Annotated in this window: 59 protein-coding genes (1 of these 59 running past the window's edge); 30 read left to right on the forward strand and 29 right to left on the reverse strand. The window is 39.4% G+C overall.

Going from position 1 to position 57,671, the window contains the following annotated elements; genetic code table 11:
• The 4 genes from MWU82_RS20295 to MWU82_RS20310 form a co-directional block, all read left to right on the forward strand.
• Positions 1 to 351, forward strand: a 351-nt coding sequence (locus MWU82_RS20295; protein WP_247097718.1) for a hypothetical protein, incomplete at its 5' end; no start/stop codon positions are given.
• Positions 352 to 526: 175 nt separating this feature from the next.
• Entirely contained in the window at positions 527 to 2,527 is a 2,001-nt protein-coding gene (locus MWU82_RS20300) for a sensor histidine kinase (protein WP_247097719.1), read from the forward strand.
• A 23-nt stretch (positions 2,528 to 2,550) separates the two neighbouring features.
• On the forward strand, positions 2,551 to 3,219 hold the full coding sequence (locus MWU82_RS20305) for a histidine kinase (RefSeq protein WP_215946215.1): 669 nt from the start codon (positions 2,551 to 2,553) through the stop codon (positions 3,217 to 3,219).
• Between the two features lie 256 nt (positions 3,220 to 3,475).
• Positions 3,476 to 4,147, forward strand: coding sequence for a hypothetical protein (locus MWU82_RS20310; RefSeq protein WP_247097720.1), 672 nt, complete (start codon positions 3,476 to 3,478; stop codon positions 4,145 to 4,147).
• Positions 4,148 to 4,241: 94 nt separating this feature from the next.
• Here the strand turns inward: MWU82_RS20310 and glyA are convergent, their stop codons facing one another.
• On the reverse strand, positions 4,242 to 5,516 hold the full coding sequence (glyA, locus tag MWU82_RS20315) for a serine hydroxymethyltransferase (protein WP_247097721.1): 1,275 nt from the start codon (positions 5,514 to 5,516) through the stop codon (positions 4,242 to 4,244).
• Between the two features lie 111 nt (positions 5,517 to 5,627).
• Between glyA and fahA the strand changes: the two genes are divergently transcribed.
• Positions 5,628 to 6,917 carry a fumarylacetoacetase gene (gene fahA, locus MWU82_RS20320; RefSeq protein ID WP_215946218.1) on the forward strand — a complete coding sequence of 430 codons (1,290 nt, stop codon included), beginning with the start codon at positions 5,628 to 5,630 and terminating at the stop codon, positions 6,915 to 6,917.
• 116 nt (positions 6,918 to 7,033) lie between these two features.
• Entirely contained in the window at positions 7,034 to 8,221 is a 1,188-nt protein-coding gene (locus tag MWU82_RS20325; protein ID WP_247097722.1) for a hypothetical protein, read from the forward strand.
• 74 nt (positions 8,222 to 8,295) lie between these two features.
• On the opposite strand, the gene ytxJ is transcribed toward MWU82_RS20325, so the two are convergent.
• Positions 8,296 to 8,697, reverse strand: coding sequence for a bacillithiol system redox-active protein YtxJ (gene ytxJ, locus MWU82_RS20330; RefSeq protein WP_215946220.1), 402 nt, complete (start codon positions 8,695 to 8,697; stop codon positions 8,296 to 8,298).
• A gap of 165 nt (positions 8,698 to 8,862) precedes the next feature.
• On the opposite strand from ytxJ, the gene clpB reads away from it, so the two are divergent.
• Together clpB and MWU82_RS20340 are read left to right on the forward strand one after the other, a co-directional pair.
• Positions 8,863 to 11,463, forward strand: a complete 2,601-nt coding sequence (clpB, locus tag MWU82_RS20335; protein ID WP_215946221.1) for an ATP-dependent chaperone ClpB — start codon at positions 8,863 to 8,865, stop codon at positions 11,461 to 11,463.
• Positions 11,464 to 11,575: 112 nt separating this feature from the next.
• Positions 11,576 to 12,172: a TetR/AcrR family transcriptional regulator gene (locus tag MWU82_RS20340; protein WP_215946222.1), complete on the forward strand. Its 597-nt coding sequence runs from the start codon at positions 11,576 to 11,578 to the stop codon at positions 12,170 to 12,172.
• A 7-nt stretch (positions 12,173 to 12,179) separates the two neighbouring features.
• Here the strand turns inward: MWU82_RS20340 and MWU82_RS20345 are convergent, their stop codons facing one another.
• Positions 12,180 to 13,790, reverse strand: coding sequence for a PorP/SprF family type IX secretion system membrane protein (locus tag MWU82_RS20345; protein ID WP_247097723.1), 1,611 nt, complete (start codon positions 13,788 to 13,790; stop codon positions 12,180 to 12,182).
• Positions 13,791 to 13,886: 96 nt separating this feature from the next.
• Here MWU82_RS20345 and MWU82_RS20350 point away from each other — a divergent pair, with 96 nt between their 5' ends.
• Positions 13,887 to 14,417 carry a phosphoglycerate mutase family protein gene (locus MWU82_RS20350; protein WP_215946224.1) on the forward strand — a complete coding sequence of 177 codons (531 nt, stop codon included), beginning with the start codon at positions 13,887 to 13,889 and terminating at the stop codon, positions 14,415 to 14,417.
• On the opposite strand, the gene MWU82_RS20355 is transcribed toward MWU82_RS20350, so the two are convergent.
• A complete protein-coding gene (locus MWU82_RS20355) occupies positions 14,414 to 15,160 on the reverse strand; it encodes a DUF6503 family protein (protein WP_247097724.1) in 747 nt (248 codons plus the stop codon). The genes MWU82_RS20350 and MWU82_RS20355 overlap by 4 nt on opposite strands.
• A 137-nt stretch (positions 15,161 to 15,297) precedes the next feature.
• Here MWU82_RS20355 and smpB point away from each other — a divergent pair, with 137 nt between their 5' ends.
• Positions 15,298 to 15,759 (forward strand): SsrA-binding protein SmpB, encoded by a 462-nt coding sequence (smpB, locus tag MWU82_RS20360; RefSeq protein WP_215946226.1) that lies wholly within the window; start codon positions 15,298 to 15,300, stop codon positions 15,757 to 15,759.
• Between the two features lie 8 nt (positions 15,760 to 15,767).
• On the opposite strand, the gene MWU82_RS20365 is transcribed toward smpB, so the two are convergent.
• On the reverse strand, positions 15,768 to 16,409 hold the full coding sequence (locus MWU82_RS20365) for a protein-L-isoaspartate(D-aspartate) O-methyltransferase (protein ID WP_247097725.1): 642 nt from the start codon (positions 16,407 to 16,409) through the stop codon (positions 15,768 to 15,770).
• Positions 16,410 to 16,690: 281 nt separating this feature from the next.
• Between MWU82_RS20365 and MWU82_RS20370 the strand changes: the two genes are divergently transcribed.
• From MWU82_RS20370 to MWU82_RS20400, 7 genes are all read left to right on the forward strand, one after another.
• Positions 16,691 to 17,659 carry a Gfo/Idh/MocA family oxidoreductase gene (locus MWU82_RS20370; RefSeq protein ID WP_247097726.1) on the forward strand — a complete coding sequence of 323 codons (969 nt, stop codon included), beginning with the start codon at positions 16,691 to 16,693 and terminating at the stop codon, positions 17,657 to 17,659.
• 76 nt (positions 17,660 to 17,735) lie between these two features.
• Entirely contained in the window at positions 17,736 to 18,623 is an 888-nt protein-coding gene (locus MWU82_RS20375; RefSeq protein ID WP_247097727.1) for a 3-hydroxybutyryl-CoA dehydrogenase, read from the forward strand.
• Positions 18,624 to 18,708: 85 nt separating this feature from the next.
• Positions 18,709 to 19,362, forward strand: a complete 654-nt coding sequence (locus tag MWU82_RS20380) for a YggS family pyridoxal phosphate-dependent enzyme (RefSeq protein ID WP_247097728.1) — start codon at positions 18,709 to 18,711, stop codon at positions 19,360 to 19,362.
• Between the two features lie 71 nt (positions 19,363 to 19,433).
• The gene (locus tag MWU82_RS20385) at positions 19,434 to 20,801 is read left to right on the forward strand and encodes an exonuclease domain-containing protein (protein ID WP_247097729.1); all 1,368 of its coding nucleotides are present in this window, start codon (positions 19,434 to 19,436) and stop codon (positions 20,799 to 20,801) included.
• Positions 20,802 to 20,804: 3 nt separating this feature from the next.
• Complete coding sequence (locus tag MWU82_RS20390; protein WP_247097730.1) at positions 20,805 to 21,632, forward strand: ion transporter; 828 nt, start codon at positions 20,805 to 20,807, stop codon at positions 21,630 to 21,632.
• On the forward strand, positions 21,632 to 22,543 hold the full coding sequence (gene miaA / locus MWU82_RS20395) for a tRNA (adenosine(37)-N6)-dimethylallyltransferase MiaA (protein ID WP_247097731.1): 912 nt from the start codon (positions 21,632 to 21,634) through the stop codon (positions 22,541 to 22,543). The genes MWU82_RS20390 and miaA overlap by 1 nt, the downstream gene beginning before the upstream one ends.
• Entirely contained in the window at positions 22,543 to 23,043 is a 501-nt protein-coding gene (locus MWU82_RS20400) for a gluconokinase (RefSeq protein ID WP_215946234.1), read from the forward strand. The genes miaA and MWU82_RS20400 overlap by 1 nt, the downstream gene beginning before the upstream one ends.
• 185 nt (positions 23,044 to 23,228) lie before the next feature.
• Here the strand turns inward: MWU82_RS20400 and MWU82_RS20405 are convergent, their stop codons facing one another.
• The 13 genes from MWU82_RS20405 to MWU82_RS20465 form a co-directional block, all read right to left on the reverse strand.
• Complete coding sequence (locus MWU82_RS20405) at positions 23,229 to 23,936, reverse strand: response regulator transcription factor (protein ID WP_215946235.1); 708 nt, start codon at positions 23,934 to 23,936, stop codon at positions 23,229 to 23,231.
• Positions 23,937 to 23,943: 7 nt separating this feature from the next.
• Complete coding sequence (locus MWU82_RS20410) at positions 23,944 to 25,518, reverse strand: HAMP domain-containing sensor histidine kinase (RefSeq protein WP_215946236.1); 1,575 nt, start codon at positions 25,516 to 25,518, stop codon at positions 23,944 to 23,946.
• A gap of 80 nt (positions 25,519 to 25,598) precedes the next feature.
• Positions 25,599 to 26,186 carry a dephospho-CoA kinase gene (gene coaE / locus MWU82_RS20415; RefSeq protein WP_247097732.1) on the reverse strand — a complete coding sequence of 196 codons (588 nt, stop codon included), beginning with the start codon at positions 26,184 to 26,186 and terminating at the stop codon, positions 25,599 to 25,601.
• Positions 26,183 to 27,139 carry a YbbR-like domain-containing protein gene (locus MWU82_RS20420; protein WP_215946238.1) on the reverse strand — a complete coding sequence of 319 codons (957 nt, stop codon included), beginning with the start codon at positions 27,137 to 27,139 and terminating at the stop codon, positions 26,183 to 26,185. Before MWU82_RS20420 ends, coaE begins: the two co-directional genes overlap by 4 nt.
• 4 nt (positions 27,140 to 27,143) lie before the next feature.
• Complete coding sequence (locus MWU82_RS20425) at positions 27,144 to 28,151, reverse strand: glycosyltransferase (protein WP_247097733.1); 1,008 nt, start codon at positions 28,149 to 28,151, stop codon at positions 27,144 to 27,146.
• A gap of 157 nt (positions 28,152 to 28,308) precedes the next feature.
• The gene (locus MWU82_RS20430) at positions 28,309 to 29,121 is read right to left on the reverse strand and encodes an SDR family oxidoreductase (RefSeq protein WP_247097734.1); all 813 of its coding nucleotides are present in this window, start codon (positions 29,119 to 29,121) and stop codon (positions 28,309 to 28,311) included.
• 214 nt (positions 29,122 to 29,335) lie between these two features.
• A complete protein-coding gene (gene recN / locus MWU82_RS20435) occupies positions 29,336 to 30,988 on the reverse strand; it encodes a DNA repair protein RecN (protein WP_247097735.1) in 1,653 nt (550 codons plus the stop codon).
• Positions 30,989 to 31,111: 123 nt separating this feature from the next.
• Positions 31,112 to 32,002, reverse strand: a complete 891-nt coding sequence (locus tag MWU82_RS20440; protein ID WP_215946242.1) for a DUF4835 family protein — start codon at positions 32,000 to 32,002, stop codon at positions 31,112 to 31,114.
• Positions 31,995 to 33,200, reverse strand: a complete 1,206-nt coding sequence (coaBC, locus tag MWU82_RS20445; protein WP_247097736.1) for a bifunctional phosphopantothenoylcysteine decarboxylase/phosphopantothenate--cysteine ligase CoaBC — start codon at positions 33,198 to 33,200, stop codon at positions 31,995 to 31,997. The genes MWU82_RS20440 and coaBC overlap by 8 nt, the downstream gene beginning before the upstream one ends.
• 3 nt (positions 33,201 to 33,203) lie before the next feature.
• The gene (locus tag MWU82_RS20450) at positions 33,204 to 33,536 is read right to left on the reverse strand and encodes a DNA-directed RNA polymerase subunit omega (RefSeq protein ID WP_072864859.1); all 333 of its coding nucleotides are present in this window, start codon (positions 33,534 to 33,536) and stop codon (positions 33,204 to 33,206) included.
• 13 nt (positions 33,537 to 33,549) lie between these two features.
• Positions 33,550 to 34,371 (reverse strand): outer membrane protein assembly factor BamD, encoded by an 822-nt coding sequence (gene bamD, locus MWU82_RS20455; RefSeq protein WP_247097737.1) that lies wholly within the window; start codon positions 34,369 to 34,371, stop codon positions 33,550 to 33,552.
• A 141-nt stretch (positions 34,372 to 34,512) separates the two neighbouring features.
• Positions 34,513 to 35,403, reverse strand: a complete 891-nt coding sequence (gene dapA / locus MWU82_RS20460) for a 4-hydroxy-tetrahydrodipicolinate synthase (protein WP_247097738.1) — start codon at positions 35,401 to 35,403, stop codon at positions 34,513 to 34,515.
• Positions 35,403 to 35,939, reverse strand: a complete 537-nt coding sequence (locus MWU82_RS20465) for a hypothetical protein (protein WP_215946246.1) — start codon at positions 35,937 to 35,939, stop codon at positions 35,403 to 35,405. Before MWU82_RS20465 ends, dapA begins: the two co-directional genes overlap by 1 nt.
• 71 nt (positions 35,940 to 36,010) lie before the next feature.
• Between MWU82_RS20465 and MWU82_RS20470 the strand changes: the two genes are divergently transcribed.
• The 6 genes from MWU82_RS20470 to MWU82_RS20495 all read left to right on the forward strand — a co-directional run bounded on the left by MWU82_RS20470 (position 36,011) and on the right by MWU82_RS20495 (position 42,187).
• A complete protein-coding gene (locus tag MWU82_RS20470; protein WP_247097739.1) occupies positions 36,011 to 36,775 on the forward strand; it encodes a 5'-nucleotidase in 765 nt (254 codons plus the stop codon).
• Between the two features lie 2 nt (positions 36,776 to 36,777).
• Positions 36,778 to 37,689: a metallophosphatase gene (locus tag MWU82_RS20475; RefSeq protein ID WP_247097740.1), complete on the forward strand. Its 912-nt coding sequence runs from the start codon at positions 36,778 to 36,780 to the stop codon at positions 37,687 to 37,689.
• A gap of 9 nt (positions 37,690 to 37,698) precedes the next feature.
• Complete coding sequence (fdhD, locus tag MWU82_RS20480) at positions 37,699 to 38,532, forward strand: formate dehydrogenase accessory sulfurtransferase FdhD (RefSeq protein WP_247097741.1); 834 nt, start codon at positions 37,699 to 37,701, stop codon at positions 38,530 to 38,532.
• Between the two features lie 68 nt (positions 38,533 to 38,600).
• Positions 38,601 to 38,972, forward strand: coding sequence for a hypothetical protein (locus MWU82_RS20485; RefSeq protein ID WP_247097742.1), 372 nt, complete (start codon positions 38,601 to 38,603; stop codon positions 38,970 to 38,972).
• Positions 38,973 to 38,974: 2 nt separating this feature from the next.
• Positions 38,975 to 41,284: an FdhF/YdeP family oxidoreductase gene (locus MWU82_RS20490; RefSeq protein WP_247097743.1), complete on the forward strand. Its 2,310-nt coding sequence runs from the start codon at positions 38,975 to 38,977 to the stop codon at positions 41,282 to 41,284.
• Between the two features lie 126 nt (positions 41,285 to 41,410).
• Positions 41,411 to 42,187: an NIPSNAP family protein gene (locus tag MWU82_RS20495; protein WP_215946252.1), complete on the forward strand. Its 777-nt coding sequence runs from the start codon at positions 41,411 to 41,413 to the stop codon at positions 42,185 to 42,187.
• A 161-nt stretch (positions 42,188 to 42,348) separates the two neighbouring features.
• Here MWU82_RS20495 and MWU82_RS20500 read toward each other — a convergent pair whose 3' ends face one another.
• The 7 genes from MWU82_RS20500 to MWU82_RS20530 all read right to left on the reverse strand — a co-directional run bounded on the left by MWU82_RS20500 (position 42,349) and on the right by MWU82_RS20530 (position 49,051).
• On the reverse strand, positions 42,349 to 42,657 hold the full coding sequence (locus tag MWU82_RS20500) for a hypothetical protein (RefSeq protein ID WP_215946253.1): 309 nt from the start codon (positions 42,655 to 42,657) through the stop codon (positions 42,349 to 42,351).
• Positions 42,658 to 42,679: 22 nt separating this feature from the next.
• A complete protein-coding gene (locus tag MWU82_RS20505) occupies positions 42,680 to 43,513 on the reverse strand; it encodes a fumarylacetoacetate hydrolase family protein (protein WP_215946254.1) in 834 nt (277 codons plus the stop codon).
• 10 nt (positions 43,514 to 43,523) lie between these two features.
• Positions 43,524 to 44,858 (reverse strand): Na+/H+ antiporter NhaC family protein, encoded by a 1,335-nt coding sequence (locus MWU82_RS20510; RefSeq protein WP_247097744.1) that lies wholly within the window; start codon positions 44,856 to 44,858, stop codon positions 43,524 to 43,526.
• Between the two features lie 96 nt (positions 44,859 to 44,954).
• Positions 44,955 to 46,949, reverse strand: coding sequence for an NAD-dependent DNA ligase LigA (gene ligA / locus MWU82_RS20515; protein ID WP_215946256.1), 1,995 nt, complete (start codon positions 46,947 to 46,949; stop codon positions 44,955 to 44,957).
• Complete coding sequence (locus MWU82_RS20520; RefSeq protein WP_215946257.1) at positions 46,950 to 47,531, reverse strand: TIGR00730 family Rossman fold protein; 582 nt, start codon at positions 47,529 to 47,531, stop codon at positions 46,950 to 46,952.
• 101 nt (positions 47,532 to 47,632) lie between these two features.
• A complete protein-coding gene (gene prmC, locus MWU82_RS20525) occupies positions 47,633 to 48,496 on the reverse strand; it encodes a peptide chain release factor N(5)-glutamine methyltransferase (RefSeq protein WP_215946258.1) in 864 nt (287 codons plus the stop codon).
• A 69-nt stretch (positions 48,497 to 48,565) separates the two neighbouring features.
• Positions 48,566 to 49,051 (reverse strand): GNAT family N-acetyltransferase, encoded by a 486-nt coding sequence (locus tag MWU82_RS20530; protein ID WP_215946259.1) that lies wholly within the window; start codon positions 49,049 to 49,051, stop codon positions 48,566 to 48,568.
• Positions 49,052 to 49,093: 42 nt separating this feature from the next.
• On the opposite strand from MWU82_RS20530, the gene ribD reads away from it, so the two are divergent.
• The 4 genes from ribD to MWU82_RS20550 are packed head-to-tail and all read left to right on the forward strand — an operon-like array spanning position 49,094 to position 52,224.
• Positions 49,094 to 50,143, forward strand: coding sequence for a bifunctional diaminohydroxyphosphoribosylaminopyrimidine deaminase/5-amino-6-(5-phosphoribosylamino)uracil reductase RibD (gene ribD, locus MWU82_RS20535; RefSeq protein ID WP_247097754.1), 1,050 nt, complete (start codon positions 49,094 to 49,096; stop codon positions 50,141 to 50,143).
• Complete coding sequence (locus tag MWU82_RS20540; RefSeq protein WP_247097745.1) at positions 50,136 to 50,738, forward strand: HAD family phosphatase; 603 nt, start codon at positions 50,136 to 50,138, stop codon at positions 50,736 to 50,738. Before ribD ends, MWU82_RS20540 begins: the two co-directional genes overlap by 8 nt.
• 1 nt (position 50,739) lies before the next feature.
• Positions 50,740 to 51,603: a DMT family transporter gene (locus tag MWU82_RS20545; protein ID WP_247097746.1), complete on the forward strand. Its 864-nt coding sequence runs from the start codon at positions 50,740 to 50,742 to the stop codon at positions 51,601 to 51,603.
• A gap of 9 nt (positions 51,604 to 51,612) precedes the next feature.
• On the forward strand, positions 51,613 to 52,224 hold the full coding sequence (locus MWU82_RS20550) for a YigZ family protein (protein WP_247097747.1): 612 nt from the start codon (positions 51,613 to 51,615) through the stop codon (positions 52,222 to 52,224).
• Here the strand turns inward: MWU82_RS20550 and MWU82_RS20555 are convergent.
• A complete protein-coding gene (locus MWU82_RS20555; protein WP_215946263.1) occupies positions 52,213 to 52,611 on the reverse strand; it encodes a thioesterase family protein in 399 nt (132 codons plus the stop codon). The two genes, MWU82_RS20550 and MWU82_RS20555, sit on opposite strands and share 12 nt — an antisense overlap.
• 199 nt (positions 52,612 to 52,810) lie before the next feature.
• On the opposite strand from MWU82_RS20555, the gene dnaA reads away from it, so the two are divergent.
• From dnaA to MWU82_RS20570, 3 genes are read left to right on the forward strand one after another with little or no spacing between them, the layout of a single operon-like run.
• Complete coding sequence (gene dnaA / locus MWU82_RS20560) at positions 52,811 to 54,235, forward strand: chromosomal replication initiator protein DnaA (RefSeq protein WP_111625544.1); 1,425 nt, start codon at positions 52,811 to 52,813, stop codon at positions 54,233 to 54,235.
• A gap of 13 nt (positions 54,236 to 54,248) precedes the next feature.
• Positions 54,249 to 54,707, forward strand: a complete 459-nt coding sequence (locus MWU82_RS20565; protein ID WP_247097748.1) for a low molecular weight protein-tyrosine-phosphatase — start codon at positions 54,249 to 54,251, stop codon at positions 54,705 to 54,707.
• Between the two features lie 10 nt (positions 54,708 to 54,717).
• Positions 54,718 to 55,440 carry an SAM-dependent methyltransferase gene (locus tag MWU82_RS20570; protein WP_215946265.1) on the forward strand — a complete coding sequence of 241 codons (723 nt, stop codon included), beginning with the start codon at positions 54,718 to 54,720 and terminating at the stop codon, positions 55,438 to 55,440.
• Between the two features lie 52 nt (positions 55,441 to 55,492).
• On the opposite strand, the gene MWU82_RS20575 is transcribed toward MWU82_RS20570, so the two are convergent.
• From MWU82_RS20575 to MWU82_RS20585, 3 genes are all read right to left on the reverse strand, one after another.
• A complete protein-coding gene (locus tag MWU82_RS20575; protein WP_215946266.1) occupies positions 55,493 to 56,122 on the reverse strand; it encodes a hypothetical protein in 630 nt (209 codons plus the stop codon).
• Between the two features lie 157 nt (positions 56,123 to 56,279).
• Positions 56,280 to 57,323, reverse strand: a complete 1,044-nt coding sequence (gene mltG / locus MWU82_RS20580; protein ID WP_247097749.1) for an endolytic transglycosylase MltG — start codon at positions 57,321 to 57,323, stop codon at positions 56,280 to 56,282.
• On the reverse strand, positions 57,323 to 57,671 hold the 3' portion of the coding sequence (locus MWU82_RS20585) for a GNAT family protein (protein WP_215946268.1). Its footprint extends 176 nt past the window's final position; 349 of the gene's 525 nt are visible here — the last part of the coding sequence; its start codon lies off the right edge, out of view — the gene reads right to left on this strand; it ends in the stop codon at positions 57,323 to 57,325. Before MWU82_RS20585 ends, mltG begins: the two co-directional genes overlap by 1 nt.

A 57,671-nucleotide genomic window follows, 5' to 3' on the forward strand; every position in this document is an offset into this window, starting at 1 on the left:
AATGCAGTGGCTACCGATGGGGACGTAATCCCAAAAGAAAGAAGGGACCCTCCCAAGGCCACAATCGATTTCCAGAAAAATGACAATGCAGTGGCAACCGATGGGGACGTAATCCCAAAAGAAAGAAGGGACCCTCCCAAGGCCACAATCGATTTCCAGAAGAATGACAATGCCGTGGCTACCGATGGGGACGTAATCCCAAAAGAAAGAAGGGACCCTCCTAAGGCCACAATCGATTTCCAGAAGAATGACAATGCCGTGGCTACCGATGGGGACGTAATCCCAAAAGAAAGAAGAGACCCTCCTAAGGTAACATCTGATTTTCAAAAGGTTAACAACGCTATTGCATAAGCCACACGAAAAACTTCAAGAACCAACAGGTTCAAGTTACTTCTTAAAAATTTAAAGCCCTAAGCAAATTTGTTTAGGGCTTTTTTTTTATCTTTCCACCTTTATGGAGAAAAAATTCAATTATAAATCTTTATACTATTTCGTAATTTTCCTACAACTGATGAATAGTGGTTGTATGGACACTTCCTTTGGCACAAAAGATTCAGGAACAACTCCAGCAAACGACAGTATTACGTACTGGTTATCCGACGAAAACAGCAGTTCAGATGAAGATTATAGTAATAACCTTTCCAAGGCCTATGATTTAGCTTTACAAGAGAAAAACGATTCTTTAAAATCGAAACACTTCTCCAAATTATCTTACTACTATTCACTGATAGGGGATTCATTACAGTTTAGACGCTCCAATCACATTGCTTTAAGGCTATCAGAAAAAATCAAAGATTCCAACGCCCTGGCCAATAATCATTGGGATTTAGCTTCTTTTATGGAGGACAATGCCGTGGAGGATAGCGCATACTATCATTATGCCCAAGCCGAAAAGATTTTTAGATCTTTAAAGAATGACTATTCTACCGCTCGAGTTCTATATAGTTTGGCCAGGGTACAATCCGATATAAAGGATTACACAGCAAGCGAAATCACAACTATTGAAGCTATCGAATTACTTAAACCCCTGGACAAAAATTACCAATTGTTTTTATGCTATAATAATCTGGGGTCGGTAACCAACGCCCTAAACGAATATGACAAGGCTTTGGAATACTATGATAAGGCACTTTTTTATTTGGACAAATCTAAAATCGATAATTCCAATCGTTTGAAAAATACAGCTTTGAATAATATAGGCATGGTTTTTCAAGCAAAAGGAGAAAACAAAAAAGCTGTAGAAAACTTTGAGAAAGTTATTAATTCCGATAGCATCTACTATAAGGACATAAAATTATTTGCACAGGCCCTTTCCAATTATGCGTACAGCAAAAATAAGCTTGGAGATACCATTGGTGTGTTGGCCTCATTTGAAAAATCCTTAAAAATAAAGGATAGTGTAGGTGACATTAGAGGATTGGCCCTTACCAATTATGAGATAGCAGAATATTATTTGAAGTTAAAAGATACAACCAACGCCCTAACCTACGCCAATACGGCTAAACAGATTTCCGAACAGACCAGCAACAATAGAAGACTTTTGGAGTCCTTGGAACTTATGGCTAAAGTGGATCCCAAAAACTCACCCAAATACACCCAGGAATACATAAAATTGAACGATAGTTTAATTAGGGAAGAACGCGCGGTTAGAAACAAATTTACAAGGATAAGGTTCGAGACCGATGAGTTTATTGAACAAAACGAACTGCTGACCAGGCAGCGCCAATTGTGGATAGGGATAGCTATTGCCCTGTTTGTTCTAGCTGCATTTATATTGATTACTATAGATCAACGTCGTAAAAATCAAAAATTGAGATTTGAACAGGCACAACAGAAGGCTAATCAAGAAATCTTTAATTTGTTGCTGGCCCAAAACAAGAAGGTAGAGGAAGGTAAACAACTGGAAAAGAAACGGATTTCAGAGGAATTACATGACGGTATTTTAGGACAAATGTTGGGAATACGTTTAATTCTTTCCGGACTTAACAATAAAACCGATTCCGATTCCGTTCTAAAACGCAGTGACCTACTTAAAAAATTACAAGGGTTGGAGGAAGAAATCCGTACAATTTCCCATGAATTGAGCAGGGCATCGCAAGAAAAAATTCATAACTTTATTGTATCCATTGAAGAATTGGTCAAAACAATTCAAGATTCCTCTAAAATGAAATGTCATTTTGAGTATGACCACAAAATAGATTGGGACCAATTAAAGGGAGATATTAAAATTAACATTTATAGAATTGTGCAAGAAAGTTTGCAGAATTGTATAAAGCACGCCAAGGCCACGAAAGTGGACCTATTGTTCGAATCCGAAGACGAGCATGTAAGAATTATAGTTTTGGACAACGGTGTTGGTTTTGACCAGAAGAAAGGAAAAAGAGGTATTGGACTTAAAAACATAAATTCCAGATTGGAGAAGTTGAAAGGAACTTATGACATTCAAAGTAAAATTGGACAAGGAACAAAGGTAATCGTTACTATTCCCTGTGTTATGGAAGAACAGGCGGAACCCCTACCGGCCTAATATATTATTTAATTGATAATAGAATGAGAACTTTAAGAGTCTTAACGATAGATGATCATGAAATGATCACTACTGGATATAAATATCTTTTGGAGGCTGCCGAATTTGAAGAATTTCAGGTAAAGGTAGAAACCGCCAATACTTTTGAAACCGGGAAGCAAAAAATAGAGGATTCAGCCAGATCTTTTAAATATGACCTATTGTTGTTGGATGTACAATTAACGGAGACCCATTTGGAGGAACCGCATTCCGGAGAAGACTTGGGAATTTTTGCCAGAAAGATCATCCCGGATACCAAGATTGTATTCATGTCCTCATTTAGTGATAATTACAGAATAAACAGCATTCTAAAAAATGTGAATCCCGATGGCTATATGGTAAAATCGGAAGTGGACGAAAAATCCCTAATTGCCATGGTCAAAGGCGTAATCAACTCTCCCCCTTACTATAGTCAAAAAGCATTGGTGGCCATTAGAAAGAAAGTCTCCAATGATCTGTTATTGGACGATAATGACAAAAAAATACTCTATCACGTTTCAATTGGTACAAGAACAAAGGATATGGTCGATTTTATAAACCTGTCCCTTGCAGGGATAGAGAATAGAAAAAGACAGCTAAAAGTAATTTTCGGAGTGGAAAAACAAAACGATCTGGCTCTGGTCCATGAAGCCAGAAACAGAGGATTTCTTTAATCAAATCCTTGCCATTTCTCCCACTTTAACGACACCTTCCGACTCGAATATCCAGAATTTTCACAAAATATTGTCAGTCACCTTTATAACCCCCCATTTAAGACGTTGCGAACACCTCTTTACCGTTCAACGTCTACTTTTTCGATGAATAGACCCTAATTGAACGTAAACCTTATTTTTTCTAAGGTTTTTATCGAATTAAGGACAAAGCATTAGTCTAATTTTGACATAAGTTTTTTAATTAATTACTATTAGGATGTCTAAATCGGGAAACGAATTTTTCAATAATCCAAAAATTGGAACACAAAGCACCGACCATATTATTGGTTTAGAGGCTTTTAGAAAGGGTTTGGAAAAGCATTTTTTTGCAGAGGTCAATATTGGTAATTACGGCTTAAAAGAAGAATCCGCCAATTTGATCATAGATCTTAAGTGCAACCTAAGTCTAGATGAAGCCTTGTATTACATAAACAAGTCATCAACTTGCAACGGTCACCCTAAAAATTATGGCAAGGAAAAGACCATATTATTCATGTTGGCATATTCGGAACTAACAAAACTGAACGGAATAACTATAGATATTAGCGAACTAACCATATCCTTGACGGACACCACCATACTTATCAGTAAAATTTACGAGCAGAGTATTGCGGACCAACTGGAAAATATCTTTACGGAACTTATTAACCACAATGTATATTATACAAAAGGATTAAATGAGACGCCCTTTGAAGTATTTATCCCTGTTTTTGAAGAGGATACCTTGGAAAGTGATACGAAATTAAAAAATATTGTTTCCGACAATAACAATACGAACGACTATTTTGGATTTTGGGGTATGTATTATGACCAAACCGAAGAAGCCGCCATTTATGACCTAAACACCAAAACCATAATTTATGGTGACATTCAAATCCTTAGTGAATAGAAGGATTTATTATAAAAAAACTGTCCACGAAGTATAAGAGTCTAAACAGACAAGACTTGATCTTACACCCTATGGACAGCATTTTTAATCTAAATTAAGCGTTGAATAACGCTCTGGAATGCATTAGGGCGTTTACTTTTTCCCTTACTGCATCAATGATCTTTTCATCTTCTGGATTCATTATCACCTGATCTATTAAATCTACAATAACCTTCATTTGGTCTTCTTTTAGACCTCTTGTGGTAATTGCAGCCGTACCAAAACGTATACCACTGGTCACGAAAGGAGATTTATCATCAAAAGGAACCATATTCTTATTGGCGGTAATATCTGCTTTTACCAAGGCATTTTCAGCATCTTTTCCTGTGATATTCTTATTTCTAAGATCAATCAGCATCATATGGTTGTCTGTGCCGCCAGATATAATTTTATATCCTTTATCTACAAATGCGCTTGCCATTGCCGCAGCATTTTTCTTAACCTGTAGCATATAATGTAAGAATTCATCGGTCAGGGCCTCACCAAAAGCAATTGCCTTTGCCGCAATGATGTGTTCCAAAGGACCACCCTGATTACCTGGAAAAACTGCCAAATCCAATAAAGCTGACATTTTTCTCAAAGAACCGTTCTTTAACTTTACTCCAAAAGGATTGTCAAAATCTTCTCCCATTAAAATAAGTCCTCCTCTTGGACCACGTAAAGTCTTATGGGTCGTTGTAGTCACTATATGGCAATGTGGTATAGGATCGTTAAGAATTCCTTTTGCAATAAGTCCCGCCGGATGGGATATATCGGCCAGAAGTATAGCCCCTACACTATCTGCAATTTCCCTGAATCTTTTGAAATCCATATCCCTGGAATAGGCAGAAGCCCCAGCTATAATAAGCTTAGGCTGCTCTTTGGTGGCAATTGCCTGAATTTTGTCATAGTTTAATACACCGGTCTCCTCATCAACACCATAAAATACAGGATTGTATAGTCTACCTGAGAAATTAACGGGAGAACCATGGGTTAAATGTCCACCATGCGACAGGTCAAATCCAAGAATGGTATCGCCCCGCTTTAGACATGCATGGTATACAGAGGCATTGGCCTGAGACCCTGAGTGTGGCTGAACATTGGCATATGCAGCTCCAAATAATTGCTTGGCCCTATCTATGGCCAATTGTTCTATTTCATCAACAACTTCACAACCTCCATAATAGCGCTTACCAGGATATCCTTCTGCATATTTGTTGGTCAATACCGATCCAGCAGCCTCCATTACTTGGGGACTAGTGAAATTCTCGGAAGCAATTAGTTCAATACCATCTATTTGGCGTTCCTTTTCCGCCTCAATTAGTTCAAAAATTTGATTGTCGCGTTGCATAAAGTAATATTCTATTAAATAATGTGCAAAAATACAAATTGCCGACCGTTAATTGCTAGAAAATAATATATTTGATAAGATATTTATTAAACACAAGTTAACAATTTCAAAATGCCGTTAAAAACTAATCATCCAGAAAAAAAAACATGGTTACCTGTACCCGTTAATTCTGATTTTCCCATTCAGAATATTCCTTTTGGAGTTTTCTTGACTAGGGATGACATAATCACCATTGGTTCTAGAATTGGTGATTACGCAATAGATTTAGGGGCATTGCATCAATTGGGGTATTTTAAGGATATTCCCTTGACCGATGATATTTTTTTACAGGACACCCTTAACGATTTTATCTCCGACGGCAAAAAGACCTGGCGTTTGGTAAGAAACAGGATCAGCGAAATTTTCGATATCAATAACGACCAATTAAAGAATAATGAGGACCACAAGAACATTGTTCTTTTTACCATGGACGAAATTGAAATGCAGCTTCCAGTACAAATTGGGGACTATACGGATTTTTATTCCAGTAAGGAACACGCTACCAATGTTGGCAAAATGTTCAGAGATCCAGAAAATGCCCTGCTACCCAATTGGTTGCACATACCGGTAGGATATCATGGGAGAAGTTCTTCTATTGTGCCCAGTGGTACATCTGTAAGAAGGCCAATGGGACAAACCCTTCCTGCAGGGGCAGACCAACCTATTTTTGGCCCTTCCAAATTAGTGGATTTTGAATTGGAAATGGCATTCATCACCACAGATGCCAATGTTTTGGGAGAACCAATTCCCGTCGAGGAAGCGGAGAATTACATATTTGGAATGGTACTTTTTAACGATTGGAGTGCTAGGGATATACAAAAATGGGAATACGTGCCTTTAGGTCCATTTCTGGCCAAAAATTTTGCATCGTCCATTTCACCCTGGATAGTTACCTTGGATGCTCTGGAACCTTTTAGGATAGCAAGTCCGGCACAGACCCCTACACCCCTGCCCTATCTTCAACAAACAGGAAAAAAAGGTTTCGATATAAATTTAGAGGTATCCATAAAACCCGAAGGCGGCAAAGCAACTACCGTAACGCGGTCCAACTTTAAGTATATGTATTGGACAATGGCACAACAACTAGCCCACCATACTATAAATGGTTGCAAAGTAAATAGTGGTGACATGATGGGAAGCGGGACTATTTCCGGCCCTACCCCTGATACTTACGGTTCCATGTTGGAGCTTACTTGGCGTGGGGAAAAACCCCTTACCTTGGAGGACGGATCCACTAGGAAATTCATTGAAGATTACGATACAGTGTCCATAACCGGTTATTGTAAAAAGGATAATGTGCGTATTGGTTTTGGAGAAGTCTCCACTAAATTATTGCCTGTTTTTCAGCAGAAGAAAAAATAAGGCCTAAAAAAATACCCCCCCCCGTTTGTACGATACCGAATAGTTTAACGTTGGTGTATAAGACTATTTTGGCATAGCTATTGAACTATGTCCAAAATAATTTTAAACCAAACGTTATGAAACAATCATTACTCGCATCACTTATGATGTTTATTTTTATCTCTTGCGGAGGGGTTAAAAAAACACAGGAAGCCCTAAATACGGGTAACTATGGCAATGCCATAAATAATGCATTAAAAAACATTGCCGAAAATAAGACAAAGAAGTCCAACCAGCCCTATATTCAATTGCTGGAGGAAGCCTACAAGAAAAATACCGAACGCGAGCTTCAAGAGATTGCATTCCTAAAGAAGGATAACAATCCCGCGAACCATGAAATAATTTTTAATAGCTATCAAAACCTAAAATCAATTCAGGAACGTATAAAACCTTTATTGCCATTACAATTGTATGATGAAAATAGGAATGCCCGATTTGCATTTAAGGATTATGATGAGGAAATAATCAAGTCTAAACGCGAATTGTCCGACTATTTATACAACAATGCCACGGCCCTATTAAACTCTGGTAATTACAAAGAAGATTATAGAAAAGCATTTGATCAATTTTCATATTTAAACGAGATAAACCCCAATTACAAGGATACCCAACTTAAACTAGAGGAGGCCCATAACAAAGGTCTGGATTATGTTCAGGTGGTAATGATCAATGATTCCGAACAAATTGTACCCAATCGACTAGAGCAGGAACTTTTAAACTTTAATACTTACGGGTTAAACGATCTCTGGACCGTTTACCACACCAATGCATTGGAAAATATTAAGTATGATTATGAGATGCAAGTGGCGTTCCGCAACATAAATATTAGTCCGGAACAGGTTACCGAAAAGCAGATCTCCAAGGAAAAGCAGATCAAGGACGGTTACAAATATGCCACAAACTCTGATGGTGAAGTTTTAAAGGACAGCTTGGGCAACAAAATAAAGATCGATAAGTTTAAAACCGTCAAATGTAATTTCTACCAATTCACCCAGCTGAAGTCGGTCGAAGTAGTTGGCAATGTAAGCTTTTTGGATCTAAACAATCAACAACAAATTAATTCCTACCCCTTGGCCAGCCAGTTTGTATTTAACCACGTTTATGCCAAACACAACGGCGACACAAGTGCCCTGGAAGAAGATATGGTTCCATTATTGCAACTTTCTGCCGTTCCCTTCCCTAGCAATGAACAAATGGTTTATGACGCAGGGGAAGATTTAAAAGCTAAATTGAAAGGCATAGTCACCAGACATCGTTTCAATTAAACCTAAAGCAGGTCTTACTTATTTTTTAGCCCCAATAAGAATACATTTAGTTTTAAGGAAGGTTTCCTTTAAAGCTAAATGTATTTTTTTAAATCCAGTTGCGTAATTGCACCATGCGATTCATGCGCCACTACTGTTCCGTTTTTGATTACCAACAACTGAGGCGACTCATGAACAACCCCAAACACATTACTGGTTTCATTGGAAACAGAGCGATATTGATGCAGATCCAAGTAATGAAGATCCAAACTGTCTTTAGGGATATCATACCCCTCATTAAACCTGTTCATGACCATCCTACTTATTCCGCAGGTAGTGGAATGCTTAAATATTACCTGAGGTCTTACCTTAGACCTTTCTTTTATTACCTCTAACTGCTCCACGGACGCCAATGGGGCCCACGGCACAACCTTCGCTTCTTTTTTTTCCTTTTCGCTATTATTTCCCTTTCCAAAAAGCCCTTTTAAAATCCCCATTTCGTAATTTTAGTATTAAGTCCAAAAAACGTTGCTTACCTTACAAGCTGTCGAATTGTCGCTTAAAATTGAGAAATAAACGACATTTTGTCCTGTTCAAAACAGTGGTAAGGTTGTTGCTTTTAAGACTTCAAAAGTAAGCAATAACATAAAAAAAACAACTATATGAATTTTAATAACTTCACTATAAAGTCGCAGGAAGCCATACAGCATGCGCAACAGATGGCGCAAGGTCTGGGCCATCAACAAATAGAGAACGAGCATATTTTTAAGGCTATTTCCGAGGTTGAAGAAAATGTACTTCCGTTTATCCTTAAGAAATTGAACGTAAATACCACCTTACTTAACCAAATTTTGGAAAAAGAACTGGAGAGTTTCCCCAAAGTATCTGGCGGAGAAATTATGCTTTCCAGGGAAGCCAATAAAACATTGACCGAAGCTAGTATTATTGCAAAAAAAATGGAAGATGAATATGTTTCCATTGAACATTTGCTTTTGGCAATTTTCAAATCAAAGAGCAAAATAGCCCAAATACTAAAGGATCAAGGGGTTACGGAAAAAGATCTAAAGGCCGCTATAAATGAATTGAGAAAGGGTGGTAAAGTTACCTCCCAGAGTGCAGAGGACACCTATAATTCATTGAACAAATACGCCAGAAACCTTAATGAACTGGCGGACAGCGGAAAATTGGACCCTGTGATAGGAAGGGATGAGGAAATCAGAAGGGTTCTACAGATCTTATCACGTAGAACAAAAAACAACCCAATGCTGGTAGGGGAACCTGGGGTAGGTAAAACCGCCATTGCAGAAGGTTTGGCACATAGAATAGTACAGGGCGACATCCCTGAGAACCTTAAGGATAAAATAATCTTTTCATTGGATATGGGTGCGCTTATTGCAGGCGCCAAATACAAAGGGGAATTTGAGGAGCGCTTAAAAGCCGTTATCAAGGAAGTAACCACATCGGACGGGAACATTGTTCTCTTTATTGATGAAATCCACACCCTTGTTGGTGCCGGAGGCGGACAGGGTGCAATGGATGCCGCGAATATACTTAAACCTGCTCTAGCCCGTGGGGAACTGCGAGCCATAGGTGCTACCACCTTGGACGAATATCAAAAATATTTTGAAAAGGACAAGGCCCTGGAAAGAAGGTTTCAGAAAGTAGTAGTAGATGAACCCGATACCGAAAGCGCAATATCCATTCTTAGAGGTATAAAAGAAAAGTACGAGGCTCACCACAAGGTCAGGATCAAGGACGAAGCCGTAATTGCAGCCGTGGAATTATCGCAACGCTACATTACCAATAGGTTTTTGCCGGACAAGGCTATAGATCTAATGGATGAAGCCGCTTCCAAGCTAAGGATGGAAATAAATTCCAAACCTGAAGAACTCGATGTTTTGGATCGTAAAATAATGCAGCTGGAGATAGAAATAGAAGCCATTAAAAGAGAGAACGATACCTCAAAACTCAAGGCCTTGAATGTGGACCTTGCCAATTTGAAGGAAGACCGAAATGAAATCTTCGCCAAATGGGAGAGCGAAAAAACTGTTGTGGACGATATCCAAAAGACAAAGAACGATATTGAAAACTTTAAACTGGAAGCTGAAAGGGCCGAACGCAATGGGGATTATGGTAAAGTTGCCGAAATCAGGTATGGCAAGATCAAGGAAGCCCAAGAGCGATTGGATAAACTGGAAAGCGAACTGGAAGAACAACAACTGGGAGAAACCCTGATCAAGGAAGAAGTTACCTATGAGGATATAGCCGAAGTGGTAGCCAAATGGACAGGTATCCCCGTTACCAAAATGCTTCAAAGTGAAAGGGAAAAGCTGTTAAAATTGGAAGATGTACTCCACAAAAGAGTGGTAGGACAGGAAGAAGCCATACAGGCTGTTTCCGATGCCATAAGAAGAAGCAGGGCCGGATTACAGGACAGCAAAAGACCAATTGGCTCCTTCTTGTTCCTTGGAACTACAGGTGTAGGTAAAACGGAATTGGCAAAAACCCTGGCCGCCTATCTATTTGATGACGAAAATGCCATGACCAGAATTGATATGAGCGAATACCAGGAGCGTCATTCGGTAAGTAGATTGGTAGGTGCACCTCCAGGATATGTTGGTTATGACGAAGGCGGCCAATTGACGGAGGCAGTGCGAAGAAGGCCTTACTCCGTAGTATTACTGGATGAGATTGAAAAAGCGCATCCGGACACCTTTAATATCCTTTTACAGGTATTGGATGAGGGTAGGCTAACGGACAATAAAGGTCGTGTAGCAGATTTTAAAAATACCATTATCATAATGACCAGTAATATGGGAAGCCATATTATTCAGGAAAAGTTTGAGGAAAACAAAGACATCTATAGCGCCACAGAGGCTGCGAGGGTGGAAGTACTGGGCCTATTGCGAAAAACCATAAGACCAGAGTTCCTAAACCGTATAGACGACATTATCATGTTTACCCCTCTAAGCAAAGTAGACATTAAGAAGATAGTGGTCCTACAACTGGATCAGTTGAAAAAATTGGTTGCCAAACAACAAATTACAATAGATGCAACCGATGAGGCTATAGATTACCTGGCCAACAAAGGGTACGACCCGCAATATGGTGCAAGACCCATAAAAAGGGTAATTCAGAAAGAAGTATTGAACAATATTTCCAAAGAATTATTAAGTGGTAACATTCAACCAGGTGGAATTATCCTTATAGACTCGTTTGACGATCAGCTAGTATTCAGAAATGAGAGTGAACTAGCGAAATAAAATGACCGTTTTTAACAGAAGGGCATCCGATTATAAATCGGATGCCCTTTTTTATTAACAATATATACCATGCAGTATAAGATTTTTTATATTAGCATAAAACTGTAAGGACATGTCTACAAAAGCCGAGAGAACAACCGCCTATATCATTGAAACCGTTGCGCCAATTTTCAATAAGCTTGGATATGTTGGAACCAGCATGAGCGACCTTACAGAGGCTACGGGCTTGACCAAAGGGGCCATATACGGGAATTTCGAAAACAAGGATTCCCTGGCACTGGCAGCGTTTGAATATAATAGCAAAAAACTATTATCTGAAATAGACGATAAGTTAAATTCTAGCGGTACTTCCCTACAAAAGCTTTTTGTGCTTACCAATTTCTATCGTCACTACGATACTTTTATAGAGGAATTGGGCGGATGTCCAATTTTAAATATTGGGATAGATGCCAATCACAATAATTCCCAACTCCTAGCTGCAACCAGGGAGACCATAAAAACCATAGAGGGGAAAATTGCCTTGGTCCTAGAAAATGGACTCAACAACAATGAACTCAGGCTGCCCGTAACACCACTTCAGTTTTCAAAACAGCTATTTACAATGATCCAAGGAGCTGTAGCCATGGCCACTATAACGGGTGATAGAAAATACTTACTTAACACGGTGACCTACTTGGACCAATTAATTGTCCGTGAAATAAAAAAGTAATTTATCACTACTCCCCTATTATCCTAAATATCCAGGTTCTTTCGGAATATTTACCATTAAATTTATTATCCCTTGCCGCTTCCGCTTCACTCAGGGTATCAAACCTTTCCAAATATACATAGTCCCACTTGGTCCTTTCCAAATAAAAGAACTTAGCGTCAATACCTTTCTTCTTCAGATTTTCTACAAAAATATCACGGTATCTAGAAGTACCATAAACATTGCCTATAAGATAAAATCCGGCTTTCTGGCCTTCCAGTTTATCCACTTCCTCGTAATGACCCTGAGTTACCTTCTTGCCGGCCTTCTTTCTAGCAGCAATCATATCCAGATCTTCCTGGATTTTCTTGGCCAATGCCAATTCCACATCTTTTATGGAATCCAATCTTTTTTGCTCCTTCATCTGGACGGCCTTCGCCAAAGCCGCGGCCTCCTGTTCTTCCTTCAACCTTTTTGCCTCTGCCAATTCCTGTGCCACTCTTAATTCTTCCGCAAGCGCTTTCTTTTTCTTGCCTCTAACACGCTTCTGTTTTTTTTGCTTTTTAAGCGCATTTTTTTCGGCCAAAGCCTCTGCTTTGCTCAGCTCTTTCTGCATTTTCTTTTCCTCTGCAATACGATCCTCTTCTTCCAACGGAATAACTTCCTCCGGTTTTTCAAGTTCCAATGGCGCCTCATCCACGTCAAAACCAACTACTTTTTTGCGTGCATCAGGACTACTTAGTGTATATGCCGCAATTATTTCAAAAGATGGGTCCTGATCCTTAACCTCAGCATCCAAGCCATATTCTATAAGAGCTCCCAATGATAAATGCTTAAAAAATCTACCACCCAAACCACCCGATAAGCCGTAGAAACTATTATAACCACCTTGTAACCAAAATTTATTGGACGATAATAATGCATTTAACCCTACTTGGGTATCCCCATAGGGCACAGATTTTACATACAGCATGGGAAGCAGATAGGCATCATCCACCCCACTAAAAAGGGTTAAGGGCAATCGATAATCCACCATCCCCAAGTATATCTTTTCATCGGATTCCGAAGCACTACTATTATTAGAGAAATTATAATCAAACAGGTTTTCTGCAGTAAAACCAACACTGAATCCATCCACAGAAAATCGAACTCCCGGTGCAAATTGCATTATAAATGCATTTTTGGCCAATTCCAATTGGGGCAATGAAATTTCAGGATTTGGACTATACCTATTGTCTGCAATTTCACTATTAAAACCAAATACGTTCAAACCAACGGACAATTGCATATTATTGCCAAAATCGAAGGCGTATGCATAGTTGAGCACTCCACCGGTATTTAAAAACACCCCTGTATTATTTTGCATAAAACCAATGCCTATAGAAGACTGAGTGTTTATTTTTCTGGAATAATTTAAGAAAATGGAAGTAGGGTCACCATCTATGGTCTGCCATTGATACCTGGACCACCAGGCAATGGACTCTGGATTGTTCCTATCCAGTGAAAAAACCGGATTGAACAAACTAGCATTGAATTCTGTTAAATTATGCTGCCTTAAGTCGGTTGGAAGTGCAACTTCTTGCGCATGCGAAAACAATACCGCAAACAAAATAGCATAAATGGCGTACTTTTTATCCATATACAAAAGAACAAAAAACTAGGGGCACTACATACTTTTTTACTGTAATTTTAGTTACTTTACCAGAAGAACCAAATACCAAAAATAGAATTGACCATGAAACATATAAATCTGCTATTGATTCTTTCCTTAACCATCGGCACTATATCCTGTAAGGAAGATCCGAAGTTACCCTTGGAAAATGCAGAAGATTCTATTTCAACTTATTATTTTATAAGACATGCCGAAAAAGATCGCAGCGACCCTGAAAACATAGATCCGGAATTAAATCAGGACGGATTGGGGAGAGCCATACGTTGGGCCGAGGTTTTTGACCCTGTTGCCCTTGATGCCATTTACATCACCGATTTTGAAAGAACTGCGATGACCGCCGCACCTACATCCGTAAAAAAAGAAATTACCCCACAATATTACGATCCCAAGGCACTCATTATCGAAGAATTTAAAAGACTGAATCTAGGCAAAAATGTTCTAATTGTTGGCCATAGCAATACCACCCCAGAGTTTGTTAATCTCATGTTGGGAGAAGATAAATATGAGCATATGGACGATTATGACAATAGCAGTTTATTTATTGTGCGGATCATAAATGGAAAAGCCACCGATATTAGATTAAAAATGGACTAATTGGAAGCTGTAACGGAAATTTCTTCCAACTCTATTTTTGAAAGTAATTTTAATTTGTCTTTTTCGTAAAGAACGTCCACATCATAGAATGCGCTATCCCCTGTAGCGGTCTCATAATTTTCATAATCAACAAAACGGATACCTCCAAGATAGCGCTCATTGTATGCTGCCCTAAAGCGGATTCCTCCCCCATCCACATAAAACTTATAGGCTAGGTAATCGGGCTTAAAGGTCTCCTTATTAAACCAGTACAGATAAATATCCTCGTAATCCTTTCCTCCGTCTTTCTGATCAAAAGTCACTTTTACCTTATAATACTCCTTGTCCCTTATGGCTACTTCCCCCAATAATTCCTTATTGACTGCGGGATCGTTCAACCCATATGGCAAGTGGGCAAAGTAATGTACAGAGTTCACAGAGTTAGCGTATAAATTGGCAATGGAATCCTTTAGAGGCACCAAACTATCGTTAATATATCGGTTAAAACCCCGGCTACCTTTTACATCCAATACCTTTGTAGAATCGGTCAATCTAATGCGTTTTAAAATTCTATCTCCGTCCTTCCATTCAGAGGCATATTGATAATCCCTGAATTTATAGAATATATCATTGGTTTTATACTGCTCCCCTCCACTTACCAAAATGGACTTATCAACTATTTCTTGCGCGGAAAGGGTGGTTCGCGCTTGTTCCTTGCACGAAAAAATCAGTAAAACAAGGGTTAAAAGGGATACTACTTTCATTCATTAACTTTTCACATTAATCGCAATGTTGCCACATACATTACAAAAAAAACATATTTATATTCAAAATAATTAAGACGATCTAAACTTATGCCCTAATTGCCAATCGGATAATTGTTTCTATTTTTGTCAAACATATGCAGAAAAAAATAAACATAAAGAACAAAAGGGCCCGATTCGATTACGAGTTATTGGATACCTATACGGCCGGCATTGTTTTGTCCGGTACCGAAATTAAATCTATTCGGGAAAGCAAGGCTTCCATCTCGGAGAGCTTTTGTGAATTTAATGATCTGGGAGAGTTGTTTGTTATTAATATGCAGGTAGACGAATATTCCCATGGGACGCATTACAACCACAAACCGAAAGCAGAACGAAAACTTTTGCTCAATCGTGGCGAACTGAAAAAACTGGAAAAAGAGGTAAAAAATTCAGGCCTAACCATAATTCCCTTAAATCTTTTCTTGAACGACAGGGGCCTGGCCAAGATGAACATTGCATTGGCAAGGGGTAAAAAACTATATGACAAGCGCGAGACTATCAAGGATCGCGACAACAAGAAAAACCTGGATAGGATCAAAAAAAGCTTTAACAATTAGGACCTACTCTAATTTTTATCCTCCAATAAAGGCACAAATCGAAAGGATCCCAATTCCTTTTTTTCAAATTCTTTGGCAGATTTGCGGACAAACAGCGTCATAACTTGTTCGTCTGTCCCTACCGGTATTACCAACCTGCCTCCTACTTTAAGTTGGGCCAATAAAGGATTTGGCACAAAAGGCGCCCCAGCGGTTACTATAATACTATCAAATGGCGCCTCTTCCGGCAATCCTTTATACCCATCTCCAAATATTACCTTTTTGGGCCTATACCCCATCTTTTTGAAAAAGAGATTGGTCTTCTTAAAGAGCTCCAACTGACGCTCAATAGTGTATACCCTTGCCTTTAATTTTAATAATACCGCGGTTTGATACCCACTTCCCGTTCCTATTTCCAAGATTTTGTGATTGGGCTGCACCTGTAAAAGTTCGGATTGAAAGGCCACCGTATAAGGCTGGGAAATGGTTTGGTCCGCACCAATGGGAAACGCCTTATCCTGATAGGCGTGATCCTCAAAACTACTATCCAAAAATAAGTGTCTTGGAACGGCCCGTATAGCCTCTAGAACAGCATTGTCCACAATTCCCTTCTCCGAAAGAATGTCTGCCAATTTGTTGCGCATTCCCCTATGTTTTAATGTATCTTTCAATTGTTTGGTTTTGGTGGGTAAAGTTAAAAAACGAAAAACTTAAAATGAAGAAATCAGAAAATTTACATGCTGCAATCTAACCTATTCTTTCATCCGAGGATAAATTTAGCTTAGATTTCTTTAATTATAAAAATCACAGTTCCATTGTCTACCCTTCTATTTTTTATCCTATTCTACTACTTTGCATAGTTGACAAAAAAGTTGGGACATAAAACTTAACTTTTGTTTTTTAAGCCCTTAAACTTACAAACTATCCTTATTTTTGAGAAAAATAAACACATATGCTTAATGTTGGCGTCCTAGGAGCAGGACATTTAGGGAAAATTCATCTTAGATTACTGAATGAGTCCAAAAAATATAATCTGGTCGGTTTCTACGATCCCGATGTTATTAACGGTAAAAAAGTTGAGGCAGAATTCGGCTATACTTTTTTCGACAACATAAATAAACTAATAGATGCAGTTGATGTGGTGGATATTGTTACCCCCACCCTTTCACATTTCGAATGTGCCAAAAAGGCGATGGAAAAAGGAAAACATGTTTTCATTGAAAAACCCATTACCAATACCCTTCAAGAGGCTGAAGAATTGTTGCTCTTGGAAAAAAAGCATCAGGTGAAGGGACAGGTGGGCCATGTGGAAAGATTTAATCCCGCTTTTATGGCGGTTAAGGAAAATATTAATAACCCCATGTTTATTGAGACCCACAGGTTGGCAGAATTCAACCCAAGGGGGACCGATGTACCTGTTGTTTTGGATTTGATGATCCATGATATTGATGCCATCCTTAGTGTGGTACAATCAGAGGTGAAACAAATTAATGCCAGTGGAGTTTCGGTAATTAGCAACTCACCGGATATCGCCAATGCCAGAATAGAGTTTGAAAACGGCTGCGTTGCCAACCTAACGGCAAGTAGGATCTCCCTGAAGAACATGCGCAAGTCTCGCTTTTTCCAAAAAGATGCCTATATCGCCGTGGATTTTCTGGAGAAAAAAGTGGAGGTGGTAAAAATGAAGGACGCCCCGGAAAAACCAGGGGATTTTGATATGATCCTACAAAATGCCGAAGGAATAAAAAAACAGATCTATTTTGAAAATCCGGATATAGCCACAAACAATGCTATACTGGACGAGCTGGAGACCTTTGCAGATGCCATAAACAACAACACCGTCCCCGTGGTCTCCCTAGAACAGAGTACCCGGGCCTTAAAGGTTGCTTTGGAAGTCATTGCATCTTTCCAAAAGAAATAGATGCCAGATTTTATACGTTTACAAGCTGAACAAAGGCATGATATAATAGAATAAAATTCCAAGTAAAACGCTACAAATGAAAAACATAGCAGTCATAGGAGCCGGAACAATGGGTAATGGCATTGCCCATGTAATTGCTCAAAACGGATATAAAACCAACCTTATAGATATTTCAGAGGAAGCTCTGGATAAGGGGCTTACGACCATAAGTAAAAATCTTGACAGAATGGTGGCCAAGGAGCTTATCACAGAGGAGGATAAGAAATCTACTTTGAAAAACATAACTCCCCATACCACAATGGCAGAGGGGGTCAAGAAGGTAGACTTGGTAATTGAGGCCGCAACGGAAAACACAGCCCTTAAATTAAAAATCTTTCGGGAATTGGACGCTATCTGCGAACCCACGACCATTTTGGCGACCAACACCTCCTCCATTTCCATAACCCAGATTGCAGCCGCCACCAAAAGAGCGGACAAGGTTATTGGAATGCACTTTATGAATCCCGTACCTATCATGCAATTGGTAGAGGTAATAAGGGGCTACAACACCTCTGATGAAGTTACCAAAACCATCATGGATCTGTCCACGAAATTAGGAAAAACACCAACGGAAGTCAATGACTACCCTGGTTTTGTTGCCAACCGAATTTTAATGCCCATGATCAATGAAGCTGTAGAGACCTTATACCATAAAGTTGCAGGGGTTACCGAGATCGACACGGTCATGAAATTAGGGATGGCCCACCCAATGGGTCCATTGCAGCTTGCAGATTTTATAGGCCTGGATGTTTGTTTATCCATTTTAAATGTAATGTACGACGGCTTCAAAAACCCAAAATACGCACCCTGCCCCCTATTGGTAAATATGGTAACTGCCGGAAAATTAGGTGTTAAGTCTGGGGAAGGTTTCTACGATTATTCGGAATCCCGTAAGGCCGAGAAGGTATCCAAACAATTTAATTAGTAGTCCATTGTGCTTGTTTACTTCAACCATAAATTTGATGTAACAAATGAGCCTAGTGTAAATGAATACCAAAAAAAACAATTGAATGTCCATTAAAGATAATTTAAAAACAATCAAGGAATCGCTTCCACCCCACGTTACATTGGTCGCCGTTTCCAAAACCAAGCCCATAGCAGATATCGAAGAAGCTTACGCTGCCGGACAAAGGGTTTTTGGCGAAAATAAAATCCAGGAAATGACAGAGAAGCAGGAAGTGCTTCCCAAGGATATTGAGTGGCACATGATAGGCCATATACAGCGCAACAAGGTTAAGTATATGGCAGAATATGTGGCGCTTATACACGGAGTGGACAGCCTAAAGCTGTTGAAGGAAATAAACAAACAAGCCAAAAAACATAACAGGGTTATTCCCTGCCTTCTGCAGATCCACATTGCCGAGGAGGACACCAAGTTTGGTTTTGACGAGAATGACCTCAACGAATTGATCGCCTCCAGTGACCTTGAGCAACTTACCAACATTAAGATAGTTGGACTAATGGGAATGGCCACCTTTACGGACAATAGTCAACAAATCAGGAAGGAATTCAAACGCCTTAAAGATTTATTTGAAAAAACCAAATTGGCGTTCCCAGATCTCTCGCAATTATCCATGGGAATGAGTGGTGATTATAAGATCGCAATAGAGGAAGGCAGTACCATGATACGAGTGGGAAGTAGCATTTTTGGATCTAGAAATTAGCGCTTAACCTTGCTATTTCTTTGACGGGAGAATACGTATCTTTGTTTAGTAATCTGAATTAGAAATATTACATGTACGTCATATTAGATATTGAAACCACAGGAGGAAAATACAATGAAGAAGGGGTTACGGAAATTGCTATCCACAAATTTGACGGGCATAAAGTAGTGGATCAGTTCATTAGCCTGGTAAACCCTGAAAAGGAAATCCAACCCTTTGTAGTTAATCTTACCGGCATTAACAACAACATGCTTCGCACCGCTCCTAAATTCTTTGAAGTTGCCAAACGCATTGTGGAAATAACGGAAGATGCGGTAATTGTTGCCCATAATGCCCAGTTCGACTATCGGATTTTGAGAACCGAATTCAGGAGATTGGGTTTTAATTTTGAACGCAAGACGCTCTGTACCGTTGAACTGGCCAAGCAATTATTACCGGATGCCGAATCGTATAGTCTGGGCAAACTGGTGCGGTCTCTAGGGATTCCTGTAAGTGACCGTCATAGAGCCAATGGAGATGCCCTTGCTACCTTACAACTATTTAAACTATTACTCTCAAAAGATCTGGACAAAACTATTTTTAAAAGCGTTCTAAGAACGGAGACACAAGGGGAATTATCGCCAAGACAGCTGGATATGGTAGATGAGTTACCCTCGGAAACAGGGGTCTACTACCTACACAATAAGGACGGTGATATTATTTTGTTGGGAAAAAGTAGCAACATTAAAAAAAGGGTCAATCAGCATTTTACCAATAATAGTCCTAAGGCCAGAAGAATTCAGAAAGAAACAAAAAGGGTTTCTTACGAAAAAACGGGCAATGAATTGGCAGCCTTATTAAAAGAGAATGCGGAATTATTGAGGAACAAGCCCAAATACAATACCCACTATAAGAAAAGGCTGTTTTCGCATGGCATTTATCAATCGAACAACCAGGACGGCTATATTACATTGATAGCAGAGGTAATAAATCCTAAAAAAAAGGCAGTAGCTACCTTTAATAGCCTTCAGGGCGCAGAGAATTTTCTACACAGCCTCAGGGAAGAGTTTCAATTGTGCAATAAAATAAATGGGCTTTCACAGGCCAAGATGCATTGCTCCCATTTTGAGGATAAAAGTTGCCTTGGAGGATGCATAAACAAAGAGCCGGTAGAGGCCTATAATGCAAGGGTAATGCAAGCTATTGACAAGTACAGTTTCTCAAAAAAGAACATTTTAATTATGGATAAGGGCAGGGAAATTGGCGAGCGGTGTGGAATTGAGATTAAAGATGGGGTTTTTAAAGGCCTTGGCTATTTTAATTTAAACCATCAAATCAATAATATTCATATCTTGGAATCCATAATAACACCCATGGAAGGAAATGAAAACACGACCCATATTATTTCCTCTTATCTAAGAAAAAAAAAGGTCCTAAAAATTATAGAGCTAAAACAGTAAACTTTGAAAATTAAAAAAAGTTGGAAAAATAAGATCCATGAAGTAATCTACGGGACCCATACCCCTGCGGGAAGACTTTTTGATATCCTTTTGCTCATTTTGATTGTGTATAGTGTTATCATCGTAATGCTGGAGAGCATTCCTACATTTGATGAGAAACACCATAAATTTCTAAACTATTCCGAATGGGTGGTGACCATTTTATTTTCCATCGAGTATATTTTGAGGATAATTTCCATCAACCGACCTAAAAAATATATATTTAGCTTTTTTGGAATAGTCGATCTTTTATCCACTATTCCAAAATACCTTTCCCTATTATTTGTTGGTTCCCAGTACATAACAGCCTTTCGAATCTTAAGATTGTTAAGGGTATTTAGAATTTTAAAGCTGGTCCGCTTCGTAGGGGAGTCCAACAAACTTGTAAGGGCCTTGAATGCCAGTAGAACAAAAATATTTGTTTTTGTTTTCTTTGTCATTGTCATATCCGTTTTATTGGGAACGGTAATGTACATCGTAGAAGGTCCTACCCATGGCTTTACCAGTATTCCCCACAGTGTTTATTGGACCATTGTTACCCTAACCACAGTAGGTTATGGGGATATTTCACCTGAAACGCCCTTAGGGCAATTTATTGCCACCTTGATCATGATAATTGGTTATGGGGTAATAGCAGTACCAACTGGAATAGTATCGGCCGAATATACTTCCGGAGTCATCAACAAAAAAGATATAGACACTGACAGAACCTGTCCGGATTGCGGTACTGAAATCATACGCATTGACGCCCATTACTGCAGGCAATGTGGACATAGATTAAGTGATGATTAATGAATAAAAAAAATCTTATTTCCATTGTTGGACCCACTGCGATAGGAAAGACGACCTTGGCCATTGCCCTGGCCAAACATTACAAAACAGAGATCATTTCTGCCGATTCCCGACAGTTTTACAAAGAAATGTCCATTGGGACCGCTGTACCATCCCCAGAAGAATTAGCAAGTGTTCCGCATCATTTTATTCAGCACAAAAGTATTTTTGAAGAATACACCGTAGGGGATTTTGAAAGGGAAGCTATAGAAAAACTGGCAACCCTTTTCCTGGATAACGACATTGTTGTCATGGTAGGCGGAAGCGGTCTATATGTTGACGCCATTAAAGACGGACTGGATACTTTTCCCGCAATAGATCCTGAAATCCGGGAAACACTGAACCAAACCTTGAAAACCGAAGGCATCTTAAGCCTTCAGGAAAGGCTTAAAGTTCTGGACCGGGATTATTACGACCAGGTAGACCTAAATAACCCACATAGGCTTATTAGGGCCCTGGAGGTGTGTATTGGTTCAGGACTCCCCTACACCTCCTTCCTAAATCAAAAAAAACCCGAACGGAATTTCAAGACCATTACCATAGCCATAAATGCGGAAAGGGAGATCATCTACGACCGTATAAACCAAAGAGTGGATATAATGTTGGAACAGGGTCTTTTGGAAGAGGTAGCGTCCCTAAAAGAACAACAGACCCTGAATGCGTTGCAAACTGTAGGTTATAGGGAATTATTTAGTTATTTTAAGGGGGATTTTGATCTGGATACGGCTATTGCCGAAATAAAGAAAAACACCAGAAGGTTTGCAAAAAGGCAATTGACATGGTTACGAAAAAAAGAGGATATTCTTTGGGTCGATTATAAATACGACCTAAACGAGATTTTGGAGAAGATAGAACAAGAACGCAATAGATAATGACTTTAACCAATAAAAACATTCTATTTGTAATTGGGGTTTCCGGCACGGGAAAATCTACCATAGCGCAATTGTTGGCGGAAAAACTGAACCTACCATTTTTTGATGGGGACGATTTTCATTCGGAAGCCAACATAAAAAAAATGTCCAATAAAATCCCGTTGACCGACGAGGACCGGTATGAGTGGCTGGTAACCCTGAACAAATTGGCCGTGGACAACCAAGAAACAGGAGCTGTCATTGTCTGCTCCGCCTTGAAGGAGTCCTACAGAAAAATACTTGAAAATAAAATTGAAGAGAAGGTAGTATGGATTTCCCTGGAAAGTTCCTTCGAATTGTTATTGGAACGCCTACAAAAACGCAAGGGCCATTTTATGCCTGCCGAATTATTACGGTCCCAACTGGACACTTTTGAACCTCCAACCAAGGCTATAAAAATATCGATAGAACCCAGTCCCCAAGAAATTGTGGACCAAATATTAAGGGAATACCGGAACTAATAGTTTTGAACGCTGGAGCAGACCCAAGAGTCCTGATTTAAAACCAAAAACCACGTCTTTTTTTGTTCAGGGTTCGTTCTACCAACACCTTTAAAAGAGCCTGCAGCTTTTAAAATAAGGGTCTAATAAAATAAAAAGCACCAAGAAAAATCCTGGTGCTCTAAAAAATTTTGGATATGAGGTATTTACTCAGTTTTAACCACCAATCTAAACCCTTCTCCGTGGATATTCAATATCTCCACGTTTTCATCTTTTTTAAGATATTTACGCAATTTGGCAATATAGACGTCCATACTACGGGAAGTAAAATAATTATCATCCCTCCAAATTTTGGTCAAGGCCAACTCCCTGGGCATTAAATCGTTCTCGTGCAAAGCCAAAAGTCTAAGCAACTCATTTTCCTTAGGAGAGAGTTTAATGGCATCTTCATCTTTGAATTTCAAGAACCTAAGCTTGGAATTCAATTGAAAACCACCAATTGTAAATTCAAATTGTTTACTGTCCGCTAGGGAACTGGAAGACTTTCTTTGAATTATAGCTTTAAGTTTCATCAATAGTACTTCCGAATCAAAAGGCTTGTTCAAATAATCATCGGCACCGGCTTTATATCCTTTAAGGACATCCTCTTTCATAGTCTTGGCCGTAAGAAAAACGATGGGTACGTTTTCGTTCTTTTCACGGATTTCCTTAGCTAGGGTAAAGCCATCCTTATAAGGCATCATTACATCCAAGATACAGACATCGAAATTGTCTTTCTTAAATTTTTCAAAACCTTCCATTCCGTTTTTTGCCAACGTAACGTCAAAATCGTTCATTGCCAAGTAATCTTTAAGTACAATTCCAAAATTGGGATCGTCCTCTACGAGTAATATTTTCTTATCTACTGTTTCCATTATTGTTTTAAATTAAAGGTAGTTTTATATAAAAAGTGCTTCCTTTTCCTTTTTCACTTTCTGCATAAACCTCACCTTGATGATCATCAACTATTTTTTTTACGTAAGCGAGCCCTAAACCGTGCCCCTTAACATTGTGTATATCTCCTGTATGTTCCCTATAAAACTTTTCAAAAACCTTTTTTAGTACCGCCTTGCTCATTCCAGCTCCCTGATCCTGTATTTTTATAATGATATAATTCCCGACCACTTCGGTAAAAACATCAATCTTGGGCGCCTCTGGCGAATATTTCACAGCATTGTCCAATATATTCACAATAACATTGGTAAAATGCATCTCATTGGCCAATACCTCTGAGCGTTCCGCCTTTAAATGAGGCTTAATATATCCTCCCCTATCTGCAACTATAAGCTCTACATGGGTAATGGCATCTTCTATTATGTCGTGCACATCTGCCCTATCCTTACTAATATCCAACTGATTTTTTTCCAACTTGGATATCCGCAATACATTTTCCACCTGCGCGTGCATTCTCTTGTTTTCGTCCCTTATCATTTGCAAATAGCGCAGCACCTTCTCCTTGTCATCTATAATCTTCGGATTCTTTATTGCTTCAACAGCCAAGTTTATTGTAGCAATTGGAGTTTTAAACTCATGCGTCATATTATTGATAAAGTCCGATTTAATCTCGGAAATCTGCTTTTGTTTTATCAACTGATAGATAGCACTGGAATAGGCCACCACTATAACCAAGGTAAATGTCAGGGACAAAATTGCCATTCCAAGAATGGACTGTATAAGGAACCTTTTCTTTTTGGGAAAGGTCAACAAAAGGGAAAAATTGGTATTCCCTTCACTATCCTTAAACAAAGGAGCCTTATATAGTGTGGTCTCTGAAAACTTGAATTTTTTGGATTTCACCTTAGTCGGCAGTCCCTTACTATAAACCCCATATTCATAGTCTATATCTATGCCCCTATTTTTAAGTTCCCTCCCAAGAAACAGTTCTATTTCTTGTTTGGATACGCGTTTATGGATGGACCTGGATTTGGCCTGCTCCCTAAAAACATCATCCAATGCCGCCTTATCAATAGAGGAAAGTCCTCCGATTTTCTCAAGCTTTTGGACAGGTGTCAAGGAATATTGCCTGCCGTCCAGACCAAAATCTTCTTTGTAGATTTCTGTTGTTCTGGTGCTGGTGATATTCCTAAAGGTTGTGGTGTCCAAGCCTATATCAAAGAACGTAGATGCCATATTGTAATCCTCCTCCAAAATACCATGGGTATAAAACCGTATTTCATTGGAATTAATATCACGATCAAAAAAGAAAAAATTCTTAAGATGGGTAGCCTTTGGCTTTCCAATACTATCCTTAAGTTTGTAAAACTCGTTAAGATAATCCTGTACCTCCCGCTTTTCAATATTCTCTACAACCCTACTCAAAATTTGGTTGATGGTGTTTGAAAATTGTTCTTCCTTGTCCGCTACCGATTTATTTATCCAATAACTCTGAACAAAGATGATTCCTATTAGGGAAAGGCTCATTAAGACTACCAAAAGACCAAATAACCTCTTATTCATTTATTAACAAAATTAGAAATTTAACATTTAGCGAATTGCACGTTTAACCTAACCTTAACAAAAATGTTAAAATTTCGCGCTTAAGCCCTTATTTTAAGTAATTTATGGTGAATTCGGGACACTTCCCTTTCCGTAGCCTCCAATCCAATATTTTCAATTATGAAGTCTGAAAACTTCTCTTTTTCACTATCTGGCCATTGATTATCTATACGTTGTATTACTGCTTCGGCCGTGATTCCATCCCTATCAACAACCCTTTGTATCCTGATGTCCCTTGGAGAGGTCACTAAAATTATTTTATCATAAAGTTCCTTGGTCCCGTTTTCAAATATAATAGCTGCTTCCTGTATTACATAAGGGGCATTCTGGCGTTTGCACCAACTTTTAAAATGACGTCTCACAGCAGGATGGACTATATTGTTGAGGCCCTGCAATAATTTCTTATCCTTGAACACGATTTTGGCGATATACTCCCTATTCAGCTTCCCTTCCAAATAACTCTCCTTGCCCAATAAGGTCTCAATATCCTTTTTAATCTTTTTTGAACGGGTCATTAAATTCTTTGCCTCTAGATCAGAATTATAGAGGGGCACTCCCAATTTTTGAAACATGGCCCCCACAGTAGATTTTCCACTACCAATACCTCCTGTCAAGCCTACGATCATCATTGCCTCTTTAGTATAAATTCCACTTTATTCTCCCTAAGCTGTACCACATTCACGCTATCGGGCTTTTTGGTCAATTTCAGGTCCAAAACATTTTCGTGTTTGTCCCTTAGGTTGGAATAGTCGGCAGTAACCACAAAATCCGACACCACCAATTCCTTAATAGCACTTAAACGCCCCCTGCACAAAACCGAAACTATTTCTGGGAAAGTTCTTATCCCGACTCCTTCAGGTACATTGACAACCTCTACTGGAACCTTAAAAACCTTTTCAGAAAATTTAAATATTTTGGCCGATAGGGTTATATAATGATCGGAGTATTTGGTGTTTTTCAGCTTAGGCGGAAGAATCAGTTTTAATTTCTTCGAAATATCATTGGTCGTATGTGGCAGCACCAAAGTTTGAGTGGTAATTCCGGTCAAAGTATCAATCTCCGTTTTAGGCCCCATTACGGTTATGGAATCTGGCAATAAAGTATAGTTCTTATCCATTAAATAGTTTTGCTCCAAATCTATAGTCACTTTAGGAAGTACTGGGACCTTTTTTTTGTAAAGCTTTTGGAAATTAAAAAACAAGGTATCCTTATCCATATCCTCGACCCTTATAAACTTTGAAAGCTGATTTTCTATCTGACTTCTATAGGTTGAAGGGGAAACAAAATATTTGGAACCTTTTTTCTCCAATTCGGATAAGTCCACTTCCACAGTTTTGTTCTTGAAACCAAACATCAAAAATTGAAACCCACTGGCCCTGAGCCTAACCTTTATGTTCCTTTTGGAAACACTATTTAGCAATAAGCTGTCCGGGGTACTACCATAGTGAATATCAAAAGTAGCATTATTGGTATATTGTTCTCCCAAATTGCTAATAAACCAAGCCAGACTGGAACATAACAGAAAGACAAGAAACAGTTTTACCTTTCTTTTATTGAGTCCGTTTTTAATTTTATCTATCAACTTATTACTGAGTTTTAAAGAAAAGCTTAGGAAATAACTCCTCCGGTTTCTTATTGCTGAACGCTATTAGAATCGAATTTTTAAAAAATCCAAAACCATATCCTACAAATTGGACCACCACTGCCATTAATGACAGCACAGCCACCTTAAAATTTTTATTGACCACTAAAGAATGTACAAAAAGTAAACCAAAATATAAGGCATAAATAGATATTGGCCACAAAACCCCTAAAACCAACAAGACAAGAGCCCCAACAAATCCGAAACAGAACAAAGTAGGGAACCAATAAGTAATTTTGGCACTGTCTGGATGCCAATGATTTAAAATGGGCCTTACCATTCCAAATTTCTTGACCTGGGTATAAAATTTATTCCAATCTATTCGCCGCTTATGGTATACATAGGCATCCTCTATCAATTTAGTTTCAAACCCCGCTTCCCATATTCTAAAGGTCAGGTCTGGATCTTCTCCTGGATGTATATTCCCATATCCACGGGTTTCTTCAAACGCTGCTTTAGATATTCCCATATTAAAGCTCCTGGGCTGAAATTTGCCTACAGCCCTCTTATTTCCCCGTATTCCACCAGTGGTGAACATAGAGGTCATGGCATAATTAATGGCCTTTTGCACATTGGTAAAGGAAGAATGTGCCGCATCTGGCCCCCCATAACAATCCACATAATAGTTTGTCAAGGATTTTTCCACCACCGACAAATATTGGCTAGGAATTATACAATCGGAATCCAGCACTATAAAATAATTACCGCGGGCACGATTCATTCCATAATTTCGGGAATCACCAGGGCCAGAATTCTTCTTCTTTAAATACGTTATGGACAATTTATCCTTATACTTTTCCACAATACCTTCCGAACTTTCGGACGAACCGTCTTCCACGACAACCACCTCAAAAGATTTACCGTAGTCCTGTAACGACAGGCTTTCCAGCAATTCATTGATCTCATTGGGTCTGTTGTAAACCGGCACTATAAAAGAAAAGTATAAATCCATTGAGCTTTGCTATAAATTAAAAAGGTGAAACAAACGTACAGGCCTGCCTTCAGTCTTGTTTCAACTGCATTAAGCTAATTTGAATAATATGTAGCCACGGAGTATAGCCAATAAGAATGGGTTAGCTCAAAGGCATCCTACCAATATACCTACCGAGCTATTCGGAAAATCTATCAATTACTTCCTGACTAACGCCTGTATTGGAAAAACCACCGTCATGAAACAAATTCTGCATGGTAACCTTTTTGGTCAAATCGGAAAAAAGGGTCACAGTATAGTCAGCACAATCCTGAGCTGATGCATTACCCAAAGGCGACATCTTTTCTGCATAGGAAATAAAGCTGTCAAAACCTTTAACTCCTTGTCCCGCAGTTGTAGCTGTGGGGGATTGGGATATGGTATTCACCCTTACCTTCTTCTCCTTGCCAAAAAAGTATCCAAAACTACGGGCCACCGATTCCAAATAAGCTTTATTGTCGGCCATATCATTATAATCCGGAAAGGTACGTTGCGCAGCCATATAAGTCAAAGCCACGATACTCCCCCATTCGTTCATTGCATCGGCCTTGTACAGGCTCTGCATTACTTTATGAAAAGAAAGGGCGGATACATCCCAGCCTTTGGTTGTAAAATCATATTTCTCATCTGTATAGGCCCTGCCTTTACGAACGTTGACAGACATCCCTATGGCGTGCAAAACAAAATCTATTTTCCCTCCCAAAATCTCCATGGATTGTGTTACCAAATTATCCAAATCCTCTTCGCTTGTGGCATCGGCAGGTATAATCTTGGAACCCGTCTTTTTTGCAAGTTCATCTATCTGCCCCATACGCATAGCTATGGGTGCATTGGTAAGGACAAAGGTACCGCCTTCGGCATGAATGGTCTCAGCAGTTTTCCAAGCTATGGAATTGGCATCGAGTGCCCCAAAAATTATCCCTTTTTTTCCTTTTAGTAAATTAAACGACATAGTCTATTTTCTTTGTGAATTTTAGATCGTCAAAGATATTAAAAATTAGTGGGTAGACCGCAGAAAGAACAAGGTAGAAAAGTTGGCAACCCTGTTGACGGGGCTTCAAATTATTAGGGTTATAGGCGAAAAGCTATTAATGTTGTTACACACATAAATACTTATAAACACCACTAAACGGAATTCAGGATTTCCCTATCCGCTTACACAAAGGTTAATCCAGTAACTGCCTGGCATGTGCCATAGCCGATTCGGACAAGGTTTTTCCACCTAACATTTCTGCCAGCTCCACAACCCTCTCTTCCGAAGAAAGCCTTTTCATTTTGGTATTGGTCCCCATCAGTTCTTCTTCCTTGTACACCTTAAAATGATGTACACCTTTGGCTGCTACCTGTGGTAAGTGGGTGATAGAAAATATCTGCATAGTATTGCTCATATCCTTCATGATATCTCCCATTTTATTGGAAATCTCTCCGGATACTCCCGTATCTATCTCATCGAACATCATTGTAGGCAGCTGTTCGTATCTGGCCAAAATGGCCTTAATGGTCAACATAATCCTGGACAGTTCACCGCCCGAGGCCACCTTCTTAAGGTCACCATAAGCAGACCCCTTGTTCGCTGAAAACAAAAAGCTAAGATCATCCTTACCCGTGGGTTTAAACTCTTTGGCTGGCGAAATTTCAATTTTAAAAGTAGCACTTGCCATCCCTAAGTCGATCAAAGTTTCCTCCAATTGTTTTTTCAGCTCTGGAATAACCACCTTTCTTCTTTTACTTATGTTGGCAGCTTCAGTGTTCAAAGCAATTTCCAATTGATGCAACTCCTTCTTTTTACGGTCTATATCGGCAACAACATTCTCGGTTGCACTTACCTTCTCATCCAAGGCATTCCTTATTTCTAACAATTCCGGAATTGTCTGAACCTTATGTTTCTTTAAAAGATCATAAAGCAATTGAAGTTTGGCGTTTACCTGCTCCAACAATTGTGGATCGGCCTCTACCTTATCATTTAGAATATTAAGTTCGTTGGTAATATCATCCAACTCAATAAACACCGATTTTACGCGCTCATTTATATCTGAATACTGGTGGCCAAAACTGGCCAACTTACTGGATACCTGTTTCAGCTCCGTAAGTAGGTTCACCAGCCCTATCTGCTCATCATTTAATAACTGTTGCCCATGGGACAATTGCTCTAGAATAATTTCCACATTGTTAAGCTGTTCGTACTGCTCCTCCAATTCTTCCAATATTCCCTCTTTTAAAGGAGCCGAATTTAATTCCTGTAACAAAAAACTATTATACTCGTGTTCCTTGGTGGCACTATTCTGAAAATCCACAAGTTTTTGTAATTCCTTTTGTGTAGATTGATATAACAGCAACTTCGAAGAATAGGCTGTTAGCACTGGTCCATTATCGGCAAGGGCATCTATAACCTTCAGTTGAAAATCATTATCCGCAAGTCGTAACGTTTGATGCTGGGAATGCACATCTATCAATTGATCCCCCAATTGGGACAGAATATCCAAGGTAACCGGGGAGTCATTTATAAAAGCCCGGGATTTACCGCTAGGCAAAATCTCCCTTCTAATAATGGTCTTTGCCTCATAATCCAGGTCGTTATCCAAGAAAAATGATTCCAAACCATATTTGGAAATTTCAAATTCCGCCTCTACGATGCATTTATCCTCCTTCTCCCTTAAGGAGGAAAGATCCGCCCTTTTACCCAACACCAAGGACAACCCACCTAATAAAATGGATTTACCAGCACCTGTTTCACCTGTTATTACTGTAAAGCCATTGGTAAACTTAACGTTTAAATGGTCTATTAATGCGTAATTCTTTATGGAAAGATTTGTCAGCAAAGTTTATTATCTAAGATTGCCGTAAAGATAATTTATATTGCTTTGGAAAAAAATGTGTGGTAAAAAAATTCTATTTACAAAATCCCGATGCGGGACCAAATAACATTGTACAAAGGAATCCGATCAAAATTTTATTTCGTTCCAAGTGGACGAATATAGTGGGGCAATTTTGTTCAAAGTTTGCTTAAGCTGTACAATATCCACTTTGGGACCATCGGAAAATACGTTTTGTATTTCTTCCGACTTTGCATCAAAAAAAGTTTGAATTAAAAAAGCGTTGGGATGCCGGCCTCCCATGGTCTCCAGCAAACGCATGGTACCTGCAACTACCTGCTTTCCTGTGCTGTTATTATCTGCCAGGACGTCCAATCCTTTTCTGTGGTAATTGTACATTGCTATTCTGTACTCTCTGTATGAATTGGACAAAAGGTTGTCTACCAACTCAAACCTACTTCTTTGCCCAGATGTCTGTGTCCACCCAGAATAACCTGCACTTTGGGCCAAAGTAACAACTTGTTGTGCCTTTTTATAAAAATCGGTACCGCCCTCCAAAGAAAAAGTGTCCGCATCCAAGCCAAGAATAATGTAGGCATAGTAAGATACGACCCCTACCAAATTGGAAGTTATATTGTTTTCATTTAGGATCAAGGGCTGAAACTCTATATAATCAAAACTGAGCTGATTGTCCTTATAATTAAAAACAGGACTTTCATAGGAGGTATTAAAAACAGGTCTTGACGATTGAATCTGAATATTCCCTTTAAATCTACTGGATTCATACTCCGTAATGGTAATGAACATTTGGGCGTTAACCCTTTCATTTTCCTTATAGACCCGATTGGACCATCTATTCTTATTTACAAAATCATTTAAGGAACGCTCCAGAGTCTTGAAAACTTGTTGATTGGTCTGCCCTACCTGATCAGAATTTATAGTAACCACACAGTTTAACTCCTGAGCTCCCAAGGTTATAGAAGTTACAAAACAAATTATGGCTAAAAATAGATTACGCATGGATCCTGTTGGTGATTTCATTTAAAATATCCGAGGCCACCTCTGCCTTGGTTTTTAACTCAAACGTTTTAATATCCAAATTCTTATCTATGAACGATATTTTATTGGTCAATTTTCCAAAACCCGCACCACTATCGTTCATGGAATTTAAGACAATAGCGTCCAAATTTTTCCGTTTTAATTTTCCTATGGCGTTTTCAACCTCATTTTCTGTTTCCAGGGCAAAACCAACCAGAAACTGATCCTTCTTCATTTCTCCCAAGGAAAAAAGAATATCCTTGTTCTTTACCAAAGTGATGGTAAATTCCTCTGCCGATTTCTTTATTTTCTGTTCGGCCACTAATTTAGGCCTGTAATCAGCCACCGCAGCAGCGCAAATAACGATATCCATTTCCGGGTACAAGGCAACCGTTGCTTTATACATTTCATCGGCCGAAGTTACTTTAACAAGATCTATCTGGGAATGTTGCAGTGTTAAATGGGACGGCCCGGACACCAAATATACCTTGGCCCCAAGTTTGGCTGCATTTTTGGCCAACTCATACCCCATTAAACCCGATGAGTGATTTCCAATAAACCTAACCGGATCAATGGCCTCATAGGTGGGACCGGCCGTTATCAATACTTTCTTATTTCTTAGAGGCAGCCCTTTACCCAGGTGATCATTGAGGAAATCCACAATATCCTCGGGTTCGGCCATGCGGCCCTCCCCTATTAATCCACTGGCCAACTCTCCTGATGTAGCCGGAATCATAATATTACCAAAAGATAATAGCTTTTTAAAGGTTGCTGTAGTGGAAGGATGTTTATACATGTCCAAGTCCATCGCCGGAGCAAAGTAAACAGGGCATTTTGCCGAGAGATAAGTGGCCATCAACAAATTATCGCAGGTACCGTTGGCCATTTTGGACAGGGTATTGGCCGTAGCTGGGGCAATAAGAACTATGTCTGCCCAAAGTCCCAGTTCTACATGATTGTTCCAGGAAACTGTTCCGTTTTCCTCATCTACAAAGGAAGATAGTACGGCATTCTTGGACAGGGTAGCCAAGGTTAAGGGAGAAACAAAAGAGCTGGCGCTTTCCGTTAAAACAACTTTAACGTTAGCGCCAGCTTTAATAAGTAAACGAACTAAAAAGGTGGTTTTATAAGCAGCTATACCCCCAGTAATGCCCAAAAGTATATTCTTACCGCCCAACATCCTTTAAGCGTCTTTCTCTGTATTCCTGTGATAAATTTTATCATCCAACCACTCCTTTACCGCCAATGCATGGGGCTTGGGCAATTTTTCGTAGAATTTAGAAACCTCGATCTGTTCCTTGTTTTCAAAAACTTCCTCCAAACTATCACTGTAGGTAGCAAACTCTTCCAACTTCTCCAAAAGCTCTTTTTTAATTTCAGAATTAATCTGAACAGCTCTTTTGGCAGTTATGGAAATAGCCTCATAGATATTCCCAGTCTTGGCATCGAAATCATTTTTATTGATCGTCACCGTAGAAACAGGAGCCTTCGAGTTTTTTAAATCGTTCATATTCATATCAAATCGTATTTTATTTGGAATAAATTTCTAATTCTTTTTCAACCTTTTCCAAGGTCTTATTTGCATCCTTAAGATACTTGGACTCCGGAAAATATTTTTTGAAAGTCAGATAAGCCGCTTTGGCATCATTCAATCGAGATTTTTTAAGATAATCGAAGCTGTTAAGCGCTAAATTGGTTGACGCATCAAACTTATAATATAGGGCATCTTCGCGATAAACGGAACCTGGGTTGTCTGAAATAAAGTTGTCAAAAGCGGTAACCGCGGGAGTTAAAAAGGTATAATCAAATTCCCCAATAGTATTGAACTGCTTTGCTATCTCGTAGGATTTACGCTCTTTCTTGGTCGTCAATTCCTTGGCCATGATATTGGCTTCTACTAAAAATTCGGATTCTGGGTAGGTATTGATGAAGTTTTGCAACTTTATCAAGGCCTTGTCCGTATCCGTTTGGTCCAAAGAGTATTTAGGGGAAAGCTTGTAATAACTTTTAGCTCCATAAAAGCCAGCCTCTACAGCCTTATCACTTTTAGGATATGATTTTAGGAACCTTTCAAACTGGTAACCTGCCATATTATAGTCCTTGGTCTGAAAATAAGAATCTGCAAGAAAGTACATAACACGTTCTCCTTGTGGCTTACCTATATACTTTGGCGCTATCTGTTCCAACAATCGGTTGGCCCTTTTAAAATCACCGGCATCATAAAATTTTTCAGCCAAATCATATTTGGCCTTAACATCTTCATTTTTAAGTACCTTTTGGTACTCACTACAAGAGCTAAGGATGACAACCAATAATAAAAAGGAAAATAGACGTTTCATTTTTAAAAACATTTTGCAAAATTAAGGATTCTAAACGGATATAAAAAACATTTTTATCACGCTAAAATAGCCCGCCTCTTTACCAACTACAACATTTTTATGCAAGTTTTAACTTTGTTGGTAAAAAATCCAATAATAGATAGTTGTTTTTTACTAAACAACCGTCTTTAGCAAGGTGTTCAAAAAGCTCTTAATGGTTTTTTTAAGGGTTGCAGTGGCCTCTACCAATGGCAACCTTACAACTGCAGTTCCCAGGCCAACAGCTTCCAACAAAGCCTTGATACCTGCGGGATTACCTTCTTTAAAAATTAAATCCATACCGTCCTGAATGGCATAGTGCAACGCAAAGGCCTCCTTGACCCTGCCTGCCAGCCCAAAACGTATCATCTGGGAAAATTCTGAAGGAAGTCCCTGTCCCAAAACAGAAATTACCCCGGAACCACCGGCCAATACCGTAGAAAGTGCGGTAAAATCATCTCCGGAAATTACCATAAAATCTGCAGGTTTATCCTTTATGGTTCGCATTATTTGAACCATATCACCGCAGGCCTCCTTGATTCCCACAATATTGTTAAAATCATTGGCCAATCTCAAAACAGTCTCAGGAAGCATATTGCTCCCTGTCCTACCAGGTACATTGTACAATATGATAGGCTTGGGAGAAGCCAAGGAAATGGCTTTAAAATGCTGATATACCCCCTCTTGTGTGGGTCTATTATAATATGGTGAAACCGATAAAATGGCCACAAAATCCTTTAGATCGGTTTCTTGCAGTTCTTCAACAACAGCCGCAGTGTTGTTACTTCCTATGCCCAAAACCAATGGAAGCCTACCTGCATTGGCATCCACAATAGTATCTATAACCAGTTGTTTTTCTTTTTTGGACAACACAACAGACTCCCCGGTAGTTCCCAAAACAACCAAATAATCTATTCCACCATCCACACAATAATTTACGATTTTTGCCAAAGCTATCGTATCTATAGAAAAATCCTCCTTAAAAGGAGTCACCAGGGCAACACCCGTTCCAACTAACTGTTCCATTATTTAATCTCATTTAAAACCCTCAAATATTTCCGTAACTCCTTTTTAAAAGTTTGGAAATCCTTGATGGGAGTATTCAATATCAAATCATTTAAATTTTTATCCACACCACCAAAACCCACCTTTAGCCTGGCTTTGGTCTTTAACGTCATTAACTGCAATAATAATTTTTCATCCGTATAATAATTAACCAAAAGGTCATATTCCCTATTTAAAAACTCCAAGGCATAGCTGTTTTCAATATTCGCTTTCCATCCCAAATCCTTGTCGGAAAAAACTGGGGTTGAATAAGGGGAGTTTTTATCATAAAATTTCTTGTACCCAATTATTTTTACAGAATTGGGCCTTAGGGAAAATTCATCCACAAACTCATAAAAAGCATTGGCATTTTCAAACGCGTCCAAATCAACAATACAACCAACAGAACTTATACCCTTAACCCGATCAATAGTTTCAGGAGGAGCATTCAACCCCCTCTGTAAATACTTTTTACCGGCTCTAAATTTAATTTTTTCCTTAAGCGTTTTTAAAAACATGTATTTTTACATTTTCAAGATTGTAAATGTAAATAATATCACCTCAATAATTATACGAAGGTAAGAAGTATATGGATTTAAAAAACAAACATTTTGTTATAATTGCAACAATTGTACTCGTCCTGAGTTGCAAGGAATCCGTTCCCAAACTTAGAAATATTGAGGGACAAAGGATTCAGATCAATTACTCTTCCAATCCAAACGATTCCATAGAAAACGTCATAGCACCCTACCGAAACAGGATCAACGAGGTATTGGACAGCGTTTTGGCCTATGCCCCAATGGCCATATCCAAAACAGATGGTACTTTAAATTCTCCCGCAGGCAATTTAATGGCAGACATTGTAATGCAGGAAGTAAACCCCGTTTTTACGGCCAGAACCGGGAAGCAAATAGATTTTGTACTTCTTAACTTTGGAAGTATCCGATCCGTAATATCAGAAGGTGACATTACTGAGCGCACAGCCTACGAGGTAATGCCATTTGAAAACTCGGTAGTTGTTGCTGAATTGGATGGTAAAGCTATCCGGGCAATGGTATCATTTCTGATAAAATCCAGTGTTGCCCACCCTATTTCAGGGATTCAAATAGTCGTAGGTAAAAATAAAAGTTTGCAAGCGGTAAACATTCAAGGAAAACCCTTTGACGAAAACAAGACTTATAATGTTGCCACTTCAGATTATTTGATCACCGGTGGTGATAAAATGGATTTTTTAAAAGAATATATTTCTGTGACCGATTCCGATTATCTAATTAGAAATACCCTGATCGATTATTTTAAGAAAATAGACACCCTTACTGCGGCTACTGATGACCGGTTTATGCAAATCAAATAATTATGGAACGTAGAAAATTTATATCGGATACAGCAGCTTCTGCCGCTTTTATTGGCATAGGCGGACTAACGCTAAATTCTTGCCGAAATTCAGGGAACAAACACATTACTATCTTGCACACCAACGATGTGCATAGCCATATTGACCCCTTTCCAACCAACCATTCGGCCTATCCAAACTTGGGCGGCCTGGCAAGAAGGGCAACTTTGGTGGATCAAATCAGAAAAGAAAACCCGAATACACTATTATTTGATGCTGGCGACATTTTTCAGGGGACACCCTACTTCAATTTTTATGGGGGTGAATTGGAATTTAAACTAATGAGTATGTTAAAGTATGATGCCGCTACCATTGGAAATCATGATTTTGACAACGGCCTTAATGGCCTTTATGCCCAACTGCCCTATGCCTCCTTCGATTTTTTATCCGCCAATTATGACTTTGTAAACACCCTTATGGATGGTCATGTGAAGCCATACAAAACATATATGGTAGACGAAATAAAGATTGGAGTCTTTGGATTAGGAATAGAACTGGCCGGTCTGGTGACCAAAAAGTTGTACCAAGAAACCGTTTATCTGGACCCCATAGAAATTGCGCAGGACATAAGCCGTACCTTAAAGGAGGAGGAAAAATGTGATTTAATTATTTGTCTTTCCCATTTAGGATATCAGTATCAAAACCCTCAAAAACCCGATGACCTAAAGTTGGCGGCCAAGACAGAGAACATTGATCTGATTATTGGAGGCCATACACATACATTCTTGGATAGGCCCACCATAGTAAACAATAGAAAAAACGAACAAATATTAGTAAACCAGGTTGGCTGCTTCGGCATTAATCTAGGCCGAATCGACTTTTATTTTGACAATGGTAAGCAAAACGCTGCTGATGGCGTGTCGATCAAGGTATAACCATAAATTATGATTCAGGAAAAAGGAAAGCCTATAGTTTCAAAGAAAATTATCAAAATACTGGGAGATGACCTTGTAGAGCACACGGACGATATAGCTGTTGAAGAACCCCTTCAAATTAGCATCAGTGTTTTAAATTTGGATTCCCCCCTTACCAATAAAAATATCTCCATTACTATGAGAACGCCGGGCAATGATCAGGACCTGGCCATTGGATTTCTTTTTACAGAGGGCATTATACAAGATTCCAATCAAATAAAAAGGGTTGCCCTTGATGAAAATAGCATAAATGTCCAACTAATTAATTCCGAAAACATAGATCTTGGCAAACTGGAACGGCATTTCTACACCAGCAGTAGTTGCGGAGTTTGCGGCAAAGCCAGTATTGACGCTATAAAAACCATATGTCGCCTACCCCCTTCCCTGGCGGATTTTAAGATCGAAAAAAATCTTATTAAATCCTTTCCCGGCATTCTTCAGCAAGAGCAGAATATTTTTAACAATACCGGAGGCATACACGCAGCAGCACTATTTAATGTTCAGGGCAAATTAATAACAATGCGCGAGGATGTGGGAAGACATAACGCTTTGGACAAAATAATTGGCCATGTACTTACCCAAGACCTATTGCCATTGGACCAACATTTATTATTTCTGAGCGGTCGCGCCAGCTTCGAATTGATCCAAAAAGCAGCCATGGCAGGGATTCACTTTATTATGGCCGTAGGAGCCCCGTCCAGCTTGGCCGTAGAAATGGCCTTGGAACATGATATTACCTTGATAGGATTTCTAAACGAAACCAGGTATAATATCTACACCGGCTCAAAACGGATTAAAATTTAGGAATCTAAACTTTGAGACTGATAGTCGAATACCTAACTTTATAGAATTAGGTATAAAATATTGTTTGAATGAAAATTAGGATACAAGGAAATTCGGTTCGTTATAGACTTACCCGTTCGGAGGTTGAATCTTTGAAGAAAGACGGCTATTACAAGGAACAGACCGCTTTTAATGGCAAGAGTTTTATCTACGCCGTGGCTGCTAAGGAAAACATAACCGGCCTCCAAGCCGAGTTTAAAGGGGACACCATTACCCTGCTTTTACCTAAGAATGAAAGTCTAAAATGGCCTGATAGCGAGCAGGTAGGCTATGAAAACAAGATGGTTTTAAACGATGGACAGGTACTGAATTTATTATTGGAAAAAGATTTTGTTTGTTTGGATGAACGTGTTGAAGATCAATCGGATAATTACCCCAACCCCAAAGCAACAACAAAATAATAATGGCCAAAAATTTAGAAAAACCCAGTCCTAGTCCAACTGCTCCGGCAAAATTAACCGGTCTAAAAACCGCGGAACCCAAAAAAGTAGCTGCAGGTATTCCTGCTGTTATATCATCTGCCAAACATGTTTTTGGCGAAATGGGACTCGGCCGTGGATTAAAAGCACTTGCCAACCTCAACCAAAAAGGCGGAATCGACTGTCCAGGCTGTGCCTGGCCGGACCCGGACGATGAGCGAAGCTCTATAGCAGAATATTGCGAAAATGGCGCCAAGGCCATTGCCGAAGAGGCCACTACCAAAAAACTGGACACCAACTTTTTCAAGGAAAACAGTGTTTCCCAACTTTCCATGCTTTCCGATTACGAAATAGGAAAAAAAGGTAGGTTAGCACAGCCCATGTATTTGCCCGAAGGCTCGGATTACTATCAAGAAATAAGCTGGGAAGAAGCTTTCTCCAAAATAGCAAATCATCTAAATAAATTAAAAAGTCCTGACGAGGCCATATTTTACACCTCGGGAAGGACAAGTAACGAGGCTGCCTTCCTCTACCAACTTTTTGTTAGGGAATACGGTACCAACAATATGCCGGACTGCAGTAATATGTGCCACGAAAGTAGTGGCGTTGCCCTTACCGATACCTTGGGCATAGGCAAAGGCTCTGTAAAACTGGAAGATTTTTACGAAACTGAGGTTATCCTGATCCTGGGGCAAAATCCGGGCACCAATCACCCAAGAATGCTGAGTGCCCTTAAAAAAGCTAAAGAAAATGGAGCCACCATTATCTCAATAAATCCGATTATTGAAACCGGATTGTTAAATTTCAACAATCCCCAGGAAATAAAAGGTGCCCTAGGAATAAAGTCGAAATTAACGGACCTATACCTTCAGGTAAAAATAAATGGGGATATGGCGCTCCTTCAGGCCTTGGCAAAACTTATGATGATCGAGGAGGATAAACGTCCTGGGGCTGTTTTTGATTTGGATTTTATAAAAGAAAAAACCCAAGGTTTTGAAGATTACCTAACACACTTAAAAACACTGGATCTAAATAATTTAATAGCAGAATGTGGAATTCCACTGCAGACCCTGCAGAGTGTGGCCAAAATCTTATGCAACAAAAATAAGATTATTGCTTGCTGGGCTATGGGTCTTACGCAGCACAAAAATTCCGTGAATACTATAAAAGAGGTCGTAAACCTTTTATTATTAAAGGGAAGTATAGGAAAAGCTGGTGCCGGTACCTGTCCCGTTCGTGGTCACAGCAATGTACAGGGAGACCGAACTATGGGTATTTACGAAAAGCCCTCACAATCATTTTTGGACCGGCTGGAGAAAGTATTCCACTTCAACCCACCACGCAAACATGGATTTGACACTGTAGAAAGTATTAAAGCCATGCATTCCGGCAAAGCCAGCGTCTTTTTTGCAATGGGGGGTAATTTCCTATCCGCTACCCCAGACACCCTATTTACTGCCGAAGCGCTTCAAAAATGTGACCTGACCGTACAGGTGTCCACCAAACTAAACCGTAGTCATCTTATCCATGGCAGGGAAGCCATCATACTACCTTGTTTGGGAAGAACGGATAAAGACCTTATCAACGGCGAATTGCAGTTTGTAAGTGTTGAAAATTCTATGGGGGTTGTGCATAGCTCCAAGGGAAGTCTTAAACCCATATCGTCCCAGATGCTAAGCGAACCTGCCATTGTTTGCCAATTGGCCAAGGCCTCCCTAAAAAACTCCAAAGTGGATTGGGAAAAATACCTACAACATTACGACTATATAAGGGACAGTATAGAAGAATGTATTCCTGGATTTGAGAACTACAACCAAAGGGTAAGGCAGCCTTCCGGCTTTTATTTACCCAACGGGGCACGGGACAATTCCTATAATACGACAAGTGGAAAGGCCAATTTTAGCATATCCAATAGTGAGGCCATTGTCTTGGACGAAGATGAACTTTTAATGATGACCATAAGGAGTCATGATCAGTTTAACACCACTATTTATGGACTCAATGATAGTTATAGGGGCATATTTAATGAACGAAGGGTTATTTTGATGCACCCCAAGGATATTGAAAGATACCACCTCAAGGAAAGGGATTTGGTAGACCTTTATAATTTTCACAACAATACGGAAAGGGTAGCGCAAAAGTTCATTGTTTTGCCTTACAATATCCCTGAAAAATGCTGTGCTACCTATTTTCCTGAGGCCAATGTCCTGGTACCTTTAAACAGTACTGCCGATAAGAGCAATACCCCTACTTCCAAATCGGTGGTCATTAAGCTTAAGAAACATTTATCCTAGACTTAAAATGACAATTTAGGGATACACCCAACATTGTTTGTTTTTTTAAAAAAACTATTACATTATATTCAAAAGCCCTAACTTAACAGGCACCAAAAATCTAATATTTATCTTAAACCAATTCCAATGTACAAAACTGCATATATTTCAGTTCTTTTATTGCTATTAACAATAAACACCTATAGCCAAGCCCAGCAACGGGAATATTACCAATTAAAGACCTACCTCATGGATACCGAGGAACAGGAAAATACCACGGACCAATACTTGAGCAAGGCCTTGTTGCCTGCTCTCAAAAAACTGAACATAAAGAACGTGGGTGTTTTTAAGCCAAGAACAATCGACTCCTTAAATCCTAGAAGCATAAAAGTTTTGATCCCCATGAAAGGTCTTGGTGATTTGGAAACAATAGAGACCAAACTTCAAAAGGATAAAGTTTATATGGCAGCAGCCAAAGACTTTTTGGATGCTCCTTATAAAAACCCACCCTATAGCCGGGTTGAATCTGTTCTTTTAAAAGCCTTTGTGGATATGCCCAAGATGAAGCCTTCGCCTTTAAGTGGCCCCCGTAAAGACCGTATCTATGAATTAAGAAGTTATGAATCGGCAACAGAGGCCAAATACATCAACAAAGTAGACATGTTCAATAAAGGTGGGGAAGTAAACCTTTTCGACAATTTAGGCTTTAATGCTGTTTTCTATGGTGAGGTTTTGTCAGGCGCAACAATGCCCAACCTAATGTACATGACCACATTTGAAAATCAGGCTAGTAGGGATGCCCATTGGAAATCCTTTTCCGACTCACCGGTGTGGACCAAAATAAAAACAGACCCCAATTACCAAAACAACGTTTCCAAAAACGTCACCCGCTTTTTCTACCCTACTGAATATTCTGATTATTGATAATAGCTCCGCAGCATTTCCTTAAACAGGAAATAAAGGAGCAAATCATTGTTGGTTGTTGGGGTTAAAAATCCTTTATAACAAAACAGGCCGTGAAACTATATCACGGCCTATTAATTTTATTTAATAAGGACAAAACATTTAGCACGAAACAACCATTACTATCGCTGTTGCGTTAAAAAATATTCCACCAATTGTAGTTGTTCGTCATCCAGGTTTATATCAGGAAATTTCTTTCCGGCCATTCTATACCAATATCCGGCATTAAACTTATCTCCTTCCTTTCGGTGCAGATAGGCATGGATCCAGCTTCCATTGGTATTATGTAGGTCCTGTGCAATATCATGGGAAGACTCCCAATCACCCTTGGCATCGAACCACATGGCGCGTAAAGCTTCAGGCCATGTAGATGGTGCCGATTGTTGCGATAAGCTTGCATTAAACTCGTCAATACTTTTTGGAACGGACATCACACTTTATTTATATGGACAATTAAGCTACGGTATTGGATAGGGTACCGATCGAATCGACCGTAATGTTAACAACATCCCCATGATCCAAGGTAAAAGAATCGGGAGGCACTACTCCTGTACCCGTCATTAAAAGGCTTCCAAAAGGAAAGGACATTTCACGATACAAATAATGAACAAGATCGGTAAGTTTTCTTTTCATTTGACCCACCTCGGTCTCTCCCTCGAACACGGTATTACCTTTACGGACAATTTCAATTTTTATCTTGGTATCCATTGAAATAGGTTCTTTGCTCAGCCAAATACACGGACCTACAGCCGCTGCACCGTCATAACTCTTGGCCTGGGGAAGATATAAGGGATTTTCACCTTCAATATCCCTAGAGCTCATGTCATTACCAATGGTATAACCTATTATTTTTGCATTTGGGGTTATTACCAAAGTCAGTTCCGGTTCCGGAACGTTCCATTTGGAATCCTTTCTGATCCTAACATCCTGCTTATGCCCTACTGCCCGACTAGCCGTACTTTTAAAAAACAATTCCGGCCTATCCGCATTATAGACACGGTCATAAAAATCGCCACCACCTGCATCTTTGGATTCTTCAATGCGGGCTTCCCTACTCTTATAGTATGTTACTCCGGATGCCCAAATTTCTTGGCGTCCCACCGGTGGCATTAAACTGTCGTTCAATATGGTAGCGCTATTTTCAATAGGGTCAAGCTTGGAAATTAAATTTAGTGTATTGTCGTAAATGGCATCATCGGTAATAAATGAATCCCATTCCTTATCGATTAGATAAAATTTCTGGTCATTTTGGATCAAAACTCCTTGGTTGGTCTTATAAACTTTCATTCTATAAAGATTAGATTATTAAACTGATTATGGTTAAAACGATCATCGCAGAAAAGCCCAAAATGGCAGTCCCTAAACTATGTGTTCTATATCCTTGATTTACCTTCATATCACTCATTTGGGTTACTACCCAAAAGAAACTATCGTTGGCATGGGAGACCAGGGATGCACCAGCGCCAATGGCAATGACCGCCAATGCTTTTGAAACCTCGGTATCAAAACCCATTGCAGGCATCAAAGGTGCAATTATCGAAGCTGTTGTAATTATAGCTACCGTAGAGGAACCCTGGGCGGTCTTAATACCTGCAGCAATTAGGAATGGTAGCCATATCCCCAAATTTCCATTGGAGACATTGTTCTCCAGCAAGGAACTAATGTCCGAAGTCTGCAGTACTTTTCCAAATGCCCCTCCGGCCCCTGTTATTAATATAATAATGGCTGCGGAAGTAAGTGCCTCCCCTATCCATCCCGAGGTGCTCAACATTTCCTTATCCAATTTCTTGGGCAGGGTAAAGGACAGTACCATTCCGATCAAAAGGGCCACCACTGGGTTACCCACAAATCCTATGGCATACTTAAAAGTTCCATCCCCAAACGGCATAGTGGGATATTCGGCAAATGACCTCAACACAATAAGAATAATGGGAACTACTATAGGTATAAAGGATTTAAAGACCGATGGTGCGTTTTTTAACTGGGAATTGATCTGCTCCTCCGTAAGCTTTGGCGCGGGATCAATAAAAATTTTAGAACCTATTTTTTTGGCAAATAAAATGCAGACCAATAAGGCCGGTATACTGGTCATTAGGCCGAAGAGGATAACCTGACCCAAATCGGCTCCTAAGATTCCTGCAGCAGCAATGGGTCCGGGAGTTGGGGGCACCATAGTGTGGGAAGCCATTAAACCAAGTGACAAGGCCACCGCTGTTCCCGCCAAGGACAATTTTGCCTTTTTGGTAAGCGCCCTATTTAATGGGGAGACGATAATAAAACCGCTATCGGCAAATACTGGTATGGATACAAAATAACCTATAAAACCCATGGCCATATGTACGCGCTTGGGGCCAATAATCTTTAAGACCAGGTTGGCCAAGGTGTAGGCTCCGCCCGATTTTTCCAGAAAAGTCCCTATAATTAAACCCGCGATAATGATAATCCCAATGCCACCAATGGTGCTTCCAAAACCATCATTAATGGTTTTTATGAGCTCATCCAATGGGAGTCCAGAAAAAATACCAAATAATAAACTAGCGGCAAGCAACGCCAGAAATGGGTGAAGTTTAAAACGGGTCGAAGCCACAATTATGAATGCAATACAAAGCAGAAGAAGTAGTATGGTATACATAATTACGATTTAGTACAAATATCTTTTACCCTCATATACCCTTATTTTTTTTTTACTTCTAGCACTATTCATTTTGTATTCCCCTGGATATATTAATTATAACATATTCAGAAAATCGGTCTCCGAAATAATGGGGACGCCCAAACTTTCGGCCTTGGTCCTTTTGCTGGGACCCATCTTGTCCCCTGCCACAAGATAAGAAGTTTTTGAAGAAATACTAGAGCCTACCTTGCCGCCGTTGTCCTCGATCAATTTTTTAAGTTCATCCCTACTCAAGTTTTCAAACACTCCAGATACCACGAAGGTCTGTCCCTTTAAGAAATCGGTCTGATTCTCCAGTTTATCGGCAGACACTTCAAATTGCACTCCGTACCCCCTTAATCTGGAAATAATTTCCATATTGATCCCGTTCTGAAAAAATGATACCACACTTTCTGCAATACGTTGGCCAATTTCATCGACCGTCATTAATTCCTCCACGGAAGCAATCATGAGGCCATCTATATTTTTATAGGCCCGTGCCAATTTCTTGGCCACGGTTTCCCCTACAAACCTTATGCCCAAGGCAAACAGCACCCTTTCGAATGGAATTTTGACCGATTCGGCAACGCCTTTTACCAGATTTTCGGCCGATTTTTCAGCCATGCGTTCCAGGGGTATCAATTGTTCTTTGGTAAGTAAATAGAGGTCTGCGTAATTCTCAATAAGACCCTCCTTAAAGAGAAGCTCAACGGTTTCCCCTCCAAGACCCTCGATATCCATCGCCTTGCGCGAAATATAATGTTGAATACGGCCCGTAATCTGGGGAGGACATCCATATTCGTTGGGGCAATAATGTTTGGCATCTCCCTCGGTACGTTCCAAGGGGGTATGGCACTCCGGACAATGATCTATGTATTTGGTTGGCTGGGAATGAATAGGTCTTTTAGTAAAATCCACCCCCACTATTTTCGGAATTATTTCTCCGCCTTTTTCCACAAAGACAGTGTCCCCTTCCCTAATATCGAGTTTTTCTATTTGATCTGCATTGTGTAATGATGCCCTTTTTACTGTAGTACCCGCCAGAAGCACTGGCTCCAAATTGGCAACAGGGGTAATAGCCCCAGTACGCCCAACTTGGTAGGTAATTTCATTTAACACCGTGGAGACCTGCTCTGCCTTGAATTTATAGGCCATGGCCCAGCGCGGGGATTTGGAAGTATACCCCAGTTCCTCTTGGTGTTGAATACTATTCACTTTAATGACCACCCCGTCCGTCTCATAGGGCAATTCATGCCTGTGTTTGTCCCAATATTCTATAAACTCCAGAACCTCATCCGTGGTTTTACATAATTTAGCCGCTTTTGGGACTTTAAAACCCCAATATCTTGCTTTCTCCAACATTTGGAATTGGGACTCTATTCCCAAATTTACTCCAACTATACTGTACAATAAGCAGTCCAAGGGCCTTTCGGCGACCAGAGAGCTATCCTGCAATTTTAAACTTCCCGAAGCCGTATTTCTAGGGTTCATATAGGGATCTTCCCCATTCTCTATCCTCTCTTGGTTCATTTTTGCAAAACCCTCGAAAGGCAGTACTATCTCCCCACGAATATCGAATTTGGGAGGATAATCACCTTTTAATTGTAAGGGAACCGATCTAATGGTCTTTATATTGCTGGTAACATCATCCCCTTGAAATCCGTCGCCACGGGTCAACCCCCTTACCAACTGCCCATCTACATACGTTAAACTAATGGAAGCCCCATCATATTTGAGTTCACAAGTAAATTCAACTGGGGCATCACCCAATATTTTTTGAATTCTTTTTTCCCAATCTTCCAAATCTTCTTTGGAGTATGAATTGTCCAAGGAATACATGCGGTGCTCATGAACCACCGTTTCAAAATTTTTGGTAATTGTCCCACCCACCCTTAAGGTAGGGGAACTAGGGTCATAAAATTCGGGATGTTCTGCTTCAAGAGCTTGTAGCTCCTTTAGTTTCATATCAAACTCAAAGTCGGAAATAGTGGCATTGTCCAATACATAATAATTATAATTATGCTCCCGTAACTCTGTTCTAAGGTTTTCTATTTTTTGTTTGATTTCCATTTATAGCTGATCCTTTTTAATCCATTTTGGCAATGGCAAGGGTTGGTAATTTTTCATTTTATGTAAAAGTCCGTCAATAGAATTATCAACCAACAAAATATCATAATATTCCTGCTTCAAAAATCCTTTACTTACCATGGTACGCAACATAGCGAGCAATTCATCATAAAACCCATTAATATTTAAAAGGCCAATAGGTTTTTGATGCAGCCCAAGTTGAGCCCAGGTAATCATCTCAAATAGCTCCTCCATGGTACCATACCCCCCTGGAAGCGTAATAATTCCGTCGGAGAGGTCATGCATCCTTAATTTTCGTTGATGCATATTTTCAGTAATTATAAGTTTGGTAAGTCCTGTATGAAATACTTCCTTTAATTTTAAAAAATCGGGGATAACACCTATAACCTTGCCCTTATGGTCCAGGGCTCCCTGCGCCAACCTACCCATAATACCTATTTTTGCGGCACCATAGACCAATGTAATACCCTCCGTTGCAAAAATTGCTCCCAACTCATAAGCACATTCCACTATTTCCGGGTCATTGCCCTCACTACTTCCACAAAATACGACTATGCTCTCCATAAATTATTGAACTTTCCACTTAGGAAAATATTAGTGACTATATCTTTTTTAATTCCCCGGGCTTGCAGGGTGCCATGGCCATGGCTGCTATTTCCACCTATTCAATTAGGATTGAGCTGCCCTTTTAACATTCTGTCATTTCCAAACATATCTTTTCTGAGTTCAATTTCGGAAAAATTTTCCGCTTCCAGAAGTTGTTTCATTTCTTCGCCAAGATATTGATTTATCTCAAAAAATAGGACCCCACTTTTCTCTAGGTGACTCAAGGCAAAGCGTGTTATTTTTTTGTAGAAAACCAAAGGATCCTGATCGGAAACAAAAAGAGCCAAACCGGGTTCGTGCTCCACGACATTATTTTTCATTTCCAATTTCTCCAATTCCCTAACATAGGGAGGGTTGGATACTATCACATCAAATTTATCTTTAAATCCCTCAATAGATAAAATATCCGCTTCCAAAAAGACTATGTCCACATCATTTGCCATAGCGTTCTGTTCTGCCACCTGCAACGCCTTTTTTGATATATCCAGGGCATACACTTTGGCATTGGGCAAGTTTTTGGCCAGGGAGATGGCAATACAACCACTACCTGTACCTATATCCAGTATTTTTATCTCTTCCAGGGAATTCTGGGTACCAATCTCATTTATAATCCAATAAACCAATTCCTCCGTTTCGGGCCTGGGTATCAAAACGTCTTCATCCACACGAAACTCAAGTTCACAAAAATGGGCCTTCCCTAAAATGTATTGAATAGGACGTTCTTGTTTTAATTGGCTCAATGCATAAAACAATGGTTCCTCATTATCTTTGGACACCACAAGATTAGGTTGCACGGCCAAAACAAACCTTTCCAAACCCAAATAATGATCTATTACCAAATAAAAGAAACTATCCACCTCCTCTTTTGGAAAAAGAGGGTCTAGTTCTAAATGGTAAATGTTTTTAATTTCTTTTAATAACATTCTCAATTTTTGGCAAACATTGTAATCATCATGTACCCAAAAATGGATCCATAATGGTTAAAACTATGTCTATAAACTTTTAAGCATCCAAACAGGACAGGAATAATGACCGGTATTACCCATTGGCTCTTTTATATAATGAAACCCGGTCTTTAAATATAATTTTTGAGCGTCTTCCATATAGGGCATGGTTTCCAAATAACAGTGTTCATAGCCATATTCGGTAGCTCTATCCAGACATAGATTGATCATTTTAACCCCCAATCCCCTTCCCCTTGCCTCTTCCAGGAAATACATTTTCTGCAATTCGCATACGTTGCCATCGTAATTCTCCAACTGGGCAATTCCGGCACAACCAATAATCTTACCGTTTTCCTCTACCACAAAATAATCGGCCCTTGGCACGTCATAATTTTCAAACATTCGATCCAAGGCTTTATCGGCATAAGCGGTACCCACTTTAGGAACTCCCAGGTCTTCTAGAACTTTTCTGATTACCCTGGCAACCTCCTCATTGTCATTGGACTGAATTTCCCTTATCGTAGTGACTAACATATGATTACCAATAATCTACTTATATTGTTCTATTTTTACGAGGTGAAGATACACGAAAAATATATTTCAAGATGTATACAGCTGGCCAAAAATGGCCTGGGAACTACCTTTCCCAATCCTATGGTGGGCAGTGTTATTGTACATAAAGGCAAAATTATAGGAGAGGGCTACACCAGTCCCTATGGTGGTGCACATGCAGAGGTAAATGCTGTAAATTCAGTGAAGGACAAGAAGCTTCTAACAGAAGTTACATTATATGTTACCCTGGAACCATGTTCCCATTATGGAAAAACACCTCCATGTGCAGACCTTATTATTAAGCATCAGATTCCCAATGTTGTTATAGGCCTTTTGGATCCACATGAAAAAGTTGCCGGCAAGGGTGTGGAAAAACTAAAAGCTGCAGGCTGCAATGTTATCGTGGGTGTCCTGGAAAAAGAATGCAGGGAACACCATAAACGGTTTTTGACCTATCATATCAAAAAGAGACCATATATTATTTTGAAATGGGCAGAAACAGCCGATGGCTTCATAGCTCCCAGCCAAGATAAAAGACGTAACAATCCCGAACCATATTGGATCAGCAATCCATACTCCCAACAACTGGTCCACCAATGGCGTAGTCAGGAACAGGCTATTTTGGTCGGGACCAATACAGTATTGGCCGATAACCCCAAGTTAAACGTTCGGCATTGGAAAGGGCAGAATCCAATTAGAATTGTTTTGGACAGGGAGTTGAAAATCAGCAATAAACACAATGTTTTGGATGGAAGCATAAAAACCATCATCATCACCGCCCATCTGCCCAAAAATCCACAACACGGAATTACATATGAGGTTATTGATTTTGAAAATAATTTGGCTATCCAAATTTGTACCATCCTACATAAACATGAAATTCTAAGCGTTATCATTGAAGGAGGAGCCAAAACACTACAAAGCTTTATAGACTCTCAATTATGGGACGAGGCCAGGATCTTTAAGGGCAAGAGTCAATTTGAGGAAGGCCTGAAATCTCCTAGAATCCATGGCTTCCTAGAAAAGGAAACGCAAATAGAATCGGACATACTAACACTCTTAAAACATGATTAAAAACATCATATTCGATTTTGGGGACATCTTCATCAACCTGGACAAACAGGTAGTTTTTAGAGCATTGCAAGATAATGGCATCCAAGAATTTTTACCGAAATACCATACTATTAACGAGGACTTCGAAGTTGGTAAAATTAGTCCACAGGAATTTGTAGAGAGACTACAACCTGATTTTCCACACCTTAGTCTACAGGCTATTACCGATATTTGGAATTCCATGTTATTGGATTTCCCAGAATATCGCCTGAACTTTCTGGAAAACTTGGCAAAAGAAAACAGGTATAGATTATTCCTTTTAAGCAATACCAATGCCTTGCACATTCCACATGTAACCAAGATTATGGGCAATGAAAGTTTTGATCGATTTAAAAATTTGTTTGAACAGTTTTATTTATCACACGAAATCCAATTGAGAAAACCAAACCACGAAGTATTTCAATTTGTTCTGGAACAAAATAATTTAAACCCGCAGCATACACTGTTTATTGACGACACCAAAGAAAATACAGATGCGGCCAATGAATTAGGTATAAAAACCTGGAACCTTTTGGTGGGCAAGGAAGATGTGGTTCATTTAAAGGATAGACTTTAGTATGTTGGACCTTGGATTAAGTATTCTGTTTTCCAGCTTAATTTTTGTGGTGTTTAAATTGTTCGACACCTATAAGATTCAGACTCTTTACGCCATCATAATCAACTATGTGGTAGCCTCTGCAGTAGGAATGTTTTTTTATGAAAAAAAAATTGAACTGTTCGACATTCCGGCGAAACCATGGTTTCTGGGAACTTTGGTATTGGGCGTATTGTTCATAGTCGTATTTAACCTTATGGCCGCCACCTCTCAAAAAAGTGGAGTCTCAGTGGCATCGGTTGCTACAAAAATGTCCTTGGTAATACCAGTAATATTTGGTTTGCTGGTATATAATGAAAAACTGGGAGCTTTAAAATCCATAGGTATTCTATTGGCCTTGGCCGCCGTATACTTTGCATCTGTAAAAGAAAAGGATATCCCGCTTAAAAAAAATATCATTATACTGCCCGCTCTGGTTTTTATTGGTTCCGGGATAATAGACACCAGTATTAAGTATTTGGAGGAGACCTTGGTCCCAAACGAGGAGTTCCCGCTATTTTCAGCGGTGGTTTTTGGTTCTGCCGCATGTACAGGCATTGTCTTTATTGTTATCAAGTCCTTCAAGAAACGGTTAGCACCCAATATAACGACTGCAATCGGAGGAATTACCCTGGGCATTCTAAATTATTTTTCGATATTTTACCTATTGCGCGCACTACAGCACAAGAACCTAAATAGTGCCTCTGTCTTTACCATTAACAATGTAGCCATAGTTATGTTTTCTACACTTTTAGGGGTTGTTTTGTTCAAGGAGCGTATTAGCATCAAAAATTGGATGGGAATAACACTGGCCATTATCAGCATTTTCCTAGTGGCTTTTTTTTAATATATCTATATGGAGTTGGACGTTTACAAAACCTTAAAAGCACCTTCGGAGGAAATTTTGTTCAAAGAACGCAAAAGCAAGTTTTTTGGTTACGCCTACCCAATACAGCATGAGGACGAGGTAAAACCCATTATTGAGGAGTTAAAAAAACAACACCATACCGCCAACCATGTCTGCTATGCCTGGCAATTGGGGTTTGAGGATATTAATTACCGGGCCAACGACGATGGTGAACCCAATAATTCCGCAGGAATGCCTATATACGGACAAATACAGTCTTTTGGAGTAACCAACGTCCTAGTAGCCGTAGCCCGTATCTTTGGCGGCACCAAACTAGGGGTCGGCGGCTTAATATCTGCTTATAGAACAGCTGCGCAAATGGCACTGGATTCAGCGGAAATTATAGAAAAGACTTTACAGCAACGATATATACTTAGTTTTGAATATTCGGAAATGGACAAGGTTATGCGAACCTTAAAGCAGCATCAAATGGAAATTGTTGCCCAGAAAATGGAAATGGATTGCACAATTGAGATATCCGTTAGGAAAAACGATGCCCTACTTACCGAAAATATTTTCACGGCAATGTATCCCGTGAAAATTAAAAAACTAGATGTCTAGCTTATCCAGAATATAATCTGGACATTTTATGGGCTTATTGGTTTTCATATCCATAAATGCCAGAACCGTGTTGGCCTCTATTAACAACTCTTTGGCCTCATTTCGTATCTCATAGTCAAATTCTATTCTCACCATAGGCCGCTTGCGGATAAAAGTTGTAACCGTTAAAAGATCGTCGTACACTGCCGATTTCTTAAATAAAATATTTAAAGAAATTACAGGCAACATTATTCCGTTTTCCTCCATCTTTTTGTAGGAAATGCCCATAGACCTTAACCACTCAACCCGTCCCATCTCCAGATATTGCGCGTAATTCCCATGATAAACCACGCCCATTTGATCTGTTTCGCCATACCTGACCCTAAAAGAAAATTCATTAAAATCCATGTTATTCCGTGTAAAACCTTTATATTTAAAAGTGTGAAAATACTGTGGTACAACATGAGAAAAAAAAAGAGAAAATTCAACCACTTTGGATTTTTTTTTTAGAATATTTGTTCACATATTTGCCCACTTGATAGTCCCAATTAACCTGGCCGAATATCATCCGTAATTTACACTAACCAAAAAAAAAGAAACTTTAAAAATGAGTGTTACTGCAACGTCCGTATGGAACCATTGTTTGGGCTTTATAAAAGACAATATCCAACCGCAGGCATTCAAAACTTGGTTCGAACCAATAAAACCTGTTAAGCTTTCCGATAATGCCCTGAGCATTCAAGTTCCCAGTAAATTCTTTTATGAATGGCTGGAAGAACACTATGTTAAATTATTAAAAGTTGCCCTTACCAAAGAATTGGGTGAGACTGCTAAATTGGTGTACATCATTAAAATGGAAAACACCTATGGCAATCGTGAACCTTTTACAGAAAAAATACCTAGTTCCAATAGATCCCATGTAGAGCCCCAAGAATTGGACGTGGCCATAAAATCCAAAAATCCGGAATTAAAAAATCCCTTTGTAATCCCAGGGATAAGAAACATAAAGATTGAATCCCAATTAAACCCAAGTTATAATTTCGATAATTTCTTGGAAGGCGATTCCAACAGACTGGCAAGATCGGCTGGTATGGCCGTTGCCAACAAACCTGGGGGAACCTCCTTTAATCCATTATTGGTGTTTGGTGGTGTAGGTTTAGGAAAAACACATTTGGCCCATGCCATAGGCGTGGAGATCAAGGATAAATATCCAGAAAGGACAGTATTATATATCTCTGCTGAAAAATTTACCCAACAATATATTGAATCGGTCAAGAAAAACACAAGAAACGATTTTATACATTTCTATCAGTTGATCGATGTGCTCATTATTGATGACGTACAATTTTTATCGGGAAAATCCGGAACACAGGATGTTTTCTTCCATATTTTCAATCATTTGCACCAAAATGGCAAACAGGTAATCCTAACCTCGGACAAAGCCCCTGTGGATATGCAGGACATAGAACAGCGTTTGCTTTCCCGTTTTAAATGGGGTTTATCTGCTGAGCTCCAAACACCCGATTACGAAACTAGGATATCGATTTTAAAAAACAAATTGTATCGGGACGGTGTGGAAATGCCCGACGACATCATAGACTATGTTGCCAAGCATATAAAAACCAATATCAGGGAATTGGAAGGAGCAATAATTTCCTTAATTGCCCAATCTTCCTTCAACAAAAAGGAAGTCACTCTGGAATTGGCCCAATTGGTAGTGGAGAAATTCGTTAAAAACACCAAAAGGGAAGTGTCCATTGATTATATTCAAAAGGTAGTTTCCGACTATTTTGAAATGGATGTAGCCACACTACAGTCAAAAACAAGAAAAAGACATATTGTACAGGCCAGACAATTGGCTATGTTCTTTGCTAAAAAATTCACCAAAGCCTCATTGGCAAGTATTGGATCCCAAATCGGAAAAAGAGACCACGCTACAGTGCTACACGCATGTAAGACCGTGGATAACCTTGCAGAGACCGACAAGCAGTTCCGAAAATACATAGATGACCTAACAAAGAAGTTTTCTTAATACCTCCACTGCCATGAGAACCAAAGTCCTTATGGTCTGTTTGGGGAATATATGTAGGTCACCATTGGCCGAGGGTATTCTGAAAAGCAAATTGGACAAGGAAACCATCCAGGTGGATTCTGCGGGTACCGCCAGTTATCATGTTGGAAAAAAACCGGATAGCAGGTCTATATCAATTGCCAAAAAATATGGTATCGACATTAGCCAACAGCGATGCAGGCAATTCACAGCCAAAGATTTTGACGAATTCGATCTGATATACGCTATGGACAGAAGTAATTACGAAAACATAATTGCCCTGGCCGAAAATGAAACCGAGATTGCCAAGGTCAATTTATTACTTCATAAATCAAATGTGGCCAACAAAGAAGTTCCAGACCCCTATTACGGAGGTGAAGATGGATTTGAAAAAATATTTCATTTAATTGATTCGGCATGCAGCCTTATTGCACAGGACATAATTCATAAATAATCTAATACCTATGGACCAAACAATGGGCACTATTGGAAAGTTGTATTTAATCCCAACAACCTTGGGAGATAACGAACCCTTGGAGGTTCTGCCAATATCCATCAAAAGGACCATTGAACAAATTGATCATTACATTGTTGAAAACGAAAAAACGGCTAGGCACTTTATAAAAAAGATAAGTTCCAAAAAGTCGCAGCCAAGTTTACACATCAACGTACTTAACAAATTTACGGAACCAGAAATTCTTCCCACTTTTTTAGATCCTTGTTTTGAAGGCCATAATGTAGGTATTATATCGGAAGCTGGTTGCCCGGGAATTGCGGATCCCGGTGCAGATATCGTAAGTATTGCCCATCAAAAAGGAGTACAGGTTGTGCCACTGGTTGGTCCCTCCTCTATTGTATTGGCCTTAATGGCAAGTGGGCTAAACGGTCAAAGTTTTGCTTTCAACGGCTATTTGCCGATCGAATCCGGGGAAAGAAAAAAGAGCATCAAGAAATTTGAAAAACTATCCAGAGATTTTGATCAATCACAGATTTTTATTGAAACGCCTTACAGAAACGATAAACTATTGGCCGAATTAATAAAAACACTTTCTCCCCAAACTTTGGTTTGCATTGCTTGCGACATAACATTGCCCACAGAGTTTATCGCAACCAAAAAAGTGATGGATTGGCAAAGAATTTCTGTTGACCTTCATAAGAGACCAACTATTTTTATAATTCACGCATAAAAAAACCCTAACAATATGTTAGGGCCTTTCCATTTTCATAATTACAAATTCTTTATATTCTAGGATTTTTCTTGGGGGTTACATGGGATATGTCGTAACCAGAGAATTTCTTGATGTAATATGAAACCGATGACCCAAAGTCATCATCCACATTTAATTCCCCATAAGACCGTAAGTACTTCTTAACATTCCCCGCTCCTGCCAAATGTGCAGCCGCCAGTATACCCGATTCCGTAATCTCCTGACCATTAATTACCACGCCTACAAAACGTTTAATATCCCTTCTCAGAATCCATTTATTTCTGGAAAGATTGGTATGAAATACCCTTTCCTGCAAAATTGGATCGTTAAGAAATAAGGTAGCGTTGTAAACACCTAGCAACTCCAGGGTACCAATACCAAATTGATACTTTCCTAGATAGCCTAGGGCATTGGTGGTAAAATAATTTCCTTGAGATTCCTTAAAGGCTAAAGCCTCTTTAAACCCGTTGTAGGATGTACCTAAAAAGGGCGGCGCAGCCATAGTGGGTTTTAATACAGTTCTGTGTTTGGGAAACAAAACTTCTGTAGGTCCATTTACTCTAAAAGCCTCGGGAATCACCATTTTAGATGGCTTAAACCCATAACTTACAAGAATAAAAATCATGATAACGGGGAACAAATAACTTGTCCACTTTCTCATACATTTGTTTTCTTAAGACTTACAACCAAAAAAGGGTTTGCTTAAATTTCACTTCGCAAAGATATGCCCGTTTTTTAAAAACAGACCTATTTTAACGCAACTTTGTACAAAATGTTATGATTATTGGATAAATGACACCGAAATAAGGGTCATTGGTTTACCGGTTTATCTTTTGACTGTTTATCCACCGGACGTACTGCTCCTTATTGCGGTTATGCTGCGCCAATGTCTTTGCAAACTTGTGATAACCAAAATCTTCTACATTCGCCACAAAGTAATAGTAGTCATGCTTTTCAGGGTTTAAAACAGCATCTATGGCCGAAATATCGGGCATAGCAATTGGTCCTGGAGGCAAACCTGCATATTTATAAGTGTTATAGGGCGAATCCAATTCCAAATCCTTGTACAACACTCTTTTTATAATGGTATCAAAATTTCCTGTATGTAATTTAATCGCATAAATCACAGTGGGATCTGCCTGTAGCAACATCCCCTTGGCCAATCGGTTTAGATATACACCCGCCACTCTAGGCCGCTCGTCCACTTTCGCCGTCTCTTTATGTACAATGGATGCCAATGTAATCACCTGCGAGGAGTTTAGACCCAGGGATTTGGACTTGGCTATGCGTTCTTCGTTCCAAAACCTCTTGTACTCCTTCAACATTCTTTCCCTAAAGCCCTCCGCTGAAGTGTTCCAGAAAAACTCGTAACTGTTGGGAATATACATGGAAAGCGCAGTTTTATCGTTAAACCCATTGGCTTTTAAAAATTCCAGCTCTCCAAAGGCACTCAATAAAGCCGTACTATCCGCCTCGATCTGAAGGGATATTCTACCTGCCAGATCCGCAAGGTTCTCCTGATTGTTAAAAGCAACTTTTACTGGAATATTGCCACTTCTCAGGGAATTGACAATATCATTATTGCTCATCCCCTTCTTAATGGCATATTTTCCTGCTTTTATATTGGCGCTATAGCCCTTTTTATCCGCTGCAGATTCAAAGGTTTTCAAATCCTTCAAAAGTGGTCCCACAATCGCCTTAACTTCTTCGAAGTCCGAATTTGAAGGTATATACACATAGGCTACTTCATTATTGAATTCTGTATTTGGCACAAAGAAGGCCCTGTATACCATAAAGGCGAAGGCACCACCCACCAACATTCCAACAATAACGATAACCAATAAAATTTTCTTTATGTACATTAGCTATTTATCTTTTGAAACAAGATTTCATTTTTGAAAACTCCATTGGAGTAAATCCAGTCCTTTTTTATTCCAACTTTTTCAAACCCCAGTTTTGAAAACAAATGTATACTAGGAGCGTTTTCCTCCAATACATTTACATAAACCTGTCTCATTCCCAATACTAAAAAGGCATAATTGGTAAGTAACTCTACGGCTTCAGCGCCAACCCCTTTATTTCTATCCACCTTCCGGCTCACAATTATCCCCATGCCCACTCTCAAGTTCTTGGGGTCAAAATCAAACAAATCTATTAATCCCAATACGATACCTTTCAAATTGCAAATACACAATCGCAATTGTTTTACT

This window comes from Arenibacter sp. S6351L (assembly GCF_023016025.1).
Classification (GTDB): domain Bacteria; phylum Bacteroidota; class Bacteroidia; order Flavobacteriales; family Flavobacteriaceae; genus Arenibacter; species Arenibacter algicola_B.

What these genes read in the sequence shown, in the direction of transcription:
- MWU82_RS20300 (WP_247097719.1), top strand. Translation starts at nt 527, where the DNA reads ATGGACACTTCCTTTGGCACAAAAGATTCAGGAACAACTCCAGCAAAC.
- MWU82_RS20305 (WP_215946215.1), top strand. Translation starts at nt 2,551, where the DNA reads ATGAGAACTTTAAGAGTCTTAACGATAGATGATCATGAAATGATCACT.
- MWU82_RS20310 (WP_247097720.1), top strand. Translation starts at nt 3,476, where the DNA reads ATGTCTAAATCGGGAAACGAATTTTTCAATAATCCAAAAATTGGAACA.
- glyA (WP_247097721.1), bottom strand. Translation starts at nt 5,516, where the DNA reads ATGCAACGCGACAATCAAATTTTTGAACTAATTGAGGCGGAAAAGGAA.
- fahA (WP_215946218.1), top strand. Translation starts at nt 5,628, where the DNA reads ATGCCGTTAAAAACTAATCATCCAGAAAAAAAAACATGGTTACCTGTA.
- MWU82_RS20325 (WP_247097722.1), top strand. Translation starts at nt 7,034, where the DNA reads ATGAAACAATCATTACTCGCATCACTTATGATGTTTATTTTTATCTCT.
- ytxJ (WP_215946220.1), bottom strand. Translation starts at nt 8,697, where the DNA reads ATGGGGATTTTAAAAGGGCTTTTTGGAAAGGGAAATAATAGCGAAAAG.
- clpB (WP_215946221.1), top strand. Translation starts at nt 8,863, where the DNA reads ATGAATTTTAATAACTTCACTATAAAGTCGCAGGAAGCCATACAGCAT.
- MWU82_RS20340 (WP_215946222.1), top strand. Translation starts at nt 11,576, where the DNA reads ATGTCTACAAAAGCCGAGAGAACAACCGCCTATATCATTGAAACCGTT.
- MWU82_RS20345 (WP_247097723.1), bottom strand. Translation starts at nt 13,790, where the DNA reads ATGGATAAAAAGTACGCCATTTATGCTATTTTGTTTGCGGTATTGTTT.
- MWU82_RS20350 (WP_215946224.1), top strand. Translation starts at nt 13,887, where the DNA reads ATGAAACATATAAATCTGCTATTGATTCTTTCCTTAACCATCGGCACT.
- MWU82_RS20355 (WP_247097724.1), bottom strand. Translation starts at nt 15,160, where the DNA reads ATGAAAGTAGTATCCCTTTTAACCCTTGTTTTACTGATTTTTTCGTGC.
- smpB (WP_215946226.1), top strand. Translation starts at nt 15,298, where the DNA reads ATGCAGAAAAAAATAAACATAAAGAACAAAAGGGCCCGATTCGATTAC.
- MWU82_RS20370 (WP_247097726.1), top strand. Translation starts at nt 16,691, where the DNA reads ATGCTTAATGTTGGCGTCCTAGGAGCAGGACATTTAGGGAAAATTCAT.
- MWU82_RS20375 (WP_247097727.1), top strand. Translation starts at nt 17,736, where the DNA reads ATGAAAAACATAGCAGTCATAGGAGCCGGAACAATGGGTAATGGCATT.
- MWU82_RS20380 (WP_247097728.1), top strand. Translation starts at nt 18,709, where the DNA reads ATGTCCATTAAAGATAATTTAAAAACAATCAAGGAATCGCTTCCACCC.
- MWU82_RS20385 (WP_247097729.1), top strand. Translation starts at nt 19,434, where the DNA reads ATGTACGTCATATTAGATATTGAAACCACAGGAGGAAAATACAATGAA.
- miaA (WP_247097731.1), top strand. Translation starts at nt 21,632, where the DNA reads ATGAATAAAAAAAATCTTATTTCCATTGTTGGACCCACTGCGATAGGA.
- MWU82_RS20400 (WP_215946234.1), top strand. Translation starts at nt 22,543, where the DNA reads ATGACTTTAACCAATAAAAACATTCTATTTGTAATTGGGGTTTCCGGC.
- MWU82_RS20405 (WP_215946235.1), bottom strand. Translation starts at nt 23,936, where the DNA reads ATGGAAACAGTAGATAAGAAAATATTACTCGTAGAGGACGATCCCAAT.
- MWU82_RS20410 (WP_215946236.1), bottom strand. Translation starts at nt 25,518, where the DNA reads ATGAATAAGAGGTTATTTGGTCTTTTGGTAGTCTTAATGAGCCTTTCC.
- coaE (WP_247097732.1), bottom strand. Translation starts at nt 26,186, where the DNA reads ATGATGATCGTAGGCTTGACAGGAGGTATTGGTAGTGGAAAATCTACT.
- MWU82_RS20425 (WP_247097733.1), bottom strand. Translation starts at nt 28,151, where the DNA reads ATGGATTTATACTTTTCTTTTATAGTGCCGGTTTACAACAGACCCAAT.
- MWU82_RS20430 (WP_247097734.1), bottom strand. Translation starts at nt 29,121, where the DNA reads ATGTCGTTTAATTTACTAAAAGGAAAAAAAGGGATAATTTTTGGGGCA.
- MWU82_RS20440 (WP_215946242.1), bottom strand. Translation starts at nt 32,002, where the DNA reads ATGCGTAATCTATTTTTAGCCATAATTTGTTTTGTAACTTCTATAACC.
- coaBC (WP_247097736.1), bottom strand. Translation starts at nt 33,200, where the DNA reads ATGTTGGGCGGTAAGAATATACTTTTGGGCATTACTGGGGGTATAGCT.
- MWU82_RS20450 (WP_072864859.1), bottom strand. Translation starts at nt 33,536, where the DNA reads ATGAATATGAACGATTTAAAAAACTCGAAGGCTCCTGTTTCTACGGTG.
- bamD (WP_247097737.1), bottom strand. Translation starts at nt 34,371, where the DNA reads ATGTTTTTAAAAATGAAACGTCTATTTTCCTTTTTATTATTGGTTGTC.
- dapA (WP_247097738.1), bottom strand. Translation starts at nt 35,403, where the DNA reads ATGGAACAGTTAGTTGGAACGGGTGTTGCCCTGGTGACTCCTTTTAAG.
- MWU82_RS20465 (WP_215946246.1), bottom strand. Translation starts at nt 35,939, where the DNA reads ATGTTTTTAAAAACGCTTAAGGAAAAAATTAAATTTAGAGCCGGTAAA.
- MWU82_RS20470 (WP_247097739.1), top strand. Translation starts at nt 36,011, where the DNA reads ATGGATTTAAAAAACAAACATTTTGTTATAATTGCAACAATTGTACTC.
- MWU82_RS20475 (WP_247097740.1), top strand. Translation starts at nt 36,778, where the DNA reads ATGGAACGTAGAAAATTTATATCGGATACAGCAGCTTCTGCCGCTTTT.
- fdhD (WP_247097741.1), top strand. Translation starts at nt 37,699, where the DNA reads ATGATTCAGGAAAAAGGAAAGCCTATAGTTTCAAAGAAAATTATCAAA.
- MWU82_RS20485 (WP_247097742.1), top strand. Translation starts at nt 38,601, where the DNA reads ATGAAAATTAGGATACAAGGAAATTCGGTTCGTTATAGACTTACCCGT.
- MWU82_RS20490 (WP_247097743.1), top strand. Translation starts at nt 38,975, where the DNA reads ATGGCCAAAAATTTAGAAAAACCCAGTCCTAGTCCAACTGCTCCGGCA.
- MWU82_RS20495 (WP_215946252.1), top strand. Translation starts at nt 41,411, where the DNA reads ATGTACAAAACTGCATATATTTCAGTTCTTTTATTGCTATTAACAATA.
- MWU82_RS20500 (WP_215946253.1), bottom strand. Translation starts at nt 42,657, where the DNA reads ATGTCCGTTCCAAAAAGTATTGACGAGTTTAATGCAAGCTTATCGCAA.
- MWU82_RS20505 (WP_215946254.1), bottom strand. Translation starts at nt 43,513, where the DNA reads ATGAAAGTTTATAAGACCAACCAAGGAGTTTTGATCCAAAATGACCAG.
- MWU82_RS20510 (WP_247097744.1), bottom strand. Translation starts at nt 44,858, where the DNA reads ATGTATACCATACTACTTCTTCTGCTTTGTATTGCATTCATAATTGTG.
- ligA (WP_215946256.1), bottom strand. Translation starts at nt 46,949, where the DNA reads ATGGAAATCAAACAAAAAATAGAAAACCTTAGAACAGAGTTACGGGAG.
- MWU82_RS20520 (WP_215946257.1), bottom strand. Translation starts at nt 47,531, where the DNA reads ATGGAGAGCATAGTCGTATTTTGTGGAAGTAGTGAGGGCAATGACCCG.
- prmC (WP_215946258.1), bottom strand. Translation starts at nt 48,496, where the DNA reads ATGTTATTAAAAGAAATTAAAAACATTTACCATTTAGAACTAGACCCT.
- MWU82_RS20530 (WP_215946259.1), bottom strand. Translation starts at nt 49,051, where the DNA reads ATGTTAGTCACTACGATAAGGGAAATTCAGTCCAATGACAATGAGGAG.
- MWU82_RS20540 (WP_247097745.1), top strand. Translation starts at nt 50,136, where the DNA reads ATGATTAAAAACATCATATTCGATTTTGGGGACATCTTCATCAACCTG.
- MWU82_RS20545 (WP_247097746.1), top strand. Translation starts at nt 50,740, where the DNA reads ATGTTGGACCTTGGATTAAGTATTCTGTTTTCCAGCTTAATTTTTGTG.
- MWU82_RS20550 (WP_247097747.1), top strand. Translation starts at nt 51,613, where the DNA reads ATGGAGTTGGACGTTTACAAAACCTTAAAAGCACCTTCGGAGGAAATT.
- MWU82_RS20555 (WP_215946263.1), bottom strand. Translation starts at nt 52,611, where the DNA reads ATGGATTTTAATGAATTTTCTTTTAGGGTCAGGTATGGCGAAACAGAT.
- dnaA (WP_111625544.1), top strand. Translation starts at nt 52,811, where the DNA reads ATGAGTGTTACTGCAACGTCCGTATGGAACCATTGTTTGGGCTTTATA.
- MWU82_RS20565 (WP_247097748.1), top strand. Translation starts at nt 54,249, where the DNA reads ATGAGAACCAAAGTCCTTATGGTCTGTTTGGGGAATATATGTAGGTCA.
- MWU82_RS20570 (WP_215946265.1), top strand. Translation starts at nt 54,718, where the DNA reads ATGGACCAAACAATGGGCACTATTGGAAAGTTGTATTTAATCCCAACA.
- MWU82_RS20575 (WP_215946266.1), bottom strand. Translation starts at nt 56,122, where the DNA reads ATGAGAAAGTGGACAAGTTATTTGTTCCCCGTTATCATGATTTTTATT.
- mltG (WP_247097749.1), bottom strand. Translation starts at nt 57,323, where the DNA reads ATGTACATAAAGAAAATTTTATTGGTTATCGTTATTGTTGGAATGTTG.